59 protein-coding genes (2 of these 59 cut by a window edge) are annotated in these 57,671 nt (G+C 40.4%); 19 read left to right on the top strand and 40 right to left on the bottom strand.

The window, feature by feature from the left end; all coding sequences use genetic code 11:
• The 4 genes from ald to ACEXOE_RS09235 all read right to left on the bottom strand — a co-directional run.
• Positions 1-616, bottom strand: partial view of an alanine dehydrogenase gene (ald, locus tag ACEXOE_RS09250; RefSeq protein WP_394748463.1) — the 5' portion only. 485 nt of this gene lie to the left of the window's left edge; 616 of the gene's 1,101 nt are visible here — the first part of the coding sequence; the start codon lies at positions 614-616; its stop codon lies off the left edge, out of view.
• A 388-nt stretch (positions 617-1,004) separates the two neighbouring features.
• The gene (locus tag ACEXOE_RS09245) at positions 1,005-1,259 is read right to left on the bottom strand and encodes a SemiSWEET family sugar transporter (protein WP_394748462.1); all 255 of its coding nucleotides are present in this window, start codon (positions 1,257-1,259) and stop codon (positions 1,005-1,007) included.
• A gap of 65 nt (positions 1,260-1,324) precedes the next feature.
• On the bottom strand, positions 1,325-4,138 hold the full coding sequence (gene leuS, locus ACEXOE_RS09240; RefSeq protein ID WP_394748461.1) for a leucine--tRNA ligase: 2,814 nt from the start codon (positions 4,136-4,138) through the stop codon (positions 1,325-1,327).
• Positions 4,139-4,255: 117 nt separating this feature from the next.
• On the bottom strand, positions 4,256-5,125 hold the full coding sequence (locus ACEXOE_RS09235) for a UbiA family prenyltransferase (protein WP_394748460.1): 870 nt from the start codon (positions 5,123-5,125) through the stop codon (positions 4,256-4,258).
• Positions 5,126-5,380: 255 nt separating this feature from the next.
• Between ACEXOE_RS09235 and ACEXOE_RS09230 the strand changes: the two genes are divergently transcribed.
• The 6 genes from ACEXOE_RS09230 (at position 5,381) to ACEXOE_RS09205 (ending at position 10,821) form a co-directional block, all read left to right on the top strand.
• Positions 5,381-7,240 carry a T9SS type B sorting domain-containing protein gene (locus ACEXOE_RS09230; protein ID WP_394748459.1) on the top strand — a complete coding sequence of 620 codons (1,860 nt, stop codon included), beginning with the start codon at positions 5,381-5,383 and terminating at the stop codon, positions 7,238-7,240.
• 83 nt (positions 7,241-7,323) lie between these two features.
• Positions 7,324-8,202, top strand: coding sequence for a cell division protein FtsX (locus ACEXOE_RS09225; RefSeq protein ID WP_394748458.1), 879 nt, complete (start codon positions 7,324-7,326; stop codon positions 8,200-8,202).
• A 9-nt stretch (positions 8,203-8,211) separates the two neighbouring features.
• Complete coding sequence (locus ACEXOE_RS09220; RefSeq protein ID WP_394748457.1) at positions 8,212-8,475, top strand: DUF3098 domain-containing protein; 264 nt, start codon at positions 8,212-8,214, stop codon at positions 8,473-8,475.
• Complete coding sequence (locus ACEXOE_RS09215; RefSeq protein ID WP_394748456.1) at positions 8,476-9,270, top strand: undecaprenyl-diphosphate phosphatase; 795 nt, start codon at positions 8,476-8,478, stop codon at positions 9,268-9,270. It begins immediately after the preceding gene.
• Positions 9,271-9,303: 33 nt separating this feature from the next.
• A complete protein-coding gene (gene truB, locus ACEXOE_RS09210) occupies positions 9,304-10,020 on the top strand; it encodes a tRNA pseudouridine(55) synthase TruB (RefSeq protein WP_394748455.1) in 717 nt (238 codons plus the stop codon).
• A gap of 69 nt (positions 10,021-10,089) precedes the next feature.
• Entirely contained in the window at positions 10,090-10,821 is a 732-nt protein-coding gene (locus ACEXOE_RS09205; protein ID WP_394748454.1) for a hypothetical protein, read from the top strand.
• On the opposite strand, the gene ACEXOE_RS09200 is transcribed toward ACEXOE_RS09205, so the two are convergent.
• Positions 10,804-11,424, bottom strand: a complete 621-nt coding sequence (locus ACEXOE_RS09200) for a thioredoxin family protein (RefSeq protein WP_394748453.1) — start codon at positions 11,422-11,424, stop codon at positions 10,804-10,806. The genes ACEXOE_RS09205 and ACEXOE_RS09200 overlap by 18 nt on opposite strands.
• Before the next feature lie 192 nt (positions 11,425-11,616).
• Between ACEXOE_RS09200 and ACEXOE_RS09195 the strand changes: the two genes are divergently transcribed.
• Together ACEXOE_RS09195 and ACEXOE_RS09190 are read left to right on the top strand one after the other, a co-directional pair.
• Positions 11,617-12,180 carry a DNA-3-methyladenine glycosylase I gene (locus tag ACEXOE_RS09195; RefSeq protein ID WP_394748452.1) on the top strand — a complete coding sequence of 188 codons (564 nt, stop codon included), beginning with the start codon at positions 11,617-11,619 and terminating at the stop codon, positions 12,178-12,180.
• Entirely contained in the window at positions 12,167-12,754 is a 588-nt protein-coding gene (locus ACEXOE_RS09190; protein ID WP_394748451.1) for a hypothetical protein, read from the top strand. Before ACEXOE_RS09195 ends, ACEXOE_RS09190 begins: the two co-directional genes overlap by 14 nt.
• Positions 12,755-12,819: 65 nt before the next feature.
• Here ACEXOE_RS09190 and aat read toward each other — a convergent pair whose 3' ends face one another.
• The 3 genes from aat to ACEXOE_RS09175 form a co-directional block, all read right to left on the bottom strand.
• Entirely contained in the window at positions 12,820-13,461 is a 642-nt protein-coding gene (gene aat, locus ACEXOE_RS09185) for a leucyl/phenylalanyl-tRNA--protein transferase (RefSeq protein ID WP_394748450.1), read from the bottom strand.
• A gap of 68 nt (positions 13,462-13,529) precedes the next feature.
• Positions 13,530-13,913 carry a DUF3127 domain-containing protein gene (locus ACEXOE_RS09180; RefSeq protein ID WP_394748449.1) on the bottom strand — a complete coding sequence of 128 codons (384 nt, stop codon included), beginning with the start codon at positions 13,911-13,913 and terminating at the stop codon, positions 13,530-13,532.
• 3 nt (positions 13,914-13,916) lie between these two features.
• The gene (locus ACEXOE_RS09175; RefSeq protein ID WP_394748509.1) at positions 13,917-14,792 is read right to left on the bottom strand and encodes a flavin reductase family protein; all 876 of its coding nucleotides are present in this window, start codon (positions 14,790-14,792) and stop codon (positions 13,917-13,919) included.
• A gap of 117 nt (positions 14,793-14,909) precedes the next feature.
• Here ACEXOE_RS09175 and ACEXOE_RS09170 point away from each other — a divergent pair, with 117 nt between their 5' ends.
• Together ACEXOE_RS09170 and ACEXOE_RS09165 are read left to right on the top strand one after the other, a co-directional pair.
• Complete coding sequence (locus ACEXOE_RS09170; protein WP_394748448.1) at positions 14,910-16,061, top strand: sensor histidine kinase; 1,152 nt, start codon at positions 14,910-14,912, stop codon at positions 16,059-16,061.
• A gap of 2 nt (positions 16,062-16,063) precedes the next feature.
• Complete coding sequence (locus ACEXOE_RS09165) at positions 16,064-16,417, top strand: hypothetical protein (protein WP_394748447.1); 354 nt, start codon at positions 16,064-16,066, stop codon at positions 16,415-16,417.
• A 16-nt stretch (positions 16,418-16,433) separates the two neighbouring features.
• Here ACEXOE_RS09165 and ACEXOE_RS09160 read toward each other — a convergent pair whose 3' ends face one another.
• The 6 genes from ACEXOE_RS09160 to greA form a co-directional block, all read right to left on the bottom strand.
• The gene (locus ACEXOE_RS09160; protein WP_394748446.1) at positions 16,434-17,390 is read right to left on the bottom strand and encodes an MBL fold metallo-hydrolase; all 957 of its coding nucleotides are present in this window, start codon (positions 17,388-17,390) and stop codon (positions 16,434-16,436) included.
• A 73-nt stretch (positions 17,391-17,463) separates the two neighbouring features.
• Complete coding sequence (locus tag ACEXOE_RS09155; protein ID WP_394748445.1) at positions 17,464-17,958, bottom strand: hypothetical protein; 495 nt, start codon at positions 17,956-17,958, stop codon at positions 17,464-17,466.
• 99 nt (positions 17,959-18,057) lie between these two features.
• Positions 18,058-18,711: a peroxiredoxin-like family protein gene (locus ACEXOE_RS09150; protein WP_394748444.1), complete on the bottom strand. Its 654-nt coding sequence runs from the start codon at positions 18,709-18,711 to the stop codon at positions 18,058-18,060.
• Positions 18,712-18,807: 96 nt separating this feature from the next.
• The gene (locus ACEXOE_RS09145; protein WP_394748443.1) at positions 18,808-19,536 is read right to left on the bottom strand and encodes a helix-turn-helix domain-containing protein; all 729 of its coding nucleotides are present in this window, start codon (positions 19,534-19,536) and stop codon (positions 18,808-18,810) included.
• A gap of 155 nt (positions 19,537-19,691) precedes the next feature.
• Complete coding sequence (locus tag ACEXOE_RS09140) at positions 19,692-20,084, bottom strand: HIT family protein (RefSeq protein ID WP_394748442.1); 393 nt, start codon at positions 20,082-20,084, stop codon at positions 19,692-19,694.
• 37 nt (positions 20,085-20,121) lie between these two features.
• Entirely contained in the window at positions 20,122-20,598 is a 477-nt protein-coding gene (greA, locus tag ACEXOE_RS09135; protein ID WP_394748441.1) for a transcription elongation factor GreA, read from the bottom strand.
• A 110-nt stretch (positions 20,599-20,708) separates the two neighbouring features.
• On the opposite strand from greA, the gene ACEXOE_RS09130 reads away from it, so the two are divergent.
• On the top strand, positions 20,709-21,146 hold the full coding sequence (locus ACEXOE_RS09130; protein ID WP_394748440.1) for a Rieske (2Fe-2S) protein: 438 nt from the start codon (positions 20,709-20,711) through the stop codon (positions 21,144-21,146).
• 6 nt (positions 21,147-21,152) lie between these two features.
• Here ACEXOE_RS09130 and ACEXOE_RS09125 read toward each other — a convergent pair whose 3' ends face one another.
• The 4 genes from ACEXOE_RS09125 to ACEXOE_RS09110 all read right to left on the bottom strand — a co-directional run bounded on the left by ACEXOE_RS09125 (position 21,153) and on the right by ACEXOE_RS09110 (position 25,264).
• Positions 21,153-21,923 (bottom strand): HEAT repeat domain-containing protein, encoded by a 771-nt coding sequence (locus ACEXOE_RS09125; RefSeq protein ID WP_394748439.1) that lies wholly within the window; start codon positions 21,921-21,923, stop codon positions 21,153-21,155.
• A 12-nt stretch (positions 21,924-21,935) separates the two neighbouring features.
• The gene (locus tag ACEXOE_RS09120; RefSeq protein ID WP_394748438.1) at positions 21,936-22,415 is read right to left on the bottom strand and encodes an SRPBCC family protein; all 480 of its coding nucleotides are present in this window, start codon (positions 22,413-22,415) and stop codon (positions 21,936-21,938) included.
• Positions 22,416-22,419: 4 nt separating this feature from the next.
• Positions 22,420-22,806 carry a superinfection immunity protein gene (locus ACEXOE_RS09115; RefSeq protein ID WP_394748437.1) on the bottom strand — a complete coding sequence of 129 codons (387 nt, stop codon included), beginning with the start codon at positions 22,804-22,806 and terminating at the stop codon, positions 22,420-22,422.
• Between the two features lie 64 nt (positions 22,807-22,870).
• Complete coding sequence (locus tag ACEXOE_RS09110; RefSeq protein WP_394748436.1) at positions 22,871-25,264, bottom strand: TonB-dependent receptor; 2,394 nt, start codon at positions 25,262-25,264, stop codon at positions 22,871-22,873.
• Between the two features lie 333 nt (positions 25,265-25,597).
• On the opposite strand from ACEXOE_RS09110, the gene ACEXOE_RS09105 reads away from it, so the two are divergent.
• Positions 25,598-28,069, top strand: coding sequence for a hybrid sensor histidine kinase/response regulator (locus tag ACEXOE_RS09105; RefSeq protein ID WP_394748435.1), 2,472 nt, complete (start codon positions 25,598-25,600; stop codon positions 28,067-28,069).
• Here ACEXOE_RS09105 and ACEXOE_RS09100 read toward each other — a convergent pair.
• The 10 genes from ACEXOE_RS09100 to ACEXOE_RS09055 form a co-directional block, all read right to left on the bottom strand.
• Entirely contained in the window at positions 28,044-29,390 is a 1,347-nt protein-coding gene (locus tag ACEXOE_RS09100) for a sigma-54-dependent transcriptional regulator (RefSeq protein WP_394748434.1), read from the bottom strand. The two genes, ACEXOE_RS09105 and ACEXOE_RS09100, sit on opposite strands and share 26 nt — an antisense overlap.
• Before the next feature lie 153 nt (positions 29,391-29,543).
• The gene (locus ACEXOE_RS09095) at positions 29,544-29,846 is read right to left on the bottom strand and encodes a hypothetical protein (RefSeq protein ID WP_394748433.1); all 303 of its coding nucleotides are present in this window, start codon (positions 29,844-29,846) and stop codon (positions 29,544-29,546) included.
• A 306-nt stretch (positions 29,847-30,152) separates the two neighbouring features.
• A complete protein-coding gene (locus ACEXOE_RS09090) occupies positions 30,153-30,374 on the bottom strand; it encodes a hypothetical protein (RefSeq protein ID WP_394748432.1) in 222 nt (73 codons plus the stop codon).
• Between the two features lie 58 nt (positions 30,375-30,432).
• Complete coding sequence (locus ACEXOE_RS09085) at positions 30,433-30,621, bottom strand: hypothetical protein (protein ID WP_394748431.1); 189 nt, start codon at positions 30,619-30,621, stop codon at positions 30,433-30,435.
• Positions 30,622-30,781: 160 nt separating this feature from the next.
• Positions 30,782-31,081, bottom strand: a complete 300-nt coding sequence (locus tag ACEXOE_RS09080; RefSeq protein ID WP_394748430.1) for a hypothetical protein — start codon at positions 31,079-31,081, stop codon at positions 30,782-30,784.
• Positions 31,082-31,283: 202 nt separating this feature from the next.
• Positions 31,284-32,822, bottom strand: coding sequence for a DUF4301 family protein (locus ACEXOE_RS09075; RefSeq protein ID WP_394748429.1), 1,539 nt, complete (start codon positions 32,820-32,822; stop codon positions 31,284-31,286).
• A complete protein-coding gene (locus ACEXOE_RS09070) occupies positions 32,800-33,384 on the bottom strand; it encodes an AAA family ATPase (RefSeq protein WP_394748428.1) in 585 nt (194 codons plus the stop codon). Before ACEXOE_RS09070 ends, ACEXOE_RS09075 begins: the two co-directional genes overlap by 23 nt.
• Positions 33,339-33,974, bottom strand: coding sequence for a nicotinamide riboside transporter PnuC (gene pnuC, locus ACEXOE_RS09065; RefSeq protein WP_394748427.1), 636 nt, complete (start codon positions 33,972-33,974; stop codon positions 33,339-33,341). The genes ACEXOE_RS09070 and pnuC overlap by 46 nt, the downstream gene beginning before the upstream one ends.
• On the bottom strand, positions 33,958-34,218 hold the full coding sequence (locus ACEXOE_RS09060; RefSeq protein ID WP_394748426.1) for a hypothetical protein: 261 nt from the start codon (positions 34,216-34,218) through the stop codon (positions 33,958-33,960). Before ACEXOE_RS09060 ends, pnuC begins: the two co-directional genes overlap by 17 nt.
• 27 nt (positions 34,219-34,245) lie before the next feature.
• Positions 34,246-34,890 (bottom strand): 4'-phosphopantetheinyl transferase family protein, encoded by a 645-nt coding sequence (locus tag ACEXOE_RS09055; protein ID WP_394748425.1) that lies wholly within the window; start codon positions 34,888-34,890, stop codon positions 34,246-34,248.
• 78 nt (positions 34,891-34,968) lie between these two features.
• On the opposite strand from ACEXOE_RS09055, the gene ahcY reads away from it, so the two are divergent.
• Both ahcY and ACEXOE_RS09045 read left to right on the top strand, forming a co-directional pair.
• The gene (gene ahcY, locus ACEXOE_RS09050; RefSeq protein ID WP_394748424.1) at positions 34,969-36,285 is read left to right on the top strand and encodes an adenosylhomocysteinase; all 1,317 of its coding nucleotides are present in this window, start codon (positions 34,969-34,971) and stop codon (positions 36,283-36,285) included.
• A gap of 122 nt (positions 36,286-36,407) precedes the next feature.
• Positions 36,408-37,511 (top strand): SDR family oxidoreductase, encoded by a 1,104-nt coding sequence (locus ACEXOE_RS09045; RefSeq protein ID WP_394748423.1) that lies wholly within the window; start codon positions 36,408-36,410, stop codon positions 37,509-37,511.
• A 71-nt stretch (positions 37,512-37,582) separates the two neighbouring features.
• Here ACEXOE_RS09045 and ACEXOE_RS09040 read toward each other — a convergent pair whose 3' ends face one another.
• From ACEXOE_RS09040 to ACEXOE_RS09025, 4 genes are all read right to left on the bottom strand, one after another.
• Complete coding sequence (locus ACEXOE_RS09040; protein ID WP_394748422.1) at positions 37,583-37,798, bottom strand: hypothetical protein; 216 nt, start codon at positions 37,796-37,798, stop codon at positions 37,583-37,585.
• A 16-nt stretch (positions 37,799-37,814) separates the two neighbouring features.
• A complete protein-coding gene (locus ACEXOE_RS09035; protein WP_394748421.1) occupies positions 37,815-38,015 on the bottom strand; it encodes a hypothetical protein in 201 nt (66 codons plus the stop codon).
• 411 nt (positions 38,016-38,426) lie between these two features.
• Entirely contained in the window at positions 38,427-40,958 is a 2,532-nt protein-coding gene (locus ACEXOE_RS09030; protein WP_394748420.1) for a TonB-dependent receptor, read from the bottom strand.
• A gap of 118 nt (positions 40,959-41,076) precedes the next feature.
• Positions 41,077-41,853 (bottom strand): hypothetical protein, encoded by a 777-nt coding sequence (locus ACEXOE_RS09025; RefSeq protein ID WP_394748419.1) that lies wholly within the window; start codon positions 41,851-41,853, stop codon positions 41,077-41,079.
• A gap of 233 nt (positions 41,854-42,086) precedes the next feature.
• On the opposite strand from ACEXOE_RS09025, the gene ACEXOE_RS09020 reads away from it, so the two are divergent.
• From ACEXOE_RS09020 to ACEXOE_RS09010, 3 genes are all read left to right on the top strand, one after another.
• Positions 42,087-42,938: a LytTR family transcriptional regulator DNA-binding domain-containing protein gene (locus ACEXOE_RS09020; protein WP_394748418.1), complete on the top strand. Its 852-nt coding sequence runs from the start codon at positions 42,087-42,089 to the stop codon at positions 42,936-42,938.
• Between the two features lie 141 nt (positions 42,939-43,079).
• Positions 43,080-45,470, top strand: coding sequence for a TonB-dependent receptor (locus tag ACEXOE_RS09015; RefSeq protein ID WP_394748417.1), 2,391 nt, complete (start codon positions 43,080-43,082; stop codon positions 45,468-45,470).
• Positions 45,471-45,582: 112 nt separating this feature from the next.
• On the top strand, positions 45,583-46,044 hold the full coding sequence (locus ACEXOE_RS09010) for a DUF1569 domain-containing protein (protein ID WP_394748416.1): 462 nt from the start codon (positions 45,583-45,585) through the stop codon (positions 46,042-46,044).
• 59 nt (positions 46,045-46,103) lie between these two features.
• Here the strand turns inward: ACEXOE_RS09010 and rpmA are convergent, their stop codons facing one another.
• The 3 genes from rpmA to ACEXOE_RS08995 all read right to left on the bottom strand — a co-directional run bounded on the left by rpmA (position 46,104) and on the right by ACEXOE_RS08995 (position 47,582).
• Positions 46,104-46,364 (bottom strand): 50S ribosomal protein L27, encoded by a 261-nt coding sequence (gene rpmA, locus ACEXOE_RS09005; protein ID WP_394748415.1) that lies wholly within the window; start codon positions 46,362-46,364, stop codon positions 46,104-46,106.
• 25 nt (positions 46,365-46,389) lie between these two features.
• Positions 46,390-46,947, bottom strand: coding sequence for a 50S ribosomal protein L21 (gene rplU / locus ACEXOE_RS09000; protein ID WP_394748414.1), 558 nt, complete (start codon positions 46,945-46,947; stop codon positions 46,390-46,392).
• Between the two features lie 167 nt (positions 46,948-47,114).
• Entirely contained in the window at positions 47,115-47,582 is a 468-nt protein-coding gene (locus ACEXOE_RS08995) for a DUF4199 family protein (RefSeq protein WP_394748413.1), read from the bottom strand.
• A 183-nt stretch (positions 47,583-47,765) separates the two neighbouring features.
• Between ACEXOE_RS08995 and ACEXOE_RS08990 the strand changes: the two genes are divergently transcribed.
• Together ACEXOE_RS08990 and ACEXOE_RS08985 are read left to right on the top strand one after the other, a co-directional pair.
• Positions 47,766-49,088: a M16 family metallopeptidase gene (locus ACEXOE_RS08990; protein WP_394748412.1), complete on the top strand. Its 1,323-nt coding sequence runs from the start codon at positions 47,766-47,768 to the stop codon at positions 49,086-49,088.
• A 3-nt stretch (positions 49,089-49,091) separates the two neighbouring features.
• Positions 49,092-51,167: a M16 family metallopeptidase gene (locus ACEXOE_RS08985; RefSeq protein WP_394748411.1), complete on the top strand. Its 2,076-nt coding sequence runs from the start codon at positions 49,092-49,094 to the stop codon at positions 51,165-51,167.
• A gap of 67 nt (positions 51,168-51,234) precedes the next feature.
• Here ACEXOE_RS08985 and ACEXOE_RS08980 read toward each other — a convergent pair whose 3' ends face one another.
• From ACEXOE_RS08980 to ACEXOE_RS08960, 5 genes are all read right to left on the bottom strand, one after another.
• Positions 51,235-52,122: a DMT family transporter gene (locus ACEXOE_RS08980; RefSeq protein ID WP_394748410.1), complete on the bottom strand. Its 888-nt coding sequence runs from the start codon at positions 52,120-52,122 to the stop codon at positions 51,235-51,237.
• Complete coding sequence (locus ACEXOE_RS08975; RefSeq protein ID WP_394748409.1) at positions 52,115-53,026, bottom strand: DMT family transporter; 912 nt, start codon at positions 53,024-53,026, stop codon at positions 52,115-52,117. The genes ACEXOE_RS08980 and ACEXOE_RS08975 overlap by 8 nt, the downstream gene beginning before the upstream one ends.
• A 179-nt stretch (positions 53,027-53,205) precedes the next feature.
• Complete coding sequence (locus ACEXOE_RS08970; RefSeq protein WP_394748408.1) at positions 53,206-53,502, bottom strand: hypothetical protein; 297 nt, start codon at positions 53,500-53,502, stop codon at positions 53,206-53,208.
• A gap of 72 nt (positions 53,503-53,574) precedes the next feature.
• The gene (locus ACEXOE_RS08965; RefSeq protein WP_394748407.1) at positions 53,575-54,489 is read right to left on the bottom strand and encodes a PorP/SprF family type IX secretion system membrane protein; all 915 of its coding nucleotides are present in this window, start codon (positions 54,487-54,489) and stop codon (positions 53,575-53,577) included.
• Between the two features lie 3 nt (positions 54,490-54,492).
• Positions 54,493-57,671, bottom strand: partial view of a T9SS type B sorting domain-containing protein gene (locus ACEXOE_RS08960; RefSeq protein ID WP_394748406.1) — the 3' portion only. It continues 1,729 nt past the right edge of the window; the window shows 3,179 of its 4,908 coding nt (coding positions 1,730-4,908); the start codon falls outside the window, past its right edge; its stop codon occupies positions 54,493-54,495.

Raw genomic sequence — 57,671 nt, 5'->3', positions numbered from 1 at the left:
AACGCAAACGCTTCATATTAACATCCAAGATGGTTACATGGGCCCCAAGTCCGGCTGCCATTTTTGCAGCTTGCAGACCAACAACACCGGCTCCCAAGACCAAAACTCTTCCGGGAGCAACTCCAGGAACACCCCCCAATAAAACCCCTCTACCTTTCACAGGCTTTTCAAGATACTTAGCTCCTTGTTGAATGGCCATACGCCCTGCCACCTCAGACATAGGGGTCAACAATGGCAAGGTCCCATCTTCATCTTCAACGGTTTCATAGGCGATACATACGGCTTTGGCAGCAATCATTTTCTTGGTCAATACTTCACTGGAAGCAAAATGAAAATAGGTAAAAATCAGCTGCCCTTCCTGAATGAGGTCATATTCTTCTGCAATAGGTTCTTTCACCTTTACAATCATTTCACTTAAGGCATATACCTGTCCTATGGTATCCAAAATATGGGCTCCTACCTGTTTGTAATCTTCATTGGAAAAGCCGCTTCCCTCTCCCGCTTGGGATTGCACATAGACCGTATGTTTGTTTTTTACCAATTCAAAAACGCCGGCAGGTGTCATGCCCACTCTGTTTTCATTGTTCTTAATTTCTTTTGGTATTCCTATGACCATAATGTTTGTATTTGATTCGAGTGCTAATTTGGGATTTTTTTGGAAAACAAAAAACAAATACTTAAAAATTATAGGGGTCATTCGATAAAAAACACAATTTTATAGACATATACCCTCAATTTCATAGGGTACACTACAAAATATTTTAATTTTTATATTAAAATTGACAAAAATAGTAGGGGTCTTCATATCATAAACGTATTCTACAGAAAAGCTTCGGGCTATTTTTGCAGCCATTGGAATTTTGCCATAGGCTGCCCTTTCCCATCGAAATATCTTGGGCAAAACATATTAAAGTGGCTTGGATCATTAGATTTCCTCTAGGAGGGTATGGATCAAGAATGATTCATCCCTTAAGGCAAGCCTTAAAAACAAAAATGATTTTCAGTTACTTGTACTTCAATTTCAAAAGCAATACTATGGTCACTAAAAAGGCAGTGACCGCATTGGCTAGAATAATGGCGATACTCTGGTGATAAATACCATAAATAAGCCATAGTAACAGCCCCAATAATAGCACACAATACATGGTCAAGGAGATATCCTTGGTAGATTTCTCTTTCCAGACTTTATATACTTGAGGTACAAAAGCTGCCGTAGTCAAGGTCGCGGCCACTAATCCTAAAATTTCGATATACTCCATATGCATTCCTTGGTATGATAGGGTTTCTGGGCAAACGACTTCTACGAATGACTAGCTGTTTTTCATCAACCCACAATATTCACAATCTTCCCAGGCACCACGATTACCTTTTTAGGCGTGCGCCCTTGCAATTGCTGTTGTGTCTTTTCATGGGCCATGACGGCTGCTTCAATATCTGCTTTCCCCATATCCAATGGCAATTCCATGGTAAAGCGCATTTTACCATTAAAAGAAATCGGATAGGCCTTACTGCTCTCTACCAAATGACTGGGTTCAAAAGCGGGAAAATCGACTTTGGAAATAGAGCCCGCATGTCCCAATTGCTCCCAGAGCTCTTCTGCGATATGGGGGGCATAAGGCGATACAATAATAGCCAAAGCTTCTAAAATTGCCTTAGACTGGCATTTCTGTTGCTGTAGCTCGTTTACACAGATCATAAAGGTAGAAACGGAGGTGTTAAAGGAGAAGTTCTCAATATCCTCTTCTACTTTCTTAATGGTCTTATGCAGTGTCTTTAGATTGTCTTTGGTAGGCTCGGCATCCGTGACTTTTAATCCATTTTCATTAAAATAGAGGCGCCATAATTTCTTTAAGAATGAGTGCACTCCTGTGATTCCTGCGGTATTCCAAGGTTTGGATTGCTCCAGAGGTCCAAGGAACATCTCGTACAAACGCAAGGAATCTGCCCCATAGGCTTCACAAATCGCATCAGGATTCACTACATTGAACCATCTTTTGGACATTTTTTCTACTTCCCTGCCTACAATATATTTCCCTTCTTCTAGGATAAACTCTGCATCTTCATATTGCGGCTGCCAAGATTTGAGCCCTTCTAAATCCAATTCATCTGATCCATTGATCAATCCAACATCAACACGTAGAGGTTCCGTTTCATGCGCTCCCTTTAATCCTTTGGATACATATTTATTTGTTCCACTGATACGATACACTATAGCACTAGTCCCTGTAATCATCCCTTGGTTGATCAACTTCTTAGCGTATTCATTTTTAGGCACAATGCCTTTGTCGAACAGGAATTTTTGCCAGAAACGGGAATACAATAGATGCCCCGTGGCATGTTCACTTCCGCCAATATAGAGATCCACATCTTGCCAGTAGTCAATGGCTTCTTTGGAAAAAATGACCTCCTCGTTCTGCGGATCCATATAACGATTAAAATAATAACTGCTTCCTGCCCAGCCTGGCATGGTGTTCAATTCCAAAGGAAATACGGTACTATGATTGATCTTTTCATTGGCTACAACGGAATGGGTTTCCGTATCCCATGCCCAAACGGTAGCGTTGCCTAAAGGAGGCTCTCCGGTTTCCGTGGGCAAATATTTTTCTACCTCCGGTAATTCCAGCGGCAAATGCTCCATAGCGATCATCTGGGGCATTCCATCCACATAGTAGACCGGGAATGGCTCCCCCCAATAGCGTTGGCGACTAAATACGGCATCGCGCAAGCGATAGTTTATCTTTCCTTTACCTTGCCCCAATCCTTCTAAAGCATCAATGGCCTTACGCACCGCTTTCTTATAGGGAAGATCGTTTAGGAAATCCGAATCTGTTATAATAGTTGTGGCCTTATCGGCAAAAGCTTCTTCGGAAATATCCACATCTTTAAAGATATTGGGTATGGGAATGGCAAAGTGTTTTGCAAAATCATAATCCCGCTGATCTCCACAGGGAACGGACATTACTGCTCCGGTACCATAACCGGCCAATACGTAATCCCCAATCCAAATAGGGATAGGCGCCTTGGAAAATGGATGCTCGGCATAAGCCCCGGTGAAGGCTCCGGTAATGGTCTTTACATCGGCCATCCGATCTCGTTCAGAACGTTTGGCGGTAGAAGCAATATAAGCGTCCACTTCCTCTTTTTGGTCGGGAGTCGTAATTTTCGACACTAAGTCATGCTCAGGGGCCAAGGTCATAAAGCTCACCCCAAATATGGTATCGGGGCGTGTGGTAAATACTTCTATGGTATCTGAGGAATCCTTTACCTTAAAGCTTACGGATGCCCCCTCGGAACGCCCGATCCAATTGGTTTGGGAATCTTTAAGCGGCTGTGGCCAATCTATAGTATTTAAATCATCCAATAGGCGTTGGGCGTAGGCCGATATTCGCATGCTCCATTGGGTCATCTTTTTACGGATGACCGGATGCCCCCCACGTTCGGAGACTCCATTGACAATTTCATCATTCGCCAAAACGGTACCCAGGGCAGGACACCAATTCACTTCGGTCTCTGCCAAATAGGTCAGGCGGTATTGCAATAAAATTTCTTCTTGCCTTTTACTGGAAAATTGCTGCCATTCGGCGGCGGTAAATGTTGGGATATCATCATCGCAAACGGCATTGACCCCGACATTTCCTTCTTTTTCAAACTGTGCGATCAAGGTAGCAACATCCTCGGCTTTGTCCGTAGTCTTGTTATACCACGAATGGAACAACTGAATAAAAATCCACTGTGTCCATTTGTAATATTTAGGATCGGAGGTACGCACTTCCCGGCTCCAATCAAAAGAGAAGCCAATGGTATCCAACTGTTCGCGATAGCGTTTAATATTGGCTGCCGTGGTCACCGCAGGATGTTGTCCCGTTTGAATGGCATATTGCTCTGCCGGCAACCCAAAACTATCGTAGCCTTGAGGATGCAAAACATTAAAGCCTTTATGACGCTTATACCGGGCATAGATATCACTGGCAATATAGCCTAAGGGGTGTCCCACATGTAACCCCGCCCCGGAGGGATAGGGAAACATATCCAATACGTAGTATTTGGGTTTGTCCGAACCATTCTCGGCTCTAAAGGTTTGTTGTTCTGCCCAGTATTTTTGCCATTTGGCCTCAATATTCTTGAAATCGTAGTTCATTCCTGTATTCTTATTCCAAGACCTGACTCCCCATAGGGTATCGCAGGTCTAAATGCCCCGCAAAAATAGGTTTAATCCCCGAAAATGAAAAGGTAATGGATTGTATTGTTTTAAAAATCAAGGCAGCAGCAATTTTCCGCTATACAACACCCATAACATGGAGATGAGGGCCGATAGGTTTATGGCATAGCCAAACCATTTCATTTGCACCAAAGAATAGGGCTTGTCTTTAAAGAAAATAAAGGCATCCAAAATCAACCACAGTGCAAATATCCCTAAAAATGAAGCCAGCACCCCATCTTGGAACCAATGCCACAACAAGTAGCCTTCTGCAAGCAACAACACCAACATTAACATCTTGGTATTTTTACGCTTCAAGAGGGTTGCCGTAGTCCGTTTTCCTGCTGCAATATCAGGCTCAATATCCATTAACTCTCCGGCAATATGAGCTTGAAAGGCGAAGAGGGAAAGGTACACCAAAGTCTGCCATGGTAGACTTTCCAGACCATTCAGTTCAGTACTAAAAAAGGCGGTCATCACGTAGCCTACTTGAATCAAGATTTCAAAAGGAGGGCGCTCCTTGAGTCGAAAAGGCTCAAAATTGTACGCAATATTCACTAAAATCATAAGGACCAATAGCCCAAACATCTTCAGTCCAGCCATATAACTGAAGAGTATGATAAAAGGAACTATCACCAATGTTATTCGCTTTAAAATGGGTTTTAGTTCTGCTACGGATGCTTTGGCCCCGAACAAAAAATTTCCTTTTCGCGCATTAAAGGCATCCGCCTGCACGTCTTTGTAATCGTTTAGACCATAGACCAAATAATTCAAAGGGAAGGTCACAAACAGGATTCCCAACCAAAAAGGAATACTTTTCCAAAAACCGTCTTGATTGCCAAAAGGCACCAAATAAATCCAAAGAGTGGGGAACCAAAGGCCTGGTCTGGAAATTTTAAGATCTAAAAGCAATTGGTTTCTCTTCATGCCTGTACTTCATGAAATGATTTCCATTTCAGCGTAAAAATACCGTAATTCCCCGAAAATACATGCTCAGCACCATAAAGAACCTCAAGGATTCTAAATAAATTTAATATCTTACCCCCAAACCTATGGCCCCCACTGTATGTTTACGAAAACCTGCGTATTTAGAAAGAGCTGTTAGCGTATTTCATAAACAAGAAAACATAAACATTGGCGTATTCTCCCATAAAAAAACAAGGCCATAGGTTGGTAAGAACTATGCGCTATCTTCTAGCCGTGATCGCCGTACTGGTATTCATGGAGGAAGCAAGGGGGCAATTGGGGTTTTGTCAGGGAAATTCCGGAGATCCTATTTTTACGGAAACTTTTGGCACGGGAACCACGAATGGACCTGCACTACCTGCAGGTACAACGACCTATAATTTTACGACGGTCACTCCGTTTGATGGGAGTTATACCATATCTAGTCGTACCAACTTTTTCGATTGGCACGATACCACGGATCGCACTCCGGGAGATACCGATGGAAAATCCCTTATTGTAAATGCCGATTTTACGCCAGGCGAGTTTTTCAGACGTACGGTAAACGGACTTTGCGAAAACACTTCCTATGAATTTTCCTCCTGGCTCCTTAATTTATTACCCAGCACTACAGCTTGTCCTAATGGAGGGTTGCCCATCAATGTTACCTTTCAAATATGGGATGTCACGGACACCCAACTTTTGGCTTCCGGGTCTACCGGTGAAATTCGCGGCACACCAACGCCCCGATGGGAACAACACGCCTTGACCTTTACGTCCGTTCCCGGGCAAACAGCCGTCATTCTAAAAATGATCAATAATGGTGAAGGAGGTTGCGGAAACGATTTGGCCATAGATGATATTGTTTTTAGGACTTGTGGGGACTTTGTATCGCTAACGGATATCGCAGGAGAAACCTTTATGGCCTCCTGTGAAGACCAAGGCCCCGTAAGCACTACCTTGACGGCCAATCCGGATTTTTCCATATTCAACAGTCATGCCTATCAATGGCAAGTAAGCTTGGATGGAACCATCTGGAACGATATTCCTGGGGAAACGACCAATACCTATACCACTCCCTTACTGAACACCTCTACCTTCTACAGGGTAAAGGTGGCCGAAGATCCCATTAATATTTCCAACAGTCTTTGTAATATTGTTTCCGAAGTATTCGATATCACTATCGTTCCCATACCTGCGCCACCTACTAGCAATGGCGATCTAGCCCTATGCAGCAATGCCCTTCAAGCGATTTCTGTGTCGGCTCCAGCCGCATTGCGCATCAATTGGTACGATGCGCCTGTAGGTGGAAATTTAATTCAGGAAGACAGTCCCTCCCTATTGACTGCTGTTCCAGGAACCTATTATGCCGAGGCCAATTCCCGGCTTACGGATTGTAGCTCTCCCTCGAGGACTGCAGTCACCTTGACGGTTTTTGACATTCCTGTTGTTACTGATGAGGAAGGATTGATCTGCGAAGGGGGCACCACCGATCTTTTTGCAGGAGCCCTTGGAAGCTATCTCTGGAGTACAGGGGAAACTACAGCAAGCATATCGGTAGATGCCCCGGGAACCTATCAGGTCACCGTGACCAATACCAATGGATGCGCTGCCGTAAAGACCATTGTATTGGAACAGATCGATCGCCCTATAATTTCAGAGATCCTATCGGACGACTTTACCATTAGTATAAGCACGGAAAACGAAGGGGATTTTGAATTTGCCCTGGACGATGGCCCGTTTCAAGACCGTCCTGTTTTTGAGCTCGTGGAAGGAGGCCTATATCTTGTACGTGCAAGGGCCAAAACCAATTGCCCGGACGTTTCCCAGGAATTCCTTCATTTTGTGATTCCTAAATTTTTCTCTCCGAATGGAGATACAATCAATGATACCTTTACCATCAATGGATTGGAGTTTTTTAGCCGGGCCGAAGTCAGTATTTTTGATCGGTATGGCAGGTTGCTCGTCCATTCCACAAATGGCAGTTTGTCCTGGGATGGCACCTTTAACAATAGGCGTTTACCGGAGTCCGATTATTGGTATCGCATTCGGGTAGATGATCAGGAGTTCAGGGGGCATTTTACATTAAAACGCTAATCTTGATCTAAGAAATGGGGAAATGCGCTGTTCATGCTATCTTTTTGATTTACTTTGTTATTTTTACATAGGCATTTTTCATTATGAGCAAATCTTTTGAGCGTTATCAAAAAAGAAAATTGATCTCTTCCTACTTTTCCGTGGTCTTGAGCATTGGATTGGTACTCTTTTTATTGGGTATCCTTGGGTTGCTTATTTTAAATACCAAAAAAATGGCGGATCTTTCCAAGGAACAGATTACCATTGCGGTTTTCTTGAAGGACAATGCAAAACAGGTAGAAATAGATCAGCTTCAAAATAGTCTTGCTTTGGCCCCTTATACCAAGTCGGCCACGTATATCTCCAAAGAAGAAGCTGCAGAATCGCACAGCACGGATATCGGGGAGAATTTTGTGGAATATTTGGGGTACAATCCTTTAAAAAATTCCATCGACGTACAATTAAAGGCAGATTTTGTGACCCCGGAACAAGTTGCAGAGATTGCAGATGACCTTAGCGCCAAGGCCTATGTGCACGAAGTAAGCTACGACACTATTTTGGTAGATCTGGTCAGTGATAATGTGGAAAAAATTGGATTTTGGATTTTAGTAGCCAGTGGTATTTTTACCTTTATTGCCGTATTGTTGATCAATAGCTCTATTCGTTTATCCATATATTCCAAACGCTTTATTATTAAGACCATGCAAATGGTGGGCGCCACAAAACGTTTTATTCGCAGACCCTTTATTTGGACAAATATTAAATTGGGACTTATTGGTGCCGCTTTAGCTTCCCTTGCCTTGGGAATCGTATTGATCTATGTAGATGAGCGTCTTCCTGAATTTAACTTGCTTCAGGATGTCCCCCTTTTAGTTTTTCTTTTTGTAGGCATTCTTGTTCTGGGCGTATTAATTTCTTTGGTCAGCACGTATTTTGCTACCCAACGTTTTCTAAATCTTAGAACAGACGATTTATATTATTAAATTTGTAGTATGAAAAAACAGCACAAACAGAATCAACCCACAAAACCTGAGTTCATTTTTCAGAAAAGGAACTATCTTTTTATGTTTATAGGTTTGGCATGTATCGCTCTTGGTTTTATCCTAATGAGTGGCGGAGGCAGTGACGACCCCAATGTCTTTAATCCGGATATTTATAGTTTTAGACGTATCCGCTTGGCACCCACCCTGGTATTGATCGGACTGGGTATTGAAGTCTATGCCATCCTGTTGAATCCACACAAGAAGAGCAAGTAATTGGATACTTTAGATGCTATCATTCTCGGTATCATTCAAGGATTGACCGAGTTTCTTCCGGTTTCCTCAAGTGGACATTTGGAATTGGGAAAAGCTATTCTAGGGGATAATTCCATTCCTCAAGAAAGTCTGTTATTTACTGTTGTACTACATTTTGCCACAGCCTTAAGTACTTTGGTTATTTTTAGAAAAGACGTGCTAGAGATTTTAAAAGGGCTTTTGCAATTTAAATGGAACGAAGAGTTTCAATTTTCCGTAAAAATCATCTTATCCATGATTCCCGCTGTGCTGGTGGGGTTGCTTTTTGAAACCGAATTGGAATCCCTTTTTGGAGGAAATATAGGTTTTGTAGGAGGAATGCTGATCATCACCGCCATCTTACTTTATTTTGCGGATAAAGCCAAAGACACTTCAAAAAAGGTCACCTTTACCAGTGCCTTGATCATAGGTATTTCCCAAGCGATAGCCATTCTTCCCGGAATTTCGCGTAGTGGTGCCACCATCTCCACCTCTGTGCTTTTAGGGGTAGATAAGACCAAAGCTGCCCGATTTTCGTTCCTCATGGTCGTCCCTTTAATTTTAGGGAAAATGGCCAAAGACATTCTCAGTGGGGATATTAATTTTTCCAGTGACCAAACCTTGGCTATGGGTGCGGGCTTTATGGCCGCTTTTATTGCCGGTCTGGCCGCTTGTACCTGGATGATCCAATTGGTCAAAAAAAGTAAGCTATCCTATTTTGCCATTTATTGTCTGCTTGTAGGCCTTATAGCAATTGGGTATAGTTTTTGGGGCTAATACAAGGTATTGGGAGGAGAAATATTTTCAAGTATGGAGGCAAAACGTGTGGAAGATTTTTTAAACGGACAGCTGTTATTGATCGACAAGCCCAAGAATTGGTCCTCTTTTCAGGCCGTAAATGCTGTGAAATGGGCCATTCGCAAACAGTTTAAACTAAAAAAGATAAAAGTGGGCCATGCCGGCACCTTAGACCCTTTGGCCACAGGCCTCTTATTGATCTGTACGGGCAAATTCACCAAAAAGATACCAGAACTCCAGGGACAACCTAAAGAATATACGGGAACCATATTTCTTGGAGCCACTACGCCTTCCTATGATTTGGAAACCGAGATCGATCAGGAGTTTCCCACCGCCCATATCGATGCTGCTCTTTTGAAAGCCACCAGAGCACGTTTTATCGGAGAGATTACCCAGGTTCCACCTATTTTTTCGGCCTTGAAAAAAGATGGAAAACGCTTGTACGAATATGCGAGAGATGGAGAAACCGTGGAGATAAAATCCCGAACTGTTACCATTTATGAATTTGATATCGATAGCTCTTCTTTTCCGGAAATCCGTTTTAGAGTGGTTTGCAGTAAAGGCACCTACATTAGATCTTTAGCACATGACTTTGGAAAAGCCATGGACTCTGGAGCGCATTTATCTGAACTGCGAAGAACCAAAATAGGGACTTACAACGTAGATAAAGCTACAAGTCCCGAAAATTTTAAGGAAAGCTTGTCAATGAATAGCAATTTAGAATTGTAAATTTAAGGTACTGTCCGTTCCTTTTCAGGAATAGATAAAATATTTTTAAAGAAATACGGTTATTAGAGTATGAATTTAAGTCGAGGTCAATTGTCTTTTATGATCACTTTCTTTTCCATGGCACTAGTGGTATTGTCACTATACAATATTCAATTGGGCGCCCAGCAGGAAGAGGAGTATGTCATTGAAATGAGTTTGGCCGACGAGGACTTGGAGCAATTACTACAGGAGGAGGAGGAAAAACTTCAAGAGGAAATGGACAAGGCCGACCCTATAAAAAGCCATATGGCCTATAACGAAACGGCAAAACCTAGTTACGGAAATCCTGAACCGCTAAAAACTTTGGAAGAAATCATGGCAGAAAAGGAAGCGCTGCAAAGTGATGCCCCAAAAAATGATATTTTAAGTTCAGATGCCGGTTATGCTGCCAATCTTAGGGAGCTGGCCAAAAAGCGAGAGGAAAAAAAACAATTATTGGGCGAAAAAGAAGCCCAAAAGAAGGAATATACCAATAATTTGGCCAAGCGAAGGACGTCGGTTTCCTATTCTCTTGTAGATCGGAGCCATTTTAGTTTACCTATTCCCATATACACTTGTATTAAGGGAGGAAAAATTGTCATTAATATTAAAGTGGATGCTTCTGGTAATGTAGCAGAAGCCGAAGTCAATGAGAAGAGTTCCAATACCTTAAATGGCTGTTTGGTAGACAATGCTATAGCCTATGCGTTAAAGGCCAGATTCAACACTTCGAACAAAGCCTCCCAAAAGGGAACAATTACTTACCTATTTCAAGGCAAGTAATTGTGTTAAATCTGCAAAGACAGATTGTCCTTTATCTTTATTGTACCACACTTGTAAATCTTGTTTGAACTCTGCCGTCAATGTTCCATGCTCGGCTTTATAGTCCTCTACCAATTTTGTGGCCGCTGTGGATCTAGGTCCCCAATCTCCGGTAACTTCATTACGCTCTTCGTCTATAGCGATCAATTTGGGGATAGACATCCCTCCATTGGTCAAGAAGCGATCCATAAGTTCCAAATTTTCATCCCTTAGAATGATCTTCAGGCTAATATTAGGGTTGAGTTCCGTTATTTTTTGCATTACGGGTAGCGAAGGGGAGGCATCACCACACCAACTCTCCGTGAGCACTAACCAGGTTGTTTTCCTATCTACCTTCGCAATAGCTTCGCGGGTGGCCTCATCCATTTTTAGGGTTTTGTCCCAACGTCTCATCCGTTTATCGTTCAAGACGGTATAATTGGTCAATGCCTCTGTTTGATTTGGTCCTGTGGACAGGCCTTTAGTGGCCAAATCACTCACCAAATCCCGATAGTGTTGGTAGTCCATTGCCGTGGATAGGCTATCTGCTATAAGTGCTGTTGTTGTTTTTGTTGTTGTTTCCATATTTCTTCAAATTTAAAGAATCTTCCAAATTGATAGTATTAGTAGTTCTCCCTTATAAAAACTTACGCAAGGATCTATAAGCTGCCGTTATATGCCGTTTATCGAAAGCTTATCCAAGGCAATGTCATTCATCGATCTCTTTATTCAGATTTGATTATTTGCCCTATATTTAAAATGAGAAACAAACACTTTATGGAAAAGCACAGATGTGGATGGTGTGTGGGTGATCCTTTGTATGAAGCCTACCATGACTTGGAATGGGGCGTTCCCGTTAAGGATGACGATACCTTATTTGAGTTTCTAATTCTAGAGACTTTTCAAGCTGGATTAAGTTGGATCACCATTCTTAGAAAACGAGACAATTTCCGCAAAGCTTTTGATTTTTTCGATTACAAAAAAATAGCGCAATACGATCAATCCAAAATTGATGAACTATTGGCTAATGAGGGTATTGTGAGAAACAAACTAAAGATCAATGCAACCATCTCCAATGCCAAGGCCTACATGAACATTCAACGAGAATTTGGCAGTTTCAGCGATTATATCTGGAGTTTTGTTGATGGTACGCCAATAAAGAATACATTTGAATCATACAAAGATGCCCCCGCTAATACCCCCTTATCTGACTCCATTAGCAAAGACCTAAAAAAACGTGGCTTTAAATTTGTTGGCAGTACCGTTATATACGCCCACATGCAAGCTACGGGCATGGTTAATGATCACGAACTAAATTGTTTCAGATATGAAGAAGTATAGAACACTATTTTCGATCGTTTTCCTTTTTGTGGCAACCTTTGGGTATTCCCAAAACAAAGAAGAACGAGAGCACCGTATTTTATGCGGTCAATTTCCTAAAAAAGCCGTAGCTACCGTAAAAACTTCCTTAGAAGGTGTACGGAATCTAAAATACTACAAAGAAATAGGAAGCACCTACAAAACCTACACGGCAAAATTCAAGAAAGACAAATTGGCCTATCGTATGGATTTTGATACACAAGGCAATATGCAGAATATTGGATACCTGATCAAAGAAGCAGATATTCCTGAAGAAACCTATACCGCAATAGACACCTATTTGGAGGAGAATTTTGAAAAGCCAAAAGCCCGAAGAATGATCCAACAATATTTAAGCAGTGATTTTAATGGATCGGAAGATCTGATGAAAACTGCCTTTCAAAATATACTTTCTCCCAAAGTGGAGTATAAATTTATTATCACCGCCAAAAGCGAAGGATTCCGTCAGTATTTTGAAGTTCTCTTTAATGCAAAAGGGGAAGTTAAAAACATGCGTAAATCTCCGGCTGCCAATTATGACCATGTGTTGTACTAGGAAGAAGGCGTGATACCAACCAATCAATAATTATGGGTAGTATTTTGGGCATTTTGTCCAAAATGCTACTTTTTTTGTTGCAAATATGCCAAGAATTCTATTCTTGAAATCTCTTCCGCTCCCAAACTCTCCAGATGATCGGTATGCAATTGACAATCGATCAGGCTATATTTTTTGTCCTGAGCTTCCTCGGCCAATTTTATAAAAGCAAATTTTGACGCATTGGAGCGTGTACTGAACATGCTTTCCCCGCAAAAAATATGTCCTAGATCAATTCCGTAAAGACCTCCTACGAGTTCGTCCCCTTCCCAAACTTCATAGGATTTTGCCCAACCCGAACGATGCAATTCAATATAAGCATCCTGCATTTCTTGAGTGATCCAGGTACCTTCCTGCCCTGCTCTTTTAATATTGGAACATTGCCGGATTACCGCTTCAAACTGTGTATTCTTTGTCCATCTAAACTGAGTATCCCGCAATACCTTGCGCATACTTTTGGAAATATTGATTTTGTGCGGAAACAAGACCATCCTAGGATCTGGGCTCCACCACAATATCGGTGAGGAGGCGTCGAACCAAGGAAAAATGCCCTTTTTATAGGCCAACAACAAACGTGCAGAAGATAAATCCCCTCCTATGGCCAATAACCCATTTTCATCGGCTTGATCCACAGGAGGAAATTCTAGTTTGTCTGTCAAAAAAAACATTGAGGTCAACTATAACTGTACCCATTTTTCAATACCCATTGAAAAATCGGCCAAAGTGACTTTAGTGATTAAAAGGGAAGGTCATCATGATCTTCTTCCTGAAGATCATCTGCAGGTTCAAAAGCATCCATTGGCGGTACAGGTGGCATTCCTTGTCCGGCATCAGGAGCTTCAGCCTGTATATTTTCAATACGCCATCCTTGAATAGAATTAAAGTATTTGGTTTCTCCCTGAGGATTTACCCATTCTCTTCCCCGAATATTAATACTCACCTTAATTTCCTGACCAACACTATAATTGTTCAATAGATCACATTTATCCTGTACAAATTCGATAAGGATATGTTGTGGGTACTGCTCATCTGTGGTAATGACCACCTCTCTTTTTCTAAAACCATTGTTGCCATAGGTTTTAGTCTCATCGATCATTTTGATCTTTCCTTGTATTTCCATCTTCTATATATTAGCTAATAATACTTTCCAAGCGGAAAGCACTTCATTATTCTTTAAATATTCCTGGGCTTTTTGTTCCAATTTTTCCTGACTGTTGGTCTTCAATAGCTCCTTTACATCCGTATTCCCGGATACAAAATTGGCCACTTCTTCTGAGGAAGGCATTTGCTCAACATTCCCCAACATTCCCAGATTGTTTCCCGTAAGCACCTTACTATTGCGAATATGCTCCGGAATTTGATCCACTCCTATCCCTAAGGTGGTCAGTGGTTTTGCCACTTCAAACATTCCCCTATTGCTACGGGTATACCAATTATCTCCCATTCGTGCCACCAAATCGATCTTATGTTGATCCACTTTCCCATTTTCATCCAGAAGCGATTCGGCAATATGAATTTTGATCACTTCGGAAAAAACCAGATTCCCTGCACCTCCTTCTTCGCCCAAGGCTTCCACTTTAGTGACTTTGCATTCAAACTGTACGGGGGCTTCTGCCACTCTATAGGGGGCTACCACATCTGACTTCAACATTTGGAGTCCTGCCTTCACAAATTCGTTTGCGCCTTCCGGATAAGCGGCACTGGCCAAGGACATTTGCTGCACCATGGCATAATCTACCAAATTGATCACTACTTCTCTGGTTTGCAAGACGTTCTCCAAAGTATGTTTTTTGCTCCCATCACTGCCTTTAAGGGCAGGGGAAAAAACTAATATCGGCGGATTGGCACTAAAAACGTTAAAAAAACTAAAAGGGGCCAGGTTGGGTACTCCTTGGGCATTTATAGTGCTTGCAAAAGCGATGGGCCTAGGCCCAACAGTCCCGGTAAGATAGGTATATACTTCTCTTTGGGAAATCTCTTCCGGGGCTATAGAAATCATTGTTTGCATAGGCTGCAAATGTACATAAATTGTATCCTATATAAAACCCTTGAGGGAAGCAGAAATAGAATATCTTTTCCCAAATTACGTTATCTTTAAGATCAACAATTGATTTGGATGACCTTCAACCCTAGAAAGAAAACGTCAAATATTATCCTGCTCATAGCGTCTTTCGTTATTGTTAGCCTCATCTTATGGAACACAAACAGTTTTTTTAGAAAGTTTAAGGACGAAGAACGCAACAAAATGGAAATTTGGGCCACGGCCCAATCAGAATTCCTTGCCCTGCCCCTTCGGAATGAAGATCCGGGAAAACTCTATATGAAAATTGCGCAGAGCAATACCACTACGCCCATGGTTTTGGAAAGTAAGGGAGGGTATTTTAGAGCGCATAATTTCCCTGAAGACAAGATGACGGATTCAGTATTTATCCAAAAAAAAATACTCCAATTTAAAGCAGAAAACACCCCCATAACCATTGCCCATGAAGGAGATTATCTAGGCACTATTTATTATGGGGATTCCGAAGTTTTAAACAAGTTAAAATACTATCCATTGGCCCTGCTATTGATTATTTTTCTTTTTGGAGCGGTCATTTTCTTTTTCTTCAGAACCAATAAGGCCTCCGAACAAAATAAGTTATGGGCCGGAATGGCCAAAGAGACGGCACATCAAATAGGTACGCCCTTAACCTCCCTTTTGGGGTGGAACGAGCTACTGAAAGCAGAAAATATTAACCCTGATATTACCAAGGAGATCGAAAAGGATATTTCCAGATTGGAGACCATTACAGAGCGTTTTTCCAAAATAGGTTCGCTCCCAAAATTGGAAAAACTGGATATTGTTTCCGAAACCAAAGATGCCTATGATTATCTAAAACTACGCAGTTCCAAACTGATCCAATTTTCCTTTAGCAGCAAAATAGACCATCTTCCGGTACACTTAAACTCTTCCCTATACCATTGGACCATTGAAAATTTGGTAAAAAATGGTATCGACGCCATGCGAGGGAAAGGGAGCATTGGTATTGAAATTGCTCCAGAAGGCAATCTGGTGCATATTTTGGTCACAGATACGGGACATGGGATTCCCAAAGGAAATTTCCAAAGTATTTTCAATCCCGGATTTACGTCAAAAAAAAGAGGCTGGGGTCTAGGGTTGTCTTTGGTAAAACGCATTGTGGAAGAATACCACAAAGGAAAAATAAAAGTGCTTTCGTCCAATAAAGGAGGTACCATTATGCAAATCTCGTTAAAAGCAAATTTGTAATTATGGCAAAAGATCGATTGGAAGTAATCAAAGAGGCAGACATCACCAACAATTGCCCGGAATGTTTTAATCAGGAATTAAAGCTCACCTTTTATCAGAAGCATATTTATGGACAGTTCTTTCATAGGACTTCTGATGTGGTTTCCCATGAGATTCGTTGTAAAAAATGCAATTCTATTATTTATCCTGCCCAATGGACAGAGGATATAGAACGTGTATTTGAATACTACCAAAAAATGGCCGTAGTGGAAAAAAGCTCCATCAAATACACTTCCTCTTTCTATATTTTAGTCGTTGTTGGCTTACTTCTCATTGCATTGGCGGGATATTTTGCCCTAATGCACTTCAGCGCATAAAAGCACAGCAGTGCTCTTAATCCAAGGAAAGGAGTTCTTTTCGAATTACAAAAGAGAAATATGGAAAGTTAAAGACAAAAGAATCTTCCGCTTCTTCAGTTGGTCGTACAACACCTCGTAACACCTCATCAAAAGCTGCTACCAATTCTTGCAAGCGGATTGGTTCTGCCACTGGAGTATTGTGGGCGGGAAATACTTTGTTCAATTTGGGATGTAAAGCAGAAAGTTTCTGAATGCTCTTCTGATATTCCTTTAAATCCGTCTCCTCATCGAACAACCAAATTGGCGCTTCATAGAAAGTATCCCCTGTCCACAAATATCCATTTTCCTCATCCAATACTGAAATCGCATCGGGTGTATGACCTGGGGTAGCTAGTACTTCCAATTTTCTATTCCCTAAATCGATCACCGTTTTATCGGTAATAAATCTTGTTATCGAAAACCCTTTGATATGATAGTTTAGCGTATCCAATCCTTTGATTTTATCCAAACACAAGGCATTTTTGCGCACTTCATGTTGTACAAAAGAATGTGGCAAACCATGTTGGGCACGTGCCTTGGTAAAAGAAGTATTCATGGCGAGGATCGTATTGAACTCATAATTTCCTCCTATATGGTCATAGTGGGTATGGGAATTCAATACGGTTATCGGAAGTTGGGTGAGTTCTTGAACTGTAGCGGCCATAGATGCCATGCCCATCCCGGAATCGAACAACAATGCCATTTCTTTCCCGATAATCAGATAGGAAATTACTTCTTGAAAATTAAAAGGTTCTGCAATAGCATAGGTATTGTGCCCCACTTCGTATACTTTAAACCAATGGCTTGATACACTTATCTCTTTCAACCCCTTAAATTGTGGCCTTAAAGGTTGTCCGCACCAATCTGTATCGTCTTTTTTAGAAATGCCCGCACAACTCAGGAACACGATAAAAATGCTCAAAAAACCTAAATGTAGTCGTTTTAATTTCATAGGCAACCAATGTACAGAAAAGCAAGTTGATTTTTAATAGCTGCTCCAAAAAATCTACCGAAGTAGGACAAACCTATTCTCCTTCCGGAAAAGGATATAATACATCTTCAAAATACTTTTCCCAAACCCCATTCGTGAGTTTCTCCCCGTATTCATGAAAAGCACCTTCGGGTGTTCTTTCAAAGGTCAATCTTCTTTTTTCACTAAAAGTGACCTTAAATTTCCCTTCTTCGTACCTTCCTTTATAGCTTGCTCCACCTCTATTGGAAAAAGGGCTGTAATAATAAACACCTTCCTCCATATTATAGCTGATGACGGTATGCAGTTGTATCAGGGGCGACTTCACGTCTAAAACCATTAGATTTCCCTCCAAGATATACTGTACCTTTTCTGTTACCTCAACACTTTTAGTAGTATCCTTGCTATAGACCGTGGATGTCCCTTTCCAATTTCCCATCATAAAGGACAATTTGGCCAAGGCTTCTTTTTCGTTTTCCTGTGCCCATAGTCCTGTCCCAAAAAGCAGAAGGACAAGAGCAATGACATACCCATGTGTTTTCTTGTTCATTACACTCCTATTTTACTTTTCTAAAGGTACAGAAAAGCCACTGCATGCAAAAAAAGAAAAAGAAGCTTGGGACCATTTCACTTTTCGGACTTCTTGGATTTATGAATTGATTCCCCGTTCACTGAGCACTTCTTTTATGATTTCCGGGTCTAATCTTTCGGTATAATCCTCAGGAACAAAACTATAGACCACCTTTCTTTCCTTATTGACGATGTAAGTGGCGGGCATGGGCAATTCATAAGCCTTGTTCCCATTGTGTACATCCACATGAAGATTAAATGAATGGTATACGGTCCTTAAATCTTCTGGAAGTTGGAATACCAATCCCAAAGATTTCGCATAAACATTATTTGCATCACTCAATACGGTAAAACTAAGTTCATTTTTCTCTGAGGTCGTTAAGGAGTGATCCGGCATCTCAGGGGAAATCGCTATCAGCTCGGCTCCTAATTTTTGCAATTCGGGAAGTTGTTGCTGTAGTGCCTTCAACTCCATATTACAAAAAGGGCACCATCCTCCCCTATAAAAGGAAATGATGAGAAATTCCTGTTGAAAATCCCCAAGGGAAAGCGGATTTCCATGAACATTGGGCAAGTTAAAAACAGGCAAACTGTCCCCCACTTTTAGGGCCTTATCTCCAAGTTTAAGTGCTTTGAGTTCGTTAGTGCTATGTTCCATAATGGCCCATTTTTCGGCCGGAATATTTTGTGCGTTCTTTGCTTTTCGCGCTGCGAGGGTATTTGATAAATTCATTGCGTTATTTTTTTAATTTCTTAACGCAAAGATCCACCAAAAGTAGGGATGGGAAAATGGAAAAAATGATGAAAAGATGGAAAAAATTCCCGCGAATCAGGAAATAGGGAATTGTGCCCTAAATTGCGTAGGTGTGACACTCGTATTTTTTTTGAAATACTTGATGAAATAGTATGGATCATCAAAGCCTAGCTGATAGGCGATCATTTGACTGGTATCATCGGTATGCGTTAATTTGTATTTCGCCTTTTCGATGACTTTTTCCGTAATAAAATTACAGGGTGTTTTATTCTCGCTTTTTTTAACCTCCTTAATCAATTTTTTTAGCGGCACCCCCATCATTTCAGCGTAAGTACCTGCACAATAATTGTGTTCTATATGTTGATCGATTAGGGCCGAGAATTGCCCTATAGTAGACAAGGTCTGTCCTTGATCTTGGTATTCCCGTATCAATTCACTCCAAAGAATATGGGAATAACTCTCTGACAAACGCCTATTTGCATCAGCATCGAGCATGGCTTTGATCTGGCTTTTTTTGCTGTCTATCTTTTTTATGGGCACTGTTTTAAATGGGGCCATTTCTTGTGAAGCCGAGGTAATATCCGGAAAGTTTTTTAAAAACTCCGCATCTAATCCTATGATAAATCCTTCTAGAAAAGGAGAAGCGGCCACAATCTCAAAAGAGGTATCAAAGAAAAAAAAGTGCTTGGACCCTATGGCTTTGGTATTCCCTGCTACACTAATGGTTATACTTCCGTGAAACAGCACACACACATTCCGATCATGGGGAACAATGGTTTCATTATTTTTTAAGGAGTAGATCATTTTTGAAAAAATTCATGCTTATGGAATACTTCAGTCGTACCCTGATACAATTCCATTACGTTGGGTCACAACTTCCTTTTTCTGAAAACCTTCACGAGCGCATGTTATTTTTGCAGCTATCGCATCGGCATATTTATGATGCCATGGCAAAGGTTTTAGTCCAAGGCCGCTTTGATTTTCTCTGCCACAGCAAGAAACTCTTCATGGGTCAATTTCACTTTATGGTGAAAAACTGCATCCGCCATAGAGTGCAAGGGGATAAGGTGTACATGTACGTGAGGAACTTCCAAGCCAATGACCGTCATCCCAACACGTTGGCAATCCATTGTTTTTTCTATCGCTTTTCCTACTTTTCTGGAAAATGCCATAAGACCCATGTAGGTAGCTTCATCCAAATCTAGCAACTTATCCACCTCCTTTTTTGGAATACAGAGCGTATGGCCTTTGGAATTTGGATTGATATCTAAAAACGCAAAATAGTCCGCATCTTCTGCGATTTTATAACATGGAATTTCTCCCTTGATGATCTTTGTAAAAATACTGGCCATGTATACTTGTATTTGGGCGATTTCCAAAAAGGAACCCTTACTCCCTTGTGATTTCTAAAATGTCAAACTTTATAGTTCCATTAGGGACCGTAATCTCGGCTACATCACCTACTTCTTTTCCCAAAAGACCTTTTCCTATTGGGGAATTGACTGATATTTTTCCGGCTTTTAAATCTGCTTCACTCTCGGCCACCAAGGTATATTTCATTTCCATACCATTGTTTTGATTTTTTAATTTCACCGTAGACAATACCAATACTTTAGAAGTATCCAATTGCGATTCATCAATTAATCGGGCATTGGCCAATACTTCCTCTAATTTGGCTATCCGCATCTCCAATAAGCCTTGGGCTTCCTTTGCGGCATCATATTCTGCATTTTCCGACAGATCCCCTTTATCCCTGGCTTCAGCGATGGCATTGGAGGCTTTAGGGCGTTCTACATCTTTAAGCTGATTGAGTTCTTCCCTTAGATTTTTTAATCCTTCTGCTGTATAATATGATATCTTACTCATGATTGCACTATTTACTAAATAAGAAAATCCTCTTTTTATAGAGGATTTAAGACAAATATACATATTTTTTGTTCAATTTTGTTGAAGTTATCTTAAATAGAACTGCTGCTATGAAACGTATTTTAGGTGTTTTTTTATTGATTTGTCTACTTTCCTGTACGAATGACCGAAGTAATCGCAATCCGTTTTTACAAGAAATAGGCTTTCGTTTTGACATCAACCTTAATCTTCCCTTGTTTAGTCCCTTGAATACTATTGGTAATGCGGTCTTCATTAACAACCCTGGTGTGGGTACGCGGGGTGTTTTTGTGGTCAATGCAGGAATTGGACAATTCCGCGCCTTTGAAGCCAGTTGTCCCAATCACGCTCCAAACTCTTGCTCTACCATGGAGCTTACCGGAACTTCGGTTACCTGTCCTTGCGAAAACTACCAGTATAGCCTTTTCACCGGGCAGTTTTTAAATTTGGAACAGGAAGAAGGTCGTTTTTTCGATCTATTGGAATATCGGGCCACCTCTAATGGAAATACCATTGTAATTTCCAATTAAGGGAGCTTATTTCTTTTTTAAAATATTCACACGATCAATATAAGCAATAGCCTGTTCTTGGGTGTAATGGGAAAAACTTCTGTACCTATGATGAACATCAATGATTTCATCAATGGCGGCAGCTACGAGGGCCTTATTTTCCCAATATTTTAGTGCTTCCATAACAGTTTCCAGACATCCCTTTTTATAGGCAATCTGCCCCAATACATGAATCAAAGTATTCCTGACTCTCGCGGTGGCGTCAAATTGCAGTTGGGCCAATAAGGGGAGAATATCCTGAGGATGTGTACGCCCTCTCAATTCTATTCCGTGGCAAATTTCCCTTCGAATTTCTTTATTGGGATGTTCCAAATAGGTTTTAGCCCAAGCCAAAACGGGAACCGGATTTTTTGCACTCATTTTCTTCACTGACCCTATTACGGCATTGCGGACCGTATGATGCGAATCGAACAAAGCTGTATCAAAAAAAGCTTGTACTTCCTTAAAATGAAGCATTCCTATTTCACCAGCAGCATTGACAACGGTCTGCCTTATTTTCTCCAAATCTGCTCTTAACAACTTTCCAAGCACCTTAAGAATAGCCATTCGCCGTTTCGGTTGTGCCTTATACAACCTTCCTATGGCCAAATAGGCGGTTTTACGGATGTAGGTATCTTCATCCGAAAAATATAAAAGCAAGTACTGCTGACTTTGAGCAGCAATATCTTCATGAAGCTCTCGGTTGATTTTCTCAACGAGTTGTTCACGTGCTTCTTTTGAAAGATCATAAAACCCCATAGTCCATATCTTCTAATACGGTAACACTTCTTTCCATCTGCCCGATTCCGCAAATTCTTTAACCACCAGATTACGTTGGTTTAAAAAAGTTTCCATGTATTTTTTAAGGAAAACGTAATCCGCGCACTTCCCTAAGATCCCAAGAGGCGCACGGTAATCAAAACGGTCGGTCATCACAGTAACCCCTTGGCTACTTTCAAACCAATGTTCGTGCCTAAAGCTTTGGAAAGCACCAGCAACCATCTCATCCACAAAGTAATTGGGTTTCTTCAATTCCCTCATCTCAGAAGTTAGATTTTGATAGATTCCAAAGTGTTTTGCACGCCATGTTACCTGCTCATGAAGCTCCAAAAGGCCACTCGTCTTTCCCGCTATGGCCTTCTCTTTGGTATGCGCTGTAGAAATTTGATGGAGATCAATACTCCTGGCAAGATCAAAAACAATATCAATATCCGCCTTTATCCTATATATTTGTTCAATCAGCGGCATCATTTGATTATTTTAAAAGCTTGTTCTTCTGAATGATATATTCCTGTTCAGTAATAGCTCCATCGTCCAATAATTTCTTTAATCGTGCTAATTTCTCAAATTCATCCGCATTCTTCTCTTTATGGGGTGCCTGCTGTACAATGACCGGTTTTGAATTGGCGGAGAGACTCCAAACAAGTGCTACGACCCAGCCCACTAGGGTGCATCCCAAAAAAAGATTGAGCGCCATAATAGCAATGGTATTAGGCTTTGCTCGAAAAAGGGCAATGATAGAGGGAAGAAAATAGAAAAGCACTATGACGATCAGAATAATGATCGGCAAATTTGAAACAAATTCTTCCAACTCTGCAGGAATATCTTCCCCGCTTTGAACCAAGTATAATGAATGTGTCATACGATTTTGCTTAGGATAACACAAAAATACCCGTTTCCCTTAAAAAACAAGGGCATTCTACCTTTTAAAACTTAAATGTTGCCCCCAAAAGAAAATTGGTGCCCGCTTGAGGGTAGAACCCTGCACCATCAAAAGTAGTGACGCCTACTCCAGAATCATTAGGAACATCAAAACTGAAGAAGAAGCCATTGTTTTCATAGGTTTCATCAAAAATATTATTGATTTGAGCGGTAAGTAGAATCGCTTTAAAAATAGAAAGGCCTTGAATCTGATATTGGATATTCAAATCATTCGTAAAATAACTTCCCAATAAAGAACTTTCCAAATCAAGATTGGCCAAGTATTGTTCGCCTACATATTTACTGAATAGACTAAAGCTAAGATTATCCACAGGAGCGTAGGTCAGTACGTTTCCTGCAATAATTTCCGGGGAAAAGGAGATATTGGTGGTTCCAAAATTTACAAACTCCCCATTTCTTTGTGCAATAAAATCTTTGTTCTTGTTGGAACTCAATGAAAAATTAGGCCGTGTACTCCATTTGTCGGAAATTCTAATGACAGCATCAACCTCCAATCCCAAGCGATAACTTTGCCCGCTGTTTTGACGAATAGGAAAGCCCACTTGATCTAACTCTCCGGTAAGCACCAATTGATTGGCGAAATCAAGGTAGAAAATATTGGTATTGATTTTTATAGCATTGGTGTTCAAACGCCATCCCAATTCAAAATCGTTTAAACGTTCTGGTTCCGGGGAACCATTTTCAAAATCTACCCTGGCAGGCTCCCTATTGGCCCTGGCATAAGAAAAATAAAGATTGTTTTTTTCATTTGCCTTAAAGGTTACCCCAGCTTTGGGGTTAAAAAAAGTATAGCTTTCATCTACGTTTAAAACAGCTCCAGGCGTAAACAAGCTACCCGTAGCCTCGTAATCGATATTCCTGATTTGAGCGTCCGCATAGAATGAAAATTGCTCATCTACTTTAAAAGTGGCCTTGGCATATACATTTGCATCCTTTTTGTCACTTACATTATCAAAAAAGCGCGTGGGAAGGCTCGGCAAAGGTGCAAATTCTGCAAAAATAATTTCTCCAAATTGTTCTCCATCATAACGGTTCCAACCCCCACCAAAGATAGCATCGACGGCGTTTGTTTTATAATTTATATTAAAAACGGTGCCGTAGAAATCACTATTTAAATGGGAACGTGTGACCAAATCCGAATCCGTAATGGTCTCGCCTCCGGATTCAAAAGGCGACAGGCGGTAAAAATCAAGAGAAGCTTCATCGATATATTGTTCAAAGAATCCAAGCCCATAGGTATAGTGCAAAGAAATATTTCCAGACCAGGCACTATTAAATTGATGGGTAAAGTGCAATTGGTAATGATCCTGCTTATAATTATCTGTCTGATTATCGTGAAATTGTTGATTCCCATCTTGATCAAAGAAAAGTCCGTCTGCATTAAACCTTCTATTGGATTCCAAGGTTGCCGCATCTACACCTGCAAAAGAAAGTCCCGTAATCTCTTCTCCTCCAAAGACAAGGGCTTTGATCAAGGTATTTTCACTTTTGTAAACCCCGCTCAAGAAATAAGAACTCAAATCGGAAAAGGCACGATCTACATAGCCATCGGATTTAATTCTTGATAGTCGCCCAGAAAAGGCAAAATGTTCATTCAACAACCCTGTTCCAAACTTAACCGTTTGTTTTTGGGTATTAAAACTCCCGAAGGAGGTTGAAATTTCCCCAAAGGCCTCTTCTGCATAATTATCGGTCAATACATTAATACTGGCGCCAAAAGCACCTGCTCCATTGGTAGAAGTTCCCACACCGCGCTGCACCTGAATACTCTCCACGGAAGAAGCAAAATCTTGAAGGTTAACCCAAAATGTAGCTTGACTATCTGCATCATTATAGGGAATGCCATTTAAAGTTACATTGATTCTGGAGTTATCTGCCCCCCTGATCCGTATATCCGTATATCCTATTCCGGTACCGTCGAAAGTGGTGGATACTACCGAAGGCAATGTATTTAGCAACACCGGGATATCCTGTCCTAAATTTACTTTTTCTATCGCTTCTTTGTCGATCTCAGAAAAAGTAATCGGGGAATCTGAATTTACCCGAGAGGCAGACACAATGGCTTCATCGAGCGCCTGTATTTCTTCTCCCAATCGCACATTCAAATTCATATCCCTATCCAGAAAAAAACTTCTTTCGATCCTTGTTGGTCCCAAATAACTAAAAGATAAGGTATATTGTCCTTTTACAAGCGATAATTCATAGTATCCCTGAAAATCTGTTTGCGTTCCGGTATCCGATCCTTTTACCAATACACTTACTCCAGGCATAGGCCTACCAAATTCATCCAAAAACTTCCCGGATACCTTGTATTTTTGCTGTGCCATTGCACCAATTGCCATTCCCAGGCATAAAAAAACTGTGGTAAAAATTTTCATGTTGTTTGTGTTTGTTAGCCATAGCAAGGAAGTTACTTATTTTGGTCATTGTCATTCCCAAAAAACTACAGATCTCAAACCCCAATGTAAAGACTTGAAAATACGTTAATCATATTTAGTTCCATCTTCTTGTTCCCTTGGCAGCATTATCTGCCCAGGTTCATTGGGTATGATCTCAGCCTATCCTGATATTCTCAACAATACGCACCCCCTTGTGATGGCACAAAAGTACCATGGCATTATTAGATTTCATAGTAAAGCGCAGAATAATTAACACTTTCCCAATAACCATTGTTTGCTTGACATCCGTATATCCTATATAGCTAATTATTCATGAAAGACCGATCCAAAAATAGATTCACCTTAAAAATAATAAGCAGCTATTTGGTTCTTGGCATACTCCTCACTGTCTCTGCACTCTATATTCGATCAGAAGTGAAGGTCTATATGAATACGGAAAAAGAGGCGGAGAACGATTTGAAATTTATAAAGACCGGAGCTGTTTTCACACAACTCTATGAGGCAGAAAGTCATTCCAAGCTAGCATTACAAACCAAAAGTAAGGCTCATTTCACCGCATATGTTCAAAAAATAGATACGGTTCTTAGCGATATAGATACCTTAAAAAGATTTACTTCCCAAGATTATCAAAGAGGCTTATTGGATAGCGTTCAGGTCTTATTGAAGAAAAAAGTAGCCAATGGTCAAGAATTTAGAAATTTAAAAGAAAAAATGCGTCCCAATGCCGCCTTGGATCAAGTTTTGAGTGAATTTCAAAAAATGGAGGCCTCTTTAGGGAAGATTACCGCAGAAGGCCTGGCCCCAAATATTGCTACCTTATCCCCAAAAGCACAAAAGGTAATCCGGCAAGTGGCAGATTATCTCAATGAGAATATCCCAGAGGAAAGCAAAGACAATATCCCTTCTGAAAAGATAGATTCCATCCTCAATGTATCAAAATTATTACTGACCAAAGCCAAGTTGGAAAATTTTAAAAGCCAACGTTCATTGGCTCAAAAAGAAATTGAGCTGAACCGTTATGATATGGAGCTGTCCCATCAATTGCATCAGATCATTGCGGCTTTTGAACAAGAAATTGTTACCAAAACCTACAATGACACCCTTAAAAAAAGAACCGCATTCCGAAGAGGCATTCGCTTTGCTGGTCTTGGGGCTATATTAGGGTTAATTGTTGTGCTTCTTTTCACTTTTTTAATCAGCAGGGACTTTTGGAAAGTACAACGTTACAGACAGCAATTGGAAAAAGAAAAACAGTTTTCCGAATCCCTTTTAAAAAGTAGGGAACAATTGATCTCTACCGTAAGTCACGATTTACGAACCCCCTTAAATACGATAACCGGATATGGAGAGCTTTTGGAAGGCACGACCCTAAACGATAAACAGTTTCACTATTTAAAGCATATGACATCGGCCTCCCGCCATGTGGATAATCTTGTTAACGATCTTTTGGATTTTTCAAAATTGGAAGCCGGGCAATTGCATATTGAAAAAATTCCTTTTGTGCTCTCCAATATTATCCAGGAGACTTCAGAAAATATGAAGGCACTCTATCACAAGAAGCCCATTCGTCTTATCCTGGATATTGACTCCCGTTTTCATGAACGTCTTATGGGAGATCCGTTTCGGATAAGGCAGCTTCTGGACAATCTGTTGGGCAATGCTTATAAATTTACACAGGAAGGGGAAATTCGTATTACGGCCAAAATAGAAAAGGAAGCAAATGGTGTTTGCCATAGCATTATATCCATAAGAGATACTGGAATCGGTATTAAAAAGGAAAAGCAGGATATTATTTTTAAGGAATTCACCCAAGCCGATACAACTACCGAAAAAAAATATGGTGGCTATGGTTTAGGATTAACAATATCCAAAAAACTAACAAACTTATTAGAAGGTTCTTTGCATTTGGAAAGTGAAGTGGGAAAAGGAAGTACCTTTTACCTGAGACTCCCTTTAACCGTTCCTAAAACACAAAAGTTGAAATCGGTAAATGCGGAAGTAGATCTTCCTTCTGACTTTGCCATTCTAATTCTAGACGATGATCCCGCGATGTTAAGCTTGCTCCGGGAATTCTGCGAAAGCATGTATATTAAAGTGCATGCATTCTCTAGTTTTAATGCTATTCCACAACGGAGCGATCTCTGCTATCAAGCCGTTCTCACCGATATTCAAATGCCCAATATCAATGGCTTTGAAGTGCTACAGCAATTGCAATCCCCAAAGTACCCCCATTATATAGATCAGCCCGTTATGGCCATGACCGGAAGAACAGATTTAAAGCAGGACATTTATAGCACTGCCGGTTTTGCGGGAATGCTCCAAAAACCTTTTCAAAGAATGGCCCTTGCCAGCCTTCTAAAGACCATCTTTCCCTTAGACTATTTTTCTCGGAAAACGAATTCTGTAGTATTGGAAAAGCATGAAAGTGCACTGTTCAATATTTCTGCTATTTCCTCTTTTCTTGGCGAAAATACGCCTGCCATTACAGAGGTACTCCAAACGTTTTGCACAGACAGCATGCAAAACATCGCGGATATTCAACTTGCCCTAAAAAAGGGAGATATGCATAAAGTAGCCGGTATTGCCCATAAAATGTTACCGATGTTCCGGCAAATAGCAGCCCATGAAATTATCCCTATTTTGGAGCAAATGGAACAATTCCAGGGAAAAGAATCCATGCCAACACCAATAGAACAGATAGGAAGAGATTTAAAGATTAAAATTGATGTTCTTGTAAAAAGTATAGCTGCTATCTATCCTATACATCCAAATTGTAATGATTGATTTTGTTGTACAGCGTTTTACGGGTTACCTGCAATAAGCGAGCCGCCTTGGATTTATTGAAGTTTGTTTGTTTAAGAGCCTTCATAATTTGATCCTTTTCATATCCTTCCTTGGAAAAATCCGTTACATTTTTAGATTTAGCGGTTCCTTCCAAAATGGTTCTAGGCAATGTTTCTGCCTCAACATAGTCATCGGCGGCAAGTAATACCGCTCTTTTGATCACATTTTTAAGTTCTCTTAAATTTCCGGGCCAAGCATAGCGCTGAAAAAGTTGTACGACCTCATCGGAAAAGCCCAAAACATGCTTCCCCAATGCTTCATTGCTCTGATGTAAAAAGTAGTCCGCAAATAAAATCATGTCTTCATTTCTCTCTGCCAAAGAGGGAATCTCAATGCCAAATTCATTGAGTCTATGGTACAGGTCCTCCCGAAAAGTTCCTCTTTCCACGGCAAGTTGCATGTCCTCATTGGTGGCCGCAATAATACGGACATCTACCTCTATTTCCTTGGTACTCCCCACCCGCTTAATTTTGCGCTCCTCCAATGCTCGGAGCAACTGTATCTGATTTTCGTAGGAAAGATTTCCTATTTCGTCCAAAAACAATGTTCCTTTATTTGCCGCTTCAAATTGTCCGATCTTATCTTCCACAGCTCCCGTAAAGCTACCTTTAATATGACCGAAAAACTCGCTAGAGGCAATTTCTTTGGGGATAGCACCACAGTCTACTGCTATAAACTGATACTCTTTTCTGCTGCTGTTATCGTGTATGGCTTTTGCCGTAACCTCTTTTCCTGTTCCACTCTCTCCTGTAATAAGAACGGACATATCCGTTGGTGCCACCAGTTTTATATATTCCCTTAATTTTTTCGAGGCTTCGCTTCTTCCTGTAATGGTCTGGATCGAGTTTCTTTCTTGTACCCTTTTGCTTGATCGATTTTTTATTTCCTCGGGTGTTTTTTCTGGAGATTTTAATGCATTTTCGATTACCGAAACAATCTCTTCTGGGGTAAAAGGTTTGGAAATATAGTCATAGGCCCCTTTTTTCATGGCTGCCACCGCCGTACCGACTTCGGCATAACCCGTCATCACAATTACTTGTGTTCCTTTAGTCTTTGTTTTAATATCAGAGAGCAATTGAATTCCATCATAATTGGGTAGTCTAAGGTCTGTTAAAATGAGTTCAAAGTTGCCGTTTTCCAATTTGGTTTTTGCATCAGCTGCGGTTAAGCTAATTTCCACAACATAGCCCTTCTTTGTTAAAAACTTCTGCAACATTGTACAAAAGGCGGTATCATCCTCAATAATCAATAGGTTTGGCATAGTAACTTTCTTACTTTAAATATGTACGTAAAAAAAGGAGTTGAAAGCTGTCTGCCCTTTCAAAAAATTATGCTAAAAAACGTAAAGCGTCACAGTGCTGTGACGCTTTACTAACCAAACCAACTTGATACAAAACAAATAACTCAAGTTATATTATTGATCCAACCAATTCCCATCCTTATCGGCATATAAAGTCCCTGTGGTTCCATCTTCCAAAGAAACTTCCAACTTGTAGTGCTCTTCTTTATTGATATAGGCCTTATTGATCGTCGCGGTGGGGTAATTCTTGGCTACCGCCTTAGTCACTGCTTCTGGCAATGCACTTGTTTCTATTTCAGTATATTCGTCCTGTGCCTTTACAATTTTAAAAGTTTCTGCAGGTGAAACATGGGTTTCATGTGCAAATGTGGTTAAACTTCCCAATGATAATACGGCTACGAAAATCGCTTTTTTCATGATATTTATTTTTATAGTATTAAACTTGAACTACTTATTGAAAATATGATACCAGAAGTTTAATTTTCAATGTTTCAAAGGCAATCCACTATATATCAACAAATTGTATTTTTTAGGGTTGTTAGCGCACTGTATACTTATGGGTATTTGTTTTCCAAACTGTGTAAAATGTATACACAAAACAAAAAAGGGTCGCCGTAGCAACCCCCTTTCAAAAACCAACCAATCAATCAAAAATTCAAAATAATTTTTAAGCTTTTCTATCTATTTCTCATTTTGTCAGTATTTTCAAACTTCAACCATAGCTCAAAAACATCTTAACTCGTCATCTTTCATGGTTGATACGGGATAATCCTTGGTTAGTGTCTGCATAGCATTATCCTCCAGTTTTTTTTCTATTATCGCTTTCGCCGGGGAAACTTTCATAGGTATGGAAACCCTTTCCTCCTCCTCAAATATATGTACTGCTGCAATACAGCTCAATAAACTCAAAGTTCCCAATATCGCCGAAGTTGTAATTTCTTTCATATCGTATTCAAATTGTTTTTTGTCCTCTTTTTTATCCTGTTCCTTACACAATGGATTTTCATCTATTTATTGAAAAACCCGTGTTTTCTTTTTTTTTTAATCCTTTATTATCATTTTGCATATCTGCAAAAGTGTCTTTGGCTTTAAAAAGTGACAACACAATGCCTATTGTAACCACAAACACAATAATGCTAATAACAAGTGCCGCAATCAAAATTGTTGGTTGTTGCAAAAAATCATTTTCCATTTATAATTGTTTTTTATTACAGGGCTACATTACTTAAGACACCACTTTTTTTAGGAGGTCACTTTTTTTTGAAAAAAAATTAAAAAAAAAGAGGTTGCCCCCGCAACCTCTTTGAAACCAAACTAACCAAAAAATTAATTAACGCTACTGTATTGCATCGTTATCCTTCTATCCAATTGCCTTCGGCATCGGCATATAATTCAATGGAAGTACCATCTTCCCGTGTAACTTCCAGTTTATACTTTTCCTCTTCGTTTACGTAGGCCTTATCGATGGTGGCTCCTGGATAATCTTTTGCCAATGCTGCAGTAATGGTCTCTGGCAATTCTTCTATTTTAATCTCTTTAAAATCTTGGGAAACGCGTGCTTCCATGATTTCAGACAGTATGATTGGAGTACTTGCCAAAATGGTAGACAGACACCCAAAGGCCAATGCCGCGGTAAAAATTACTTTTTTCATTTGTGTTTGTTTTTTGATTGAATACTATATGTCTTGCATACAAGAGAAAAATAGTGCCAAACCACAATAAAAACACAATATATTGAAAAACAGTTGTTTACAAATAAATCTCTTTCGTTATGGCTGTATAAAATTGTATAGTACAAAAAAAAGTGTGTAAATTTTACACACTTTTTTGAGCTTTAAGGACAATAGGCCTTGATCATTTCACTTGGTGAGCCGGTTTCAGCAAATCGTTCACCGTTTTTACCGGATTAAAAGTAGTCAGTGGCACTTCTACAAAAATAGTATTCCAATAGGCCATAGCTCCATTCCATAATCCAGGTAGTTCCATAGCTTTTAATTCTTTTCCTTCTTTGGTTTTGTTGGTAATAAACCCCTGTTTTACATCTACAAAATTGAGCAAAGGGTACTTCTCTCCTTTATAATTCTTAATGGCACACACCAAATCCACAGGGTTGAAATGTGTGGAATTCTTAAAAAGTGTAAGTTGTTCCCCATTATCCATATCTACCTGGGCCGACTCTACAATCTGCAAAGAAATATTATTGTTTTTGTCTTTAATCCAAAAAGGGCCTCCTCCCGGAGCGCCTTCATTCTTTACCATACCACAAACCCGAATAGGCCTATTGATCTTATCTTTGAGTACGTTGAGTTGCTCTTCCAAATTAAAGCTACTGAAGCTGGCAGAAAAACGAACATTGAGTCTGGTTTCCAAGAAAGTTTTAATCTCTTCCAACTCCTCCATACGGATACCTTCCTTATCTAAGAGTGCTGCATACGAAAACGCCAATTCCTGTACCTCAATGAGTAAGCCCGCCAATGCTTTTTTATTATTGGAAACCTCCTCGGCATATTTGGGTGCTACCACATTATCTATATTCTTTATAAAAACAATATCTGCATCTTGTTCATCCAAATTTTCAATAAGCGCCCCATGGCCTCCTGGTCTAAACAACAAACTACCATCCGCATTTCTGAACAATTCGTTTTCCATGGTCACCGCAATGGTATCCGTGGTAGATTTTTGATAGGAATAGGCTACCTGAAAGGAACTTCCCGTGCTCTTCTTCACTCGATCTCCAACAGTTTTCAATTCTTCTTGAAATAAGGTATGGTGTTGTTCCGATATCGTAAAGTGCAACTTTGCATTATCTTTTGCCTTTGCGTAACTAGAGGCTTCCATAAGGTGTTCTTCAAAAGGTGTGGCCGTATGGGTTCCATAATTATGAAAAGGAAGTAATCCCTTGGGGTAAAAACCATAATTCAACCCTTCTTCCAAAAGCATTTCTTTTACAAAAAGATAACGTTCTTCATCTGCCGTATTGAATTTCCCTTTTATGCTATCCATCACCAGGTCATAAAAGGCCAATTTTTTATATCCTTCAAAAAAGGCAGCTACGGCATTGTCCTTAGTTCGTCCCAGATAGTCTTCCAAGGATTCCTTCGTGGGGTCATAGGTTTCCAAAAAATTAAACATGGATTTGAACATCCTGGATGCCGCGCCGGAAGCAGGAACAAATTTTAACAAGGAAAGTTCATTTTTTGAGGCATCGAACTTATGAATCAAATGTTGCAAGTCGTGATTGGAAAACTTTAAAATTCCGTCATCGACTACTGCGGCCTTTTCTAAAGTTACAAAGGGAATACCTTCCTTGAATATGGCAATTTGATCGAGAACTTTGTCTTTGCTAATTCCCTTTTGCAAAAGTTGAATATTATCCTTTTCTGAAAAATCCATGGTTTTTTATTAGTTTATCTATATGGTGAATGGCTGTTGTAAGTCGCGTATTTTTATCTCCCTTTAAAATAACGAAATTCCTTTCATATTTTTCAAGGGTTTCTTTAAAATAATTGAACATCCGTTCTCTTTCCAAGGGTTTGTCCCTAAGGTCGTCTTTTTCCCAAGGTACATCAATGTAGGTCAAAAAATACAGGTCGTAGGTATTCATTAAAGCATATTCATTTAATATAGGATCACAATATCCCACATAATAGGCTTCGGAATATACTTTGGTCTCCAAAAGATCCGTATCACAAATGAGAAGGCGGTCTGCACTTTGGGCCAATGTATTTTCCAAGCGCATCTGCCCTTCCGCAATAGGCAATAAATCTTCCGGTTCGCAGGTCTTCCCTTCCCTATCCCATTTTTCCTGAAGATACTCCCGGGCGTACTCAGGCACCCATGCCGTATGGTAATGTTCCGCCAACTGATGCGATAAGGTAGACTTTCCCGTGGATTCCGGACCAAAGAGAACTACTTTAATGAGGGATGAAGGTTCTTGTTTAAACTTTTTGTCCATGCGCTATAACCATAAAAAGCAATAATGGTAAATATAAGGTATTGAATTCCGGTAAAAATCAATCCCTTATAAAAGTACAAAGGAATAGAAATAATATCGGCAATAATCCAATAAATCCAGTTTTCTATTTTCTTTCGTGCCATCAACCACATCCCTACAAAAAACAGAGCTGTGGTAAGCGTATCCACATAAGCGGTCCAGGCATCAAATTTTTCAAATACGAGATATACCACAACTACAAATAGCAATGTTCCCACAAATAACCCCAATGCCCATTCCTTCTCTTTTTTCGTCATTCTGCTGATGGGCAAGGGAACATCATCTATTTTGGTAGACCAAACGTACCATCCATAGATACTCATTACAAAATAGTAGGCATTGATCATCATATCGCCGAGCAGACCAAATACCCAGAGAATGTAAACAAATATTCCCGTACTGATAATACCCGTTGGGAAAACCCATATATTTTCCTGCTTGGAATACCAAACGCTTAAAAAGCCAAACAATACCCCGATCATTTCTAAAACGATGAGGTAGGTGGGAATGTCCTTATATTGGGAAAAAATCCAATCAAAAATGAGGCTCATAGTCGCTACGATCTGATTTTACAATTTTCATATGCAACAATCCAGTATCCATATTCAAAAAGGAGGTCTTGATTTCTTGGTTCAAAACACCCATTACCGCATCGTATTCCCCGTAAACCTGTGTGCTCAATGGATTTTCCATAATGGTGAGTCCGCTGGCCCGGAGTTTTTGTATAAAGCTGATGATATGATCTTCGAAATCATCTTGAAGCGGCGAAAATGTAAGTTCTACCGAAATATTCATTGTTTTTGATTTGAATTGAAAAAGGAATCAGGAGTTTATTTTTTTTTTGATGGCATAGACACAGGTAAAACCTTCAAACTCCAAGAAGCGGATGGTATATTGTGTCACTTTGCCTTCATGAACAATTTCGCCCGTGGTTTGATTCTCCTCCATGGAAAAATCCTGAATGCTTATATGGCGCATAAAACTTAGGCCATGTTGGGCATAGATTTTATAGAGCGATTCCTTACAGCCCCATACGATGGTTAATTTTCGGACAATAGCTGCAGTGTTGGCCAGTGTTCTATATTCTTGAATGGGGGTAAATTTATGTGCGATACGCAGTATTTTTTCCCGTTGCATCTCAATATCAATCCCCACTTCATCCTTTTCGGCAATAATGATTCCCGTAAAATTAAACGAATGCGTTATGGATATAAAATTCCCATCCCTGAGATGCGGTTTCCCATTGTCATCATAATAGAGGTCATGATCCACATAGCCCGCTTCGGCCAACAAATGCCGTATACTTAAAAAGCCACGACGGTGCAATTCCGATTTCATCCCTTCCATACGCTCCTGACAATGAGGAGTCAATACAATATCCTTGGATAAGATTTCTTCCGACTCCTCTACCTTCCAGATATAGACCTTGATCGTGGGGTGCGCTGTTATTGTTTTGTAAAGTGGCATGGCATTATTTGAGTAATCACTACCTTTGTACTCGATTTAAAAATAGCTGTTTAGTTAAAGATAAAAATAAAAAAGGATATGAGTACCAATACCGTTTCATACGTACCTTATAAGGTGAAAGATATTACCCTTGCAGATTGGGGTAGAAAAGAAATAGAATTGGCCGAGGCGGAGATGCCGGGGCTAATGTCTTTACGCGAAGAATACAAGGAGGAACAACCTTTAAAAGGAGCACGTATTGCAGGCTGTCTTCACATGACCATACAGACCGCGGTATTGATCGAAACTTTGGTCGCCCTAGGTGCTGAAGTTACCTGGAGTTCCTGTAATATCTTTTCTACGCAAGATCAGGCAGCGGCAGCTATTGCCGCTAGTGGTGTTCCCGTATATGCTTGGAAAGGAATGAATGAAGAGGAATTTGACTGGTGTATTGAGCAAACCTTATTCTTTGGAGAAGACCGCAAGCCTTTAAATATGATTTTGGATGATGGAGGAGATCTTACCAATATGGTGCTAGATCGCTATCCTGAACTTGCCAAGGATATCAAAGGACTTTCCGAAGAGACCACCACTGGAGTCCACAGACTATACGAACGTGTAAAGAATGGCACATTGCCTATGCCCGCAATCAATGTAAATGATTCTGTGACCAAATCTAAGTTTGACAATAAATACGGTTGTCGCGAGAGTGCCGTAGATGCCATCCGCAGAGCTACAGATACTATGTTGGCCGGAAAACGTGTTGTTGTTGCAGGGTATGGAGATGTAGGAAAAGGTACTGCAGCATCCTTCAGAGGTGCCGGATCTATCGTTACAGTAACTGAAATTGATCCTATCTGTGCATTGCAAGCTGCTATGGACGGATTTGAGGTAAAGCGCATGGAAACTGTCGTAGGGAAAGCTGATATTGTCATTACCACAACTGGAAATAAGGATATTATTCAGGCGAGACATTTTGAAGCTATGAAAGACAAGGTTATCGTATGTAATATTGGTCATTTTGATAATGAGATCGATATGGCTTGGCTAAATGATAACCACGGCGCTACCAAGGATGAGATAAAACCCCAAGTAGACAAGTATACCATTGATGGAAAAGATATCATTGTATTGGCAGAAGGGCGATTGGTAAATTTAGGCTGTGCCACAGGGCACCCAAGTTTTGTGATGAGCAACTCTTTTACCAACCAAACTTTGGCACAGATCGAACTATGGAATCATGCTGAAAATTACAAGAATGAAGTCTATATGCTTCCCAAACATCTGGATGAAAAGGTGGCAAAGTTACACTTGAGCAGACTAGGGGCGGAATTGGAAACCTTACGTCAGGATCAGGCTGAATATATTGGTGTTACCGTTGAAGGCCCGTTTAAACCAGACTACTATCGCTACTAGTCCGTACGTATTGCATTTGTGTACAGCATAGCAATAAAGACCCTTATAAAACCCTTGTCTTTACGTATAGGACAAGGGTTATTTATTAAGCGTATCTTTCCAGACGAAAAATCGACATATTAATGACCATTGTACTAACCGGCGCAACAGGAACTTTGGGATCCCGAATTTTGTTTTCCTTATTGGAACTTCATTGGGAATCCTTAGAGAAGATATATCTTCCCGTACGAAGCAAGACGGCAAGCGCTCCCGATATTCGCATTAAAAATATGCTCTCCAGTGCGTACGCTCCCAGTTTCATCAAAACGCACGGAAAGGCTGCCCTACAAAAAATAGCTGTGGTCCCAGCGGACGATCTCCTGAATCCCAGTTCTTTTTTAGGCAAAGAAAAAGTAACGTATTTCATTCATTCCGCTGGCTTTGTCAACTTATCTGTTGCTCCTGATGCCAAGGAAGAGATATTCCAAGAAAATCTGGCCTTTACAAAAGCTATTTTTACTGCTTTCTCTGAGCGGGTACAAAAATTTGTTTATATCAGTACCGCGTTCTCCATTGGTAATATTGGAGGACTATTGGACAATGATTATACGAATAAAGATCTTGGGAATTACAGAAATCATTATGAAGCCTCAAAACATGCTTCAGAGCAATTTCTGCTAAAGGCGGGAAAAGAAAAAAACATTCCCATTCAGATTTTAAGACCTAGTGTACTTGGAGGCAATATTAGTGATGCTCCCAATTTCTTTATTTCCAAATACATGGTTTTCTACCTATTTGCAAAATTCTTCCATCACTGCAATTCCAAGGAAAAGATACGTATCAGTACCCACAAGGAAACGGGGCTCAATATTATTCCTACCGATTATGCGGCAAAGGTTATTGCAAAGGTTTTGGATAAGGATATTGAACAATTGAACATTGTACATTCCAAAGAAACCAATATGATGCAGGGAATCGCTAAAATTTTGGAGGTGGTCGGTTTCTCGAACTTCACTTTTACGGATGAAAAAATATGTGCCAATACTGGTTTTGTCTCAAAGTTGGAAGAGTTCTATTACAATACCATAGGTGTACATTTACATCCCTATATGACCTCTAAACCCAACGAATGGGATACTACCTTATTGGAGAGCATTCTCCCCATGCCTCATTATGATTTGGAAGAATACCTTTCTGAAACCGTGGCTTTTGCCAAAGCTGCAAAATTTAGGAATCAAACTTGGTAGTTTAATTTTAACATTAATGCCAATTCCCTTTTATTTTCTATAAAAGGGAATTGGTACTATATTAGCAACAGTTAAAATCCTGCAATACTTGCAGTTTCAGTACAAGTTTGTTTTCCCAATCCAATAGGATTAGTGCATTGACTAGCTTCAGGTGCAAAACACGTCCAACTGTAGTCCTCATAACCAGGAGTTTTCACTGTACAGGAATATTTGTTTGCACCACCGAATCCACCTTTAATACTTTTTAATCGATTTTTTCCAATTTTATAGTGTTTTAAGTTTTTCATCTTTATCTTTTTTAAATTACAAGATTCCCTCACAATGCTCTGCAGCTGCAAGTCTTGCTGCTAACAAAGACTCTTTGCTCAGCGTATTATGTCTTACTATCAAATCAAGCGTTCTACAATACTCAACTACTTTAGGGTCCGGGTCTAAACCTCCCATTACCAATTTCAACTCCTTTTTGGCAATCTGAAATTGTTTTAATCCTTTTAGTTTTTCCATCGTTTTTATTTTTAATGATGTCTTTTGGCACTATTGCCGTATTCCTTGTATGCTAGATGGCAAATACAGGCAAATCAATTGATTTCCTTCTTCACAATCTTGGCAGTGACCAAATTATTCCATTAAATAACTCAAGCCGGTTTCTCCCATACTAATGTTATTTTTCTAGGGAAACAGGGGATAAAAAAGCTTAAAAAAAGAAATAGTCCCTAAGTTTAGGGACCTATTCACGATATTTAGGGATTTTTTATTTTAAGGGAAGAAAGTAAAGATGTCATTTTCTTCTATGCTATCTTTAATGTGAGGGCATTCTCCTCATACCTCACAAGGATTCGGAAGTATATTCGCAAACGCTAATCTGTGTTAGATGGTAAAATTCAGAAAACAAATATGGAGGTATTGAATCTGCCTTTAATACTTTGCCCCAGATCGGACTTCATAGGTAATTTCCTTATAACCAAGAGCGCCATTTTGGTCAATACATTCCAAGACTACGAGCATTTCTCCAAGCCGATTCCCATTATCAAAATTAATACTTGCAGTTCCATTTTCAGCTAACATAAGCCTTGGTTTCCAATATATCAGGGGCGTTCCTTCCTGAATACCCCTTCCGACATAGGCGCCGGTTTCTTCCAAAGGCAAATAATACTCCTTGGATAAGGCAAAGGTGGGAACGCTAAGCTCTTGCACCTGTGTTTTTTTACGGCCAACAAGCAATCCTTTTCCCGAACGGGTATAAATAGAAATAAAAGAAATCAATCCCAACTCGGTAGGAACACCGGTCTCGTTAAAAACATCGGCTAAGTACTTTCTACTATTGGAAGGGCTTTTTAAAATTTCTACCCCAACCACTTCTTCTGCCGGAATACGTCCAACCAAAGGCAATTTACGAAGCGATACCGGTTTTCCATCTACCAAAATGAATGTGTGCGTTGCACCATATACATGGACTGATATATTATCCCCATTACTTCCTACATTATTTCTAATCTCAATTTGCCCTTGAAAACTATTTCTAAGGACACTATAGATGCCATACGACCATTTCCTGTTTTTCTCCTGTATCTCCTTTTCATTGATAACAATATCAGGCTCTCCGTGCAAGGCATCCATCTCTTTTCGTTTGGGGCTCAATTTCCTACTCTGAACAATAACTTCATCTAAGGAAATGGTATTATCCGCTAATTTTAAGGAGTCTCTAATAGCGGTTTTCAGTAAATTCTTTTCTGCGAAAATCTGTAGTAAACTATCCTTGACCATAGTATTCCCCATAGGTTCAAAAATGATTCTTGGACCGATTTTTTTATCCAAGTACACCCCGTAATTCTTCTTGTCCTCCTCATTTTCCAATTGTACCACCATCTTAAGTTTCGGACCGTATTGTATTCCTATAGGAAACTTAAATTTTCCTTTCTCATCCGTCTCTTGTTGCAGTACCACGGGGTTCTTTCCCAATAGCATCATACTCACCTTTCTATTCCCGTATATTCCCTTTCCCTTTTTCGTAGGTCGGACCGCCCCTGAGACCACCAGTGATTTTTCTGGAAGAAATCGGATCGAATCCAATTGTCTTTGGTACTTATAGCCCCGCCATCCTTGTGTGAGCAAAAGGGCATCCAAATCATTCTTTCTATGCTTATTTGCTTTTTTAAAATAGTTTCCAGGAGCCTCTATATTTCCGCGTAAATCGGAATCCAGCAATAAGTAGGACAAAATATTCTGCTTGGAAAGCTGTGCTGTTCCCAATTCGTCTTTATGAATGACCAAAACTGAAAAATCAGGATTTTTTGGCGTATTTTTTTGGCCGGTTGCTCTAACATTTAAAGTCACTTCTTCTCCCCTCCGGTACCATTCCCGATCTGTATCTGCCTCTATATGGAGGCGATAGGTTTCATTTTCCACAAAAAAAAGTCGCTCCCCAAGAGGTATTTTGTTTTTGTCAAATAGGGTGAACGCCACAATGCCCTCTGGGAAAATATCCTTGGCCACTTTTAAAAAAGCTTTTCTTTCCCCGATATATGCTTTAGCATAATAGTAGGTTTGACCGCGGCTCTTCCCTTGAATATAGATACTGTCATTCTTAATCCTATTGGAAGCAATTTTTAAACCAATACCACCCTCCATTTCTCCAACGTTCAAGACTGTTCCAGTGCGCAAGACTTTGGGTAAGGCTGTTTTAAATGCTCTGCCGTCCGCAGTCCGTATATTTGCATAATATTCCTGATTGGCATCAGGGACAAAAGGTATTGCTCCCATTCCGAGCGCATTCGTCTGGAAACTTCCCACTTTTCCGCCTTCTTTTGTTATGATTTCCCCGGCGGCGGGAATTCCAGCTCCTTGAGATATCACCTTAAACCCCAATTTCGTTTCCATTTGATGGACCATATATCCACTTTCCGGGAAAAAAAAGGCGTTTAAATCTGCTTCATCATTTGCTGTGATGTTGCCCTTTTCTTTTTCGGCATTGACCTCTTGGAGTTCCAATTTATTTTTAGGAAGGATATCGATATACTGCGTAAAAATAAAATCTTGCCCAAAATTTTTATTCCATTCCGTATAGGCTCGAAGCATATGTACTCCTGGCGCATACTCTTCCTTGATATCAAAAAACCCATCGGCAATACCATGCTCCAATTTTAGTCGTTTGACTGCTACAAGTCGCTTGAATCTATCAATAAGTTCAACATAGAGCACATCACTCTTCGTTTCTAAAAGATGACTATTGGCCTGTACTACAATAGCCTTGAACCAAAGTGTTTCTTTTGGAGCATAAGTAGTCTTATCTAAATGAATATAAATTTTTTCTGCAGAGGCCGTAGTTGCCCATGTACTCCCTTGATCCTTATCAGCAGGTTGCCCTTGTACCATGGCATATCCAAAAAAAAGAAACAGTACGACAAGGCCATATTCTTTTATCCCTATGAAGGGATTGCCATTTGTCATATGAGTCCAAATACACGTCATTGGCATTAAAGAATATATACTACAATATAGTCTATTTCATGGGAACGTCAAAAGAAGCTTTTAAGAAAGCCCGTATTTTTGAAAAATCCTTCTTTTACTATTCATATCCGGTGACCAATAAATTCCGAGCGGCCCGGACACCACATTTTTGATATTTATGATAGGCTTGAGCTGCACTTTCCCTAATCTGGTCTGGGGTTTCGCCCGCTATCCAAGCTTGTATACTCCAGGCTAAGGTATAGGCTTCCGGAGACATTAATCCTGTAGACCAAACCAAAGGTTGAGCCCCGGTTTCCTTAAGATAAGGTTTAAAATAGTCCTTACTAATACAAGCCAACATAATAGCATCTCTCTTTTTTTTATTCTTGCTTTTGAAGTTCCCCTCCACATCAAATTCCATTAAGCCATTATGACCTATATAAGCAACCATATTGGATGCCCCTCCAAAAGAAAGTTCGTTCTCAGAGGGCCCTTTTACTTTCTGTTCTGCTCCTCCGCTCGCTGCTTTCAAAAAATCGATAGTGGTTTCTTTAATGTATTTTCCATCATAAGCTTCGGCCAACAGATAGGTTTCCGTACTCGTATGCTTAAATAAAATGCGTTCCAAGATGTGGGAATTGTGGCTTTCCAATTTCTTGACCAAAGTCCAATCCTTACTTCTTTTAAAATGTGTTTTCACCCCATAAAGGGCACCCCAATATAAATTTGTCCTTGGGTTTTGTCCATCTCCCAAGGTTTTGGATACCGGTACAATACCTTGATTGAGATTATCGCATAAGGCTACAAAAACATGGATGGTTTTGATTTGCCGCTTTTTTTGGGAATGTGCCGAATACATTAACAGAAGGGTAGAAAGAAGCAAAATAGTACGCATTGATTGTTAGTTTGATCCTAGTGTTTATTAATCAAAAATCAAGCCATTTTTTAAAGTTTAGGATATCCCCTCTACCAATCAGGTGAACCTCAAAAAACGATCTATATAGGTATTCTGAAAAATCCTTCTCCCGATTTCAATTTTAGTGCTATTTACTAGAATATTACTTTTCTAAAAAGCATTATATGAAATGACTATAGTATCTTCGTAATAATCACTTGAAAATAGGCATATTGAAACTCCTTACATGGCTTAATAAACCCTACCCTCTCATCAATGGAACAAAAGATAAGGTGTTATTGGTTTTTTCTTTTGGACTTTTCGTGGCGGTCTTCTTATTTATTTTCAAACCATTTGGATTACAAAAAATTACCGATTACCAATTGCCTTTCATATTAGGGTTTGGCCTATCGGTAACCCTTGCCCTTGGCTTTTGTTATTTTATAATCCCTAATGTCTTTAGGTCCTTGTTCAATGCAGAGCGCTGGCAAATCAAGAAAGAAATTGGGTTCTTATTTCTCTGTTTTATTGTAGTGGCAGGCTTCAATACGTTTTACAACAACACTTTTTATCCCCCCATGGGACAGGAGCGCGATTTTCTGGAATTTTTTGGAATATCTTTTTCTGTAGGAATCTTTCCGGTAATTATTTTGATTTTCTTAGTTGAACTGATTTCCAATAAAAAAAATAATACCAATGCCATAGCCCTAAATAAATTATTATCGGATAAAGAGCCCCTTAAAGTACATGAACAAATAACTATAACAGCAGATAGCATTAAAGAAAAACCCTTAAAAATGGCGTTGGATAGTTTTTTATATGCAACTTCAGCGAATAACTATACGACTTTGACCTGTTATCAAGATTCCAAAATTGTACATCAACTTGTGCGACTATCTTTAAAAAAACTTGAAAATCAACTGCAAGATTATCCGTCCATCTTACGTGTTCACCGTTCCTATATAGTCAATACTTCTAAAATCATCACGGTAAAAGGAAATGCGCGTGCCCTGTATCTTCTTCTCGAAGGCGCACCAAATCCTATTCCTGTTTCCAGGAATTTCCCTAGAAAGCTACTGATTTAGTTTCCTGTTTTCCATTCAAGCTTTCCCTTTCATCCCTTTTTCTGTCTTTGCTTTCCTATTGACACCAAAACCTTCCGGTTACCCACAAATTTCTGTAAACCAGCACTTCTTCTTATAGTTTCGCTTCATAAAAAATACGAAATGAAAACTATTTTTCTTTTTACACTGGCGTTATGGAACAGTGTATTGGCTTATGGGCAAAATGGCACCATAAAAGGTATTGTTTTAGACGAGCAATCAAAAAGTCCACTTGAAGGCGCAACTATAGAATTATTGAACGCAGAAATTAAAACTGGAGTAATTACTGATGCCAATGGACGCTTTGTTTTAAGGGATGTTCCTTTAGGAAGACAACGCATTCGTATTAGCTATATTGGTTTTGAAACCAGGATTCAGGAAAACATTGAGGTCCGTTCGGGAAAAGATGTTGTGCTCCGGATTACGCTATTGGAATCTTTTGACCAACTGGATGAAGTTGTGCTTTCTAATGACAATTCCAAGAACAGACCTCTTAATAGCTTAGCAACAGTTTCTGCACGGCAATTTGGCTTGGAGGAAGTTACACGATTTTCTGGAGGACGTGGCGATGTGGCTCGTTTGGCTGCAAACTTCGCCGGCGTTTCTACACCAGATGACAGTAGGAACGATATTGTTGTGCGGGGGAATTCACCAACTGGACTCTTATGGAAATTGGAAGGGATTCCTATCCCCAATCCAAATCATTTTGCAGCATTCGGCGCCACTGGTGGCCCCGTATCTGCTATCAATTCAAATGTGCTCAAGAATTCTGACTTTTTCACTTCCGCTTTTCCTGCCGAATATGGGAACGCTTTGGGTGGAGTATTTGATCTTGGGTTTAGAAAAGGAAATGCCGATGATTACGAATTCAGCCTCCAACTTGGCGCCTTTACGGGACTAGAAGCAAATGCCGAGGGCCCACTAGGTAAAAAAAATGGGTCGTTCTTAGCTGCTTTCCGTTATTCCCTTGTTGCCCTTATTGGAGCCGGAGCTGGTGGGGCATCTACAGCGACACCTAATTATGGAGATTTGGCATTTCACCTCGATTTTGGAAAGGGCAAGTTCGGAGCCTTATCCATTTTTGGGATTTTTGGAACTTCCAATATTGATTTTTTAGGAGAAGAAACGGATACAGATGACCTCTTTGCAGCCGAAGATGAAGATCTTTTTGTAAAATCAAGCTTCGGTGTTCTGGGATTAAAACACCGCACAACTCTAGGTGAGCAGTCTTTCTTAGGGAGTACGATAGCAGTAGCACAATCTTCTAACGCCATTACTGCCAATCGATTGCTTGATTTCAATATGCCTACGGAACGAAGCGTTCTTTTTTCAGAAATCGATAATGCAGAAACCCGTCTTAGCCTATCCACTTTTTTAAATTCAAAATTAAGTAAGAAGATTACGATAAAAGCAGGGGCCTCACTGGCTTATTTTGATGTACGGTCCTTATTGCGGGACAGGGAAGAGCAAACCGATCAAGATGGTGATGGCGATCCTGACCTATTTACTTTTAGAGATGCCAAGAACAACTTTCTCTTATGGCAGCCTTATGCACAATTGCAATGGCGTGTTTCACAAGACCTAATCCTTACTAGTGGGCTACGCGGAATGTATAGTAGTCTCAACAAACAAACTGCTATTGCACCCAGAGCCGGTCTTAGTTATCAGATTTCAGATAAACACAGCATCCAACTTGGTTATGGCATTCATCGTCAATCGGTTCCCTTGCCTTTATTATTTTTGGGAGAAGAGCGCAATGGCAATTTAGTTCAACCAAATAGGAAATTGGACTTTGTACGCAGCGATCATTACGTTTTAGGTTATGATGTGAAAATAGCTCCCAATTGGCATGGAAAATTGGAATGCTATTATCAGGATATCTCCAATGCTGCGGTAGAATCGTTTCCTTCAAGTTATTCATCCCTTACAGAAGGAAGTGATTTTGTGTTTGATAATAATCGCATTTCCTTGAATAACGGAGGAACAGGGTTTAATAGAGGGATTGAACTTACTGTGGAAAAATTCTTCAGTAATGACTACTACGGTCTTTTAACGACTTCCCTGTTTGAAAGTCGCTATAGGGGGAGTGACGGTATAGAACGCAATACTCCATTCAATAATCAATACACTATAAATCTGCTTATGGGCAAGGAATTTTCCCTTGGGCCATTGAGACATCATAAATTGTTTTTCGATACGCGGTTTGCAACCGCAGGAGGACGTTTTTTTACTCCGGTAGATATCTTAAATTCCCAAGAAAACGGCTTTGAAGTGTTGTTGGAGGATGAAGCTTTCAGTACTCAAAATGATTCTTATTTGCGATGGGATTTTAAGTTTGGCATTACGTTGAACAGCAAACAAAAAAAGCAATCCCATCAATTCTTTCTCGATCTCCAAAATATAACAAATCGAAGAAATGTATTTGCCCAACGTTTCAACCGTTTGACCAACGATATCAACCAGATAGATCAAGTTGGTTTTTTTCCGAATATTGGGTATACCTATCAATTTTAAGTTTAAAAGTATGCTACTAAAACAAAAAAACAAAAACCATCTTTTTCTACTCCTTATCAGTCTTTTGACTATTTCCGTATTTTTAAGTCTCCTTTCCAAAAAGCAAGTATCAATGGAACAACAACTGACTCTCATAGAAACTTATCTCTCAAAAAGAGATCAATTGAACACTAACGTTTCCGCAGTCCCTGTTGCCTGGCATCTAGATCATAGTCTTAAGGTGATCAATGGTATTTGTGATACCTTGAATGCTTCAGACCCTAAAACGTATCAGCCAAATTTTAGTTTTTTACGTTTGTTCTGTTATACCTTTAATTATATCCCCCGAGGTAAGGCTAAAGCACCAAAATCCGTGAGGCCTCCTAAAATTATAACAACCGAAGCTATTTTGACTCAACTGCAAACAGCTAAAGAAAAACTGGAAAAAGTGCTTGAAATGGATGACCATGTTCATTTTAAACATCCTTATTTCAAGGAATTGAACAAAAAGCAGGCGCTGCGTTTTATGCAGTTGCACACAGAACACCATTTAAAAATTGTTCGGGACATTCTAGAGAAGAAACCAAAGTCCTAAATGCAAAAACCCTCTTCCAAAATGGAAAGAGGGTTTCAATCTTTTGATAAAAAAGCTTCTTAAGCCTCAAAAGGCTCTATGGAAACATAGGATTTTCCACCTGCTTTTTTTGCAAATCTTACGATGCCATCAACTCTGGCATGTAATGTGTGATCTTTTCCGGCATAAACATTTTCTCCTGGATTATGTTTCGTACCACGTTGTCTTACGATAATGTTTCCTGCAATAGCAGCTTGACCACCAAAAATCTTAACTCCTAAGCGTTTCGATTCTGATTCCCTACCGTTTTTAGAACTACCTACACCTTTCTTATGTGCCATGATATGTTATTTTTAATTCTTTAACTTATTTACTTAAGGCCGCAATTAAATCTGCTTTCTTCATAGAAGAAATTCCTTCTATTCCTCTAGCTTTTGCCATTTCCTTCAATTCGGCTACTGTATTTTTACTGTAATCCGTTGTTGTTTCAGCAGCAGCTTCTTTTTTAGCGGCTGGTTTTGCCTTTGGCGCAGCTTCCTTCTTAGGAGCAGCAGCCTTCTTCGCTGTAGCTTTTGGTGCAGCTTCTTTCTTTGGCGCCGCTTTTTTAGCTCCAGAAGCAACAATCTTCTCAACTACAATTTCAGTCAAATATTGTCTGTGACCGTTCTTTGTTTTGTACCCTTTACGTCTTTTCTTTTTAAAGACAATAACTTTGTCACCTTTAAGGTGCTTCACGACTTTGGCCTCAACAGCGGCTCCGTCTATAGCTGGGGCGCCAACAGTAATATTCTTTCCATCCTCAATAAGAAGTACATTGTTAAAAGTAACCTTTTTACCTTCTTCCTCTTGTAAACGGTGAACATATACTTTTTGGTCTTTCGCAACCTTAAATTGCTGCCCTGCCATCTCTACAATTGCATACATAGCGTATATATTAGTTTGTTTAAAAATCCTTACTTACTTTTCAATAAGCGGATGCAAATATACTGCTAATTCATTAATTGACAAGCCTTTTTTATAGAATTTAAGGCTGTTTAAGCGGTATACTCCATTTATTCTAGAAAAATAACAATGCTTGCATCAATTTTACCTTAAACTTGTTTCGGTATTTGCGAAGTTTTGGGGTTATTGGAAGTTTTAAACAACTGCATAAAAGACAGTGTCAATACTATGGTAGTGGCAAAACCCATAATCGCTACGGTAAAGAAAACAATACCTGCTGAAGTGTCATAGCTTTCAAACCAAACCGAAGAAAGTTCCTTTAGAAAAAGCGTATTGATTTCGGTGGCGTAAAAAGCAAAAAAGAAGGTAAAAAGCAGTGTCGCCACAAAACCTGTGATAATGCCACCGGCGAAGCCTTTGCCATATCCAAAACCAATGCCATGTTGTTGTTTAAAATATTTAATGGCCTCATAGATTCCAAAACCCGTAATTATGCCATTAAAAAGGCTGTAAAAAATGTTTGTATGCAGATTAAATAGAGAAAGAATTAAAAAATAAGCGATGAGGCAACCACTGGTAGCCACCCCAAAACGGATAGGTAGTGCAAATTGTTTCATGGTGCTAATATTTTAGTATTCAGATCTTTAATATACTAAATTATTTTGTTTTTGGCACTCCTAGGATGTTAAAGGAGGGGTCCCATTTCCATAAACTTTCTTAAAAAAATCTATCTTCGTGTAACATTTGGTGCAAAACACACACCTATGGAAAACTTGAAATAGATATAAACACTAATTACAATGAAAAGAAAATTTTTCGTGGCCGCAGCCTTACTATCAGCTACCATGGTCACCACAGCCCAAGAAGTGGCTTATGAAGAATATGATTTGGATAATGGACTCCACGTTATCTTACATCAAGACAACACTGCCCCCGTGGTTACCACTTCGGTAATGTATCATGTAGGTGGGAAGGACCGCACGGAGGGGCGCACCGGATTTGCCCACTTGTTTGAACATCTACTGTTTGAAGGCACTAAAAATATTGAGCGTGGCAAATGGTTTGAAATTGTATCCTCCAACGGAGGGCAAAACAATGCCAATACCTCCCAAGACAGAACCTATTATTTTGAAGTTTTTCCGTCCAATAATCTAAAATTGGGATTGTGGATGGAGTCCGAGCGTATGTTGCACCCGGTTATTGATCAAACGGGTATTGATACGCAACAGGAAGTAGTGAAGGAAGAGAAGCGCCTTCGTTATGACAATCAGCCTTATGGGAATATTCTTCCCGTACTTGGAAGTAGTCTTTTTAAAGTGCATCCTTACAAGGATCCCAATATTGGGTATATGAAGGACTTGGACGCTGCAACTTTAGAGGATGTCCTTGCCTACAACAAAAAGTATTATGCTCCTAATAATGCCGTCTTGGTCGTAGCAGGGGATATCGATGTCAACGAAACCAAGAAAATGATTACCGATTATTATGGAGGAATCCCAAGGGGCGAGGATATTGTTCGGAACTATCCTAAAGAAGCACCTATTACGGAAGAGACCAAAATTGAGGCTTATGACGCCAATATTCAGATTCCTGCCGCTCTAGCTGCTTACAGGACACCTGGTTTTAAAGAGCGTGATGCCTATGTCCTAGGAATGATTTCTACCTATTTGAGCGATGGAAATAGTTCCAAACTCTACAAAAGGTTGGTCGAGGATAAAAAAATGGCCTTAGCGGTGCAAGCCTTTAATTTAGGACAAGAAGATTATGGCATGTATGGAATTTTCGCGCTTCCTGTAGGAGATACTCCTTTAAGCGACCTACGTGTTGAAATTGATGATGAAATTGCCAAAATGCAGAACGAATTGATTTCTGAAAAAGATTATCAAAAATTACAGAACAAGTTTGAAAACCAGTTTGTAAATTCCAATTCCAGCGTCCAAGGTATTGCTGGATCCTTAGCTACCAACTACATGCTTTATGGAGATACAGCCTTGATCAACAAGACTATTGATATCTATCGCTCTATAACTCGAGAAGAGATTAAAGAAGTAGCCAACAAATACTTAAAGTCGAACCAACGCGTATTGATCGATTATTTACCAAAGGACAAAACAGAAAATTAAGCAATGAAAAAGTTATATACTGCATTAGCCATAGTGTTTATGGCCGTTGGCGCACAAGCGCAAGTAGATCGAAGTGTTATGCCTAAACCAGGGCCAGCTCCAGAGATAAATTTGGAGGAACCTCAACAATTTGAATTGAAGAATGGACTGACGGTCATGGTTGTAGAAAACCATAAATTACCAAGAGTATCCATTCAGCTTTCCCTAGACAACCCACCAATTGCCGAAGGAGATAAAGCAGGAGTACAACAGCTTACAGGAGCATTGATGGGAAAAGGTTCCAAAAATATCTCCAAAGACGATTTCAATGAGGAAATTGATTTCTTGGGGGCGAGATTAAACTTAGGAGCCCAAGGAGGTTTTGCCAGTTCTTTATCCAAATATTTCCCACGCGTATTGGAATTAATGGCAGATGCCGCTTTAAATCCAAAATTTACGCAAGAAGAATTTGATGCTGAAAAAGCACGTACAATTACGGGTTTAAAAACGCAAGAAAAGGATGTGTCTGCCATTGCCTCTAGAGTGCAAAGTGCATTGGCCTATGGTACGGATCACCCTTACGGAGAGTTTACCACAGAAGAAACGGTAAATAATGTAACCCTTGGGGATGTTTCTAAATTTTACACCAACTATTTTGTTCCTGCCAATGCCTACTTGGTTGTTATCGGAGATGTAAAATTTGACGAAGTGAAAGAATTGGTCACTAAAAATTTTACGGCTTGGACAAAAGCCACACCTCCTTCTTTTCAGTTTTCAAAGCCTACGGATGTACAATACACCCAGATCAGCTTTGTAGATGCTCCCAATGCCGTACAATCCGAAATCGCCGTACAGAATTTGGTCAATCTAAAAATGTCAGATGCCGATTATCTGCCAACCTTAGTGGCCAACCGAATTTTAGGTGGTGGTGGAGAAGCACGACTTTTCTTAAACCTAAGGGAAGACAAAGGATATACCTATGGTTCCTATTCAGGAATAGGTGCTGATAAATATGCTCCTTCAAGATTTAGAGCTACTGCTAGTGTACGAAATATGGTTACCGACAGTTCTGTAGTAGAAATCCTGAAAGAAATTGATCGCATCATCAAAGAGCCTGTGTCCGAAAAGGAATTGAGAAACACTAAGGCTAAATATGTTGGGAACTTTGTTTTGGCTTTGGAAAGACCACAGACCATAGCCAATTATGCCTTGAACATTGAAACGGAAGGGCTTCCAAAGGATTTCTATAAAAATTACCTAGAGCGTATCAATGCCATTACCGTAGCTGATGTACAAAAAGCTGCCAAAAAGCATTTGAGTTCTAGCAATGCGCGTGTAGTTGTTGCTGGAAAGGGTAGTGAAGTTTTGGAAAACCTTGAAAAAGTCTCCTTTAACGGAAAGAAGGTTCCTATTAAATATTATGACAAATATGCCAATGCCACCGCCAAGCCAGAATATAAGGAAGTTGCCGCAGATATTACCGTTCAGAGCATCGTGAACAACTACTTTGATGCCATAGGTGGAAAATCTAAAGTAGATGCGATCAAATCGTTAAAATTGGTATATGAAGGAAGTGCTTTTGGTGCCACGATCAAAGTAGAGGAAAAAAGAACCGCTGATAAGTTCGCCGTGACCACTTTCCAAAATGAAAATGCACTTCAAGGTGTAATTGCCAAAGGGGATGAATTGTTTATGAAGCAGGGAGCCAATAAAATTCCACTTCCTCCCGCCATGAGAGATGATTTAAAAAAGGCCCTAGGTGTCTTTGCCGAATACGGATTTGTAAATAATGACGCGGCAAAAGTAGCAGGAATTGAGCAAGTAGAAGGCAAGGATGCGTACAAAATCGACGTTGCCGGGGAAACTGTTAGTGTCAGTTATTTTTATGATGTGGCTACAGGCTTAAAGGTAAAAGAAGTGCAGACCATCAGCTTTGGCGGACAAAAACAAGTACAGGAAACACTGCTTAAGGACTATAAAGAAATCGATGGTATTAAATTTCCAGGTTTACGATCCGGAAGCTTGCAAGGACAGCCCTTGGAAAGCAAACTTATAGAAGCCGTTATCAACACGGGAGTGACCGATGCTGATTTCGACTAATAAATTTCGTTAGTTAGGTAGGAAGCTTTTTGTTAAGCTTCGTTTAAGCAGCCGTTAATGATGTATATCACTTAACGGCTGCTTTTTTTTTCTTATTGACCATGTAGACCCCACACAAAACAATAGCCCCTCCCAACAACTGATATACAGTGATATGCTCTCCGTCCCATAGCCCCCATAAAATGGCGACTAAAGGTGCTGTATAGGTCACAGAAGCCGCAAACACCGGACTTGAAATGGCAATAAGTTTATTAAAAAGGATATTGGCCAAGGCCGTTCCAAAAAAAGCCAATAACAGAATACAAAGAATTGGCAATTGCAATTCGTCAGCTGTCCAAGATACCGTTTGGATACCTGTAGCGTAAAGCACCCCAATAGTGGGAGGTAAAACAACCGCAAAGCTCCCTGTAGTTACGGCCAATGGACTTAAATGGGATAAGTGTTTTTTAATAATATTGATATTGAAGGCATAGCCCACTGCCGATAAAATGATAAATATGGCATACCAATAATTTTGATCAGGATTAAATTCTGCTCCCGTATAAATGAGCACCCCTGTTCCAAAAAGTCCTACTGCCACACCCAAAAATTGTTTTCGCATCACTACCACGCCAAAAAACAATGCTCCTACCAAAGCGGTACTTAAAGGGGCCAAAGAATTGAATATAGAGGTTACACCGCTATCGATCTCCGTCTGTGCCAAGGCAAAGAAAAAAGGAGGAAAAAAAGAACTTAAGAACCCTGCAACAATAACCCATTTCCAGTTTTTCCTACCAATTTTCCCTAAACTTCTAAAGCCAAAAATCAATAAAAAACTGGCGGCAAACAATATCCGAAGTCCTCCCAGATGTAAGGGTTCAAAACCTAATAAACTTTTTTTAATGAGAATAAAAGAAGAACCCCAAATTACGGATAGCAAAGCTATAAAAACCCATTTCTTGTAGTGATCAGGCATTTTTAATTGTTGGTTTAGACCTCATTATTCCTTTTTTCCGATTCACGAGATATACGCCCAAGAGAATAACCACAGCAGCCAGAAGTTGCCATTTTGTAAATACTTCTCCATCTAAAACACCCCATAAAACCCCAACTATGGGAATTAAATAGGTCACAGAAACAGAAAATACCGGAGACGAAATATGCACTAATTTATTGAACATCACTTTAGCAACACAAGTACTCATAATACATAAAATAGTAATGTAACCTAAAGAACTCGCAAAATAAACTCCTTCAACGACCTTTTCTTCAAATACTCCTGAAAACACTAGCACCAATACAGCTGGCGCGAGCATAGTAACAAAATTTCCAACGGCAATCCCCATAGGGGAAACACTGTACAACTTACTTTTAATGATATTGACATTGCAGGCATAGCATATGGCAGCTATCACCACAAATCCTGCATAGCGATAATCCTGATCGGGATTCAATGACGCACCAAAAAATATGAGTGCCAGAGCGCCTAAAAACCCTATTATAACGCCCCAGGTTTGATTTTTACGCACCTTTATCCCAAAGGCTAAGTATCCAATAAAAATAGTAAACAAAGGCACTAGGGAATTCAGGATTGCCGCTATACTGCTATCTATTTCCGTCTCTGCATACGAAAATAGGAACATAGGAAAAAAACTGCCCAACATCCCCGAAATGGCGATCCACTTCCATTGCTGCTTATCTAAACCCTTAAGGGATCGGACTCCAAAAGCCAATAAAAAAACTGCGGCCATCACAAAACGTAAAGCGCCCAATTGAACCGGCGTAAATCCTTCCAATCCTTTTTTGATTAGAATATAGGATGTCCCCCAGATGATGGATAATACCACTAAATACAACCACTTCTTACTGTGGTTTCCCATACTTTTAAATTTTAACGCAAAAGTCTCACTTTTCAGAAGAACATTCGCATAATTTTAAAGGCAATTACTTCGGATTTTAATTTTTACATCCACCTTAAGACAAAGAGTTCCAACAATTGGACAACATTTTTGCAGTCCACTTTTCAAAAACCTCGCTTAAAGAAGTACGATTTGTGTTTTTATAATGACTTCTTTCTAAAAATCAGTTTTAATACCACTAGTACGATAAAGGCAATTAGGCAGATTGGAAGAATAAAAAAATACAACCACAAGATAGCTCCCGGCCCATTTTCACTCCACATATTGCCATCAGGCCTTGTGGAAATATAGGCATATGCCAAGGGAAACACATAGAGCAAAGCATTTCCGATGATAAGAAGATTCAGCAATACGCCTCGTTTCTTTTTGGAATCTCTGATAAAACAAAGGCCCAAACTAACAAAAACGGGGATTAGAAAGAGAAAACCGAACAACATTTAAGGAAGCCATTTTTAATGATTGGCATGAACTAAAATAATGCAAATTTCCATAGCCATGAATTATTCTTTCTAGTGATATCCTTCTCCTCCTCGATAACTTAGGATAATGCCATGGGTGGTTCCCAAAGGAGAGTCGCTATTTCCCTGATTATAACTATATAAGAAGCGAAAGTTTTTCAAGGCGTAAAACCCTACCAAAGCACTTAATGTTTGACTGGTTCGGAAACCCACTCCAACTTCAAAACTCTTTTTGATGGAGAGCGAAATATTAGTATCTATTTGTATAGCGGCACCGGATTCGTATTTAAGCAAAAGACTGGGTTTAAATACATAGTCTGGGTTAAAACGATTAAGGATAAAGTGATAGCCTGTATACGCATAAATAGGTCTTGATAGCCTTAAGTTATCCTGATTCGCAAAAGTGTCTCCTAAAAAATTGGGAGAAGCAATTCCAGCAAAGAAATTGGCGTGCCCAAAAAGCACTCCTGCCCCCAAAGCGGGAAGCGTACTATTAATGTTTTCTGAAAAATTTGGATCCCCTTCTATCCCTAATTGCAATAAGTTTTGATTGTACAGTAACGCTCCGGCATTTAAACCAAAAGAAATAAACGATCGATCATACACTTTCCAGTAAGGGTGCGTATTGTCGTTTAAAAAAATTTTATACGAATAGGCAGCAAATAGTTGGGTAGCCGTAGTAACCCCGATTTCATCCCGAATCACTCCTGCTCCCAGTCCTACACTTTCATTTTGAAGTACTGTATTAAAGGTTAATGCGAAACTTCTAGGAGCTCCATCAAAACCTTGGGCTCCAAAACCAATATTGCTTAGGGTAGCCTCAGGATTATCCAAGACTCCGGCATATGCGGCGTTGATAATGAAGGGATTGTAGTTGTACTCGGTAAAAGTTGGAGATTGTTGGCAAAAAAGCTTGCCAATACCCCAAATCAATACAATTAAGAAAAAGTGAACGGATTTGGTCATTTTTTATCTTTTTAGAACAAGATATCCTTGTGTTGTCTTTAAATTATGATCTTCTGGAATATCAATCTTGAAGAAATAAGTTCCTTCGGGCAATCGTCCGGCACCAAAACTCGTCAGTTGATTGGCTTCTCCTCGAAAGGCATTGGCATTGTTATCGTATCCTGCTATCTTAAAAACTGCATCTCCCCAACGGTTGAATATTGTTACACGATTATTGGGGTAGTTCTCAATACCATTGATTTCCCAAAACTCATTGATTCCATCACCATCAGGAGAAAATCCAAAAAAGGTTTCTACCTGAGGTGGAACCGGAGGTAAAGGTTCTGCGACCGTAGTAAAAGACGTTATCGTACAACCTCCTGCGTTTCCTGCAGCATTGTACGGAACAATAGTCACAAAAATTTCTTCCCCAAAAGGTAAGGACTCAGAGAGATTGAAAGAAGTTAATAGACTGACATCTGTAACTCCTAAGATATCTGTTGTAGTCTCAGAAGTTCCTATGGCCAAAAAATAACCTTCCGCTTCAGGAACTACTTCCCATATAAATTGAGTATCTACCGCAACGTCCGTGGCTCCATCAGCAGGCGTGGTCAAAGTTGTACAGGAAGGGAGCATCCCAACTGTGGCCCTTACAATGGTAAAAGTTTCCGGGGTACAGCCCACAGCATCTCCATCGGCATTGAAGGGAACGATCGTCACCGTGACCGTTTCCCCGTTCTCAAAATCGTTCGTAAAGGCGTGGGTCGTGCCAGTGACCACCAAAGAGATCTCATCATTGAGGTCGCTCGTGGAACCGTTGATCGTCAGACGGTAGCCATCCGCACCGGAAGCGGCGCCCCAACTGATCTCCGATAGGTCCACTGCCACGTCCGTGGCACCATCAGCAGGAGCGATCAAAGCGCTACAGGAAGGGGGCATCGGGGTAGCCGCACTTATTATGGTGAAGCTTTCAGGGGTACAGCCCACAGCATCGCCATCGGCATTGAAGGGAACGATCGTCACCGTCACCGTTTCCCCGTTCTCAAAATCGTTCGCAAAGGCATGGGTCGTGCCCATGACCACCAAAGAGGTCTCATCATTGAGGTCGCTCGTGGAACCGTTGATCGTTAGACGGTAGCCATCCGCCCCAGTGACAGCGGTCCAACTGATCTCGGGTAAATCCACTGCCACGTCCGTCGCACCGTCCGCAGGAGCGATCAAAGCGCTACAGGAAGGGGGCATCGGGGCAGCCGCACTTATTATGGTGAAGTTTTCAGGGGTACAGCCCACGGCATCGCCATCGGCGTTGAAGGGAACGATCGTCACCGTGACCGTTTCCCCATTCTCAAAATCGTTTGCAAAGGCATGGGTCGTGCCTGTGACCACCAAAGAGGTCTCATCATTGAGGTCGCTCACGGAACCGTTGATCGTCAAACGGTAGCCATCCGCCCCAGTGACAGCGGTCCAACTGATCTCGGGTAAATCCACTGCCACGTCTGTCGCACCGTCCGCAGGAGCGATCAAAGCACTACAGGAAGGGGGCATCGGGGTAGCCGCACTTACTATGGTGAAGCTTTCCGGGGTACAGCCCACAGCATCGCCATCGGCATTGAAGGGAACGATCGTCACCGTGACCGTTTCCCCATTCTCAAAATCGTTCGCAAAGGCATGTGTCGTGCCCGTGACCACTAAGGAAACCTCATCATTGAGGTCGCTCGTGGAACCGTTGATCGTCAGACGGTAGCCATCCGCCCCAGTGACAGCGGTCCAACTGATCTCGGGTAAATCCACTGCCACGTCCGTCGCACCGTCCGCAGGAGCGATCAAAGCGCTACAGGAAGGGGGCATCGGGGCAGCCGCACTTACAATGGTAAAGCTTTCAGGGGTACAGCCCACAGCATCGCCATCGGCGTTGAAGGGAACGATCGTCACCGTGACCGTTTCCCCATTGTCAAAATTGTTCGCAAAGGCATGGGTCGTGCCCGTGACCACTAAGGAAGTCTCATCATTAAGGTCGCTCATGGAACCGTTGATCGTCAAACGGTAGCCATCCGCACCGGCAGCAGCGCCCCAACTGATCTCGGGTAAATCCACTGCCACGTCCGTGGTACCGTCAGCAGGAGCGATCAAAGCACTACAGGAAGGGGGCATCGGGGCAGCCGCACTTACAATGGTAAAGCTTTCAGGGGTACAGCCCATGGCATCGCCATCACCGTTGAAGGGAACGATCGTCACCGTGACCGTTTCCCCATTCTCAAAATCGTTCGCAAAGGCATGGGTCGTGCCCGTGACCACCAAAGAGGTCTCATCATTGAGGTCGCTCGTGGAACCGTTGATCGTCAAACGATAACCATCGGCACCAGTAACTGCAGTCCAACTGATCTCCGATAGGTCCACTGCCACGTCCGTGGCACCATCAGCAGGAGCGATCAAAGCGCTACAGGAAGGGGGCATCGGGGTAGCCGCACTTACTATGGTAAAAGATTCGGGCATACATGCTCCAGCATTCCCTTCTGTATTTAGGGGCACAATGGTGACGGTTACCTCTTCGCCTTCCATAAAAGCACCCACAAGTGTGAGAAATGTGTCCGTTGTTGTCGTTGTGATATCATTGGCTCCACTGGGACTACTCAAGGTAATATTGTACTCATCTGCACCATTGGCCGGATTCCATTCAATTCTCGATAGATTTGCCGCCACGTTGGCACTGCCGTTCAAAGGGGAGATCAATAGTGTACATTCTGGTACTACACGTATAGCGCTGGTTCTAAATGTTTGCTCTGGACAACCTGCAAAATCGCCATCATCATAGTAGGGAATAATAGTAACATAGATATCCTGATTTGCCGGATAATCCATTGAATGGTTATATACGGTTACCTCTCCCACATCGGTTAGTGGTAAAAGGTCATCACTTCCCGATGCCGTACCTATACTAATCCTATACCCACATGCTCCTGGGTTATCTGCCCATTGAATCCCTGAATTGATAGGAACATCAGTCAAGGGCATATCTAAAACAACACAATCCTTTACTGCATTTACAGTAAGTGTAATATCATTACGTACTAATAGTAAGTTCTTGCCGTCCGTTCCCGGAGGGTCAGCATTCTCAAAAGGCACCAAGTCACTAGTAATCTCAGTATGATATACTCCAGCATCACAAGTATTTAAATCCGTAATAACCAACTCCGGAGCATCCG

Origin of the sequence: Spongiimicrobium salis (genome assembly GCF_043678055.1) — a bacterium.
Lineage (GTDB): Bacteria > Bacteroidota > Bacteroidia > Flavobacteriales > Flavobacteriaceae > Spongiimicrobium > Spongiimicrobium salis.
The sequence above is the reverse complement of the archived record's forward strand: the minus strand, read 5'-3'. Positions and strand labels throughout refer to the sequence as shown.

Coding starts and splice junctions, on each gene's coding strand:
- ACEXOE_RS09245 (WP_394748462.1), bottom strand. CDS start 1,259: ATGGAGTATATCGAAATTTTAGGATTAGTGGCCGCGACCTTGACTACG.
- leuS (WP_394748461.1), bottom strand. CDS start 4,138: ATGAACTACGATTTCAAGAATATTGAGGCCAAATGGCAAAAATACTGG.
- ACEXOE_RS09235 (WP_394748460.1), bottom strand. CDS start 5,125: ATGAAGAGAAACCAATTGCTTTTAGATCTTAAAATTTCCAGACCAGGC.
- ACEXOE_RS09230 (WP_394748459.1), top strand. CDS start 5,381: ATGCGCTATCTTCTAGCCGTGATCGCCGTACTGGTATTCATGGAGGAA.
- ACEXOE_RS09225 (WP_394748458.1), top strand. CDS start 7,324: ATGAGCAAATCTTTTGAGCGTTATCAAAAAAGAAAATTGATCTCTTCC.
- ACEXOE_RS09220 (WP_394748457.1), top strand. CDS start 8,212: ATGAAAAAACAGCACAAACAGAATCAACCCACAAAACCTGAGTTCATT.
- truB (WP_394748455.1), top strand. CDS start 9,304: ATGGAGGCAAAACGTGTGGAAGATTTTTTAAACGGACAGCTGTTATTG.
- ACEXOE_RS09205 (WP_394748454.1), top strand. CDS start 10,090: ATGAATTTAAGTCGAGGTCAATTGTCTTTTATGATCACTTTCTTTTCC.
- ACEXOE_RS09200 (WP_394748453.1), bottom strand. CDS start 11,424: ATGGAAACAACAACAAAAACAACAACAGCACTTATAGCAGATAGCCTA.
- ACEXOE_RS09195 (WP_394748452.1), top strand. CDS start 11,617: ATGGAAAAGCACAGATGTGGATGGTGTGTGGGTGATCCTTTGTATGAA.
- ACEXOE_RS09190 (WP_394748451.1), top strand. CDS start 12,167: ATGAAGAAGTATAGAACACTATTTTCGATCGTTTTCCTTTTTGTGGCA.
- aat (WP_394748450.1), bottom strand. CDS start 13,461: ATGTTTTTTTTGACAGACAAACTAGAATTTCCTCCTGTGGATCAAGCC.
- ACEXOE_RS09180 (WP_394748449.1), bottom strand. CDS start 13,913: ATGGAAATACAAGGAAAGATCAAAATGATCGATGAGACTAAAACCTAT.
- ACEXOE_RS09175 (WP_394748509.1), bottom strand. CDS start 14,792: ATGATTTCTATAGCCCCGGAAGAGATTTCCCAAAGAGAAGTATATACC.
- ACEXOE_RS09170 (WP_394748448.1), top strand. CDS start 14,910: ATGACCTTCAACCCTAGAAAGAAAACGTCAAATATTATCCTGCTCATA.
- ACEXOE_RS09165 (WP_394748447.1), top strand. CDS start 16,064: ATGGCAAAAGATCGATTGGAAGTAATCAAAGAGGCAGACATCACCAAC.
- ACEXOE_RS09160 (WP_394748446.1), bottom strand. CDS start 17,390: ATGAAATTAAAACGACTACATTTAGGTTTTTTGAGCATTTTTATCGTG.
- ACEXOE_RS09155 (WP_394748445.1), bottom strand. CDS start 17,958: ATGAACAAGAAAACACATGGGTATGTCATTGCTCTTGTCCTTCTGCTT.
- ACEXOE_RS09150 (WP_394748444.1), bottom strand. CDS start 18,711: ATGAATTTATCAAATACCCTCGCAGCGCGAAAAGCAAAGAACGCACAA.
- ACEXOE_RS09145 (WP_394748443.1), bottom strand. CDS start 19,536: ATGATCTACTCCTTAAAAAATAATGAAACCATTGTTCCCCATGATCGG.
- ACEXOE_RS09140 (WP_394748442.1), bottom strand. CDS start 20,084: ATGGCCAGTATTTTTACAAAGATCATCAAGGGAGAAATTCCATGTTAT.
- greA (WP_394748441.1), bottom strand. CDS start 20,598: ATGAGTAAGATATCATATTATACAGCAGAAGGATTAAAAAATCTAAGG.
- ACEXOE_RS09130 (WP_394748440.1), top strand. CDS start 20,709: ATGAAACGTATTTTAGGTGTTTTTTTATTGATTTGTCTACTTTCCTGT.
- ACEXOE_RS09125 (WP_394748439.1), bottom strand. CDS start 21,923: ATGGGGTTTTATGATCTTTCAAAAGAAGCACGTGAACAACTCGTTGAG.
- ACEXOE_RS09120 (WP_394748438.1), bottom strand. CDS start 22,415: ATGATGCCGCTGATTGAACAAATATATAGGATAAAGGCGGATATTGAT.
- ACEXOE_RS09115 (WP_394748437.1), bottom strand. CDS start 22,806: ATGACACATTCATTATACTTGGTTCAAAGCGGGGAAGATATTCCTGCA.
- ACEXOE_RS09110 (WP_394748436.1), bottom strand. CDS start 25,264: ATGAAAATTTTTACCACAGTTTTTTTATGCCTGGGAATGGCAATTGGT.
- ACEXOE_RS09105 (WP_394748435.1), top strand. CDS start 25,598: ATGAAAGACCGATCCAAAAATAGATTCACCTTAAAAATAATAAGCAGC.
- ACEXOE_RS09100 (WP_394748434.1), bottom strand. CDS start 29,390: ATGCCAAACCTATTGATTATTGAGGATGATACCGCCTTTTGTACAATG.
- ACEXOE_RS09095 (WP_394748433.1), bottom strand. CDS start 29,846: ATGAAAAAAGCGATTTTCGTAGCCGTATTATCATTGGGAAGTTTAACC.
- ACEXOE_RS09090 (WP_394748432.1), bottom strand. CDS start 30,374: ATGAAAGAAATTACAACTTCGGCGATATTGGGAACTTTGAGTTTATTG.
- ACEXOE_RS09085 (WP_394748431.1), bottom strand. CDS start 30,621: ATGGAAAATGATTTTTTGCAACAACCAACAATTTTGATTGCGGCACTT.
- ACEXOE_RS09080 (WP_394748430.1), bottom strand. CDS start 31,081: ATGAAAAAAGTAATTTTTACCGCGGCATTGGCCTTTGGGTGTCTGTCT.
- ACEXOE_RS09075 (WP_394748429.1), bottom strand. CDS start 32,822: ATGGATTTTTCAGAAAAGGATAATATTCAACTTTTGCAAAAGGGAATT.
- ACEXOE_RS09070 (WP_394748428.1), bottom strand. CDS start 33,384: ATGGACAAAAAGTTTAAACAAGAACCTTCATCCCTCATTAAAGTAGTT.
- pnuC (WP_394748427.1), bottom strand. CDS start 33,974: ATGAGCCTCATTTTTGATTGGATTTTTTCCCAATATAAGGACATTCCC.
- ACEXOE_RS09060 (WP_394748426.1), bottom strand. CDS start 34,218: ATGAATATTTCGGTAGAACTTACATTTTCGCCGCTTCAAGATGATTTC.
- ACEXOE_RS09055 (WP_394748425.1), bottom strand. CDS start 34,890: ATGCCACTTTACAAAACAATAACAGCGCACCCCACGATCAAGGTCTAT.
- ahcY (WP_394748424.1), top strand. CDS start 34,969: ATGAGTACCAATACCGTTTCATACGTACCTTATAAGGTGAAAGATATT.
- ACEXOE_RS09045 (WP_394748423.1), top strand. CDS start 36,408: ATGACCATTGTACTAACCGGCGCAACAGGAACTTTGGGATCCCGAATT.
- ACEXOE_RS09040 (WP_394748422.1), bottom strand. CDS start 37,798: ATGAAAAACTTAAAACACTATAAAATTGGAAAAAATCGATTAAAAAGT.
- ACEXOE_RS09035 (WP_394748421.1), bottom strand. CDS start 38,015: ATGGAAAAACTAAAAGGATTAAAACAATTTCAGATTGCCAAAAAGGAG.
- ACEXOE_RS09030 (WP_394748420.1), bottom strand. CDS start 40,958: ATGACAAATGGCAATCCCTTCATAGGGATAAAAGAATATGGCCTTGTC.
- ACEXOE_RS09025 (WP_394748419.1), bottom strand. CDS start 41,853: ATGCGTACTATTTTGCTTCTTTCTACCCTTCTGTTAATGTATTCGGCA.
- ACEXOE_RS09015 (WP_394748417.1), top strand. CDS start 43,080: ATGAAAACTATTTTTCTTTTTACACTGGCGTTATGGAACAGTGTATTG.
- ACEXOE_RS09010 (WP_394748416.1), top strand. CDS start 45,583: ATGGAACAACAACTGACTCTCATAGAAACTTATCTCTCAAAAAGAGAT.
- rpmA (WP_394748415.1), bottom strand. CDS start 46,364: ATGGCACATAAGAAAGGTGTAGGTAGTTCTAAAAACGGTAGGGAATCA.
- rplU (WP_394748414.1), bottom strand. CDS start 46,947: ATGTATGCAATTGTAGAGATGGCAGGGCAGCAATTTAAGGTTGCGAAA.
- ACEXOE_RS08995 (WP_394748413.1), bottom strand. CDS start 47,582: ATGAAACAATTTGCACTACCTATCCGTTTTGGGGTGGCTACCAGTGGT.
- ACEXOE_RS08990 (WP_394748412.1), top strand. CDS start 47,766: ATGAAAAGAAAATTTTTCGTGGCCGCAGCCTTACTATCAGCTACCATG.
- ACEXOE_RS08985 (WP_394748411.1), top strand. CDS start 49,092: ATGAAAAAGTTATATACTGCATTAGCCATAGTGTTTATGGCCGTTGGC.
- ACEXOE_RS08980 (WP_394748410.1), bottom strand. CDS start 52,122: ATGCCTGATCACTACAAGAAATGGGTTTTTATAGCTTTGCTATCCGTA.
- ACEXOE_RS08975 (WP_394748409.1), bottom strand. CDS start 53,026: ATGGGAAACCACAGTAAGAAGTGGTTGTATTTAGTGGTATTATCCATC.
- ACEXOE_RS08970 (WP_394748408.1), bottom strand. CDS start 53,502: ATGTTGTTCGGTTTTCTCTTTCTAATCCCCGTTTTTGTTAGTTTGGGC.
- ACEXOE_RS08965 (WP_394748407.1), bottom strand. CDS start 54,489: ATGACCAAATCCGTTCACTTTTTCTTAATTGTATTGATTTGGGGTATT.